Source organism: Segatella copri (assembly GCF_949820605.1).
Lineage (GTDB): Bacteria > Bacteroidota > Bacteroidia > Bacteroidales > Bacteroidaceae > Prevotella.
Genome location: NZ_CATKVU010000006.1, coordinates 852501 through 910171, shown reverse-complemented (window position 1 = coordinate 910171; position 57671 = coordinate 852501). Strand labels below are relative to the sequence as shown.

Here is a 57671-nt window from a genome sequence, read left to right as displayed (position 1 = left end):
TCAGCATTCTCCGCCACTTCGGTGGTTTCTTTCTGACCAGTTTTCTCGGCATGATTATCGTAGGCATCGCTACCTTTATCGCAGCCTTGCCTTCCATCATCCTCATCATCGCACAGTTCTATTCACAGCTCGGTGCGCTTGATGGCGACCCGCTCGGTGTGCCGGGGTATTTCACCCCACTCCTCTTCCTGGTGTTCACCATCACCTTCCTGCTCATCATCTATGCCCTGAGCTGGCTCGGCATTTCACTTGCCTATCAATTCGGCTCTTACAAGGTGCAAGACGAAGAGAAACAGAGAATGAAGGAAAGCCAGAAAATGGCAACTACAGAGATAGAAAAATATTAATCGTATTAACATAATATATAAGAGACATGAAACAGACAAGATTACTCTTCATCGACCGTGATGGAACTCTGATTCAGGAACCAGAGGACGAACAGATTGACAGCTTCGAGAAGCTGGTATTCACCAAGGGCGTGTTCCGCAATCTCGCCTTCATTGCCCAGCACACCGACTACGAACTGGTGATGGTGAGTAACCAGGACGGCTTGGGCACCGACTCCTTCCCTGAGGACATCTTCTGGCCAGTCCACAACTTCATCATCCAGACCCTGGAGAGCGAGGGCATCCACTTCGCCAAGCAGCACATCGACCGTCACTTCCCTGAGGATAACTCCCCGATGCGCAAGCCAGGAACAGGCATGCTGACCGAATACATCAATAACCCTGCCTACGATATGGCAAACAGTTATGTAATCGGCGACCGTGAAACCGATGCCCATCTTGCAGAAAACCTGGGTTGCAAGAGTCTGATTCTCGGAAAAGACGGCATGGACTGGGATAAGATCGCTGAGATTCTCTTTGCCGGCGACCGCATCGCAGAGGTGAAGCGCACCACCAAGGAAACGGATATCTACATCAAGGTAAATCTCGATGGTTCAGGAAAATGCGACATTTCTACCGGTCTCGGTTTCTTCGACCACATGCTGGAACAGATAGGCAAGCACGGCATGATGGATCTCACCATCCATACCAAGGGCGACCTCTATGTGGATGAGCATCATACCATTGAGGATACGGGTATTGCACTGGGCGAATGCTTGCTGCAGGCTTTAGGTGATAAGCGCGGAATAGAAAGATACGGTTATAGTCTGCCGATGGACGACTGTCTCTGTCAGGTAGCATTGGACTTCGGTGGCCGCCCATGGCTGATCTGGGATGCAGAGTTCCACAGAGAGAAGGTAGGCGAAATGCCAACTGAGATGTTCAAGCATTTCTTCAAGAGTCTGAGTGATGCGGCAAAGATGAACCTCAACATCAAGGCTGAGGGCGAGAACGAACATCATAAGATAGAAGGCATCTTCAAGGCACTTGCCCGTTCGCTGAAAATGGCGGTAAAGAGAGACATCTACCACTTCGAACTTCCTAGTTCAAAGGGAATGCTGTAAGGAGTTTATAGTTAAGAGTTTATAGTTTATAGATGACTGTTGCTATAAACTATAAACTCTTAACTATAAACTATTATTAGAACTTTGTCATGAACTCCACAACAATCTTATCTTTTTCTGAAACTTTAGCTATACCACCTTTACGATAAAAATATTTCTCGTAGTTGATACGGATATCAGAGATGAATGGCTTGGCAAGGCTCAGGGTTACACCGCCCGTAACACGATGGCGCTTATAATCATTGATCTTCAATGCACCCAGTTCTGTATCAGAACCGCCATATCTTGTACCATCACTGTGGTCGCTCATGAAATCATATCTTGCCAAAGGAGAAACCTTCCTGATGAGGCTCTTAGGATTAGCCACCGGAATATCATAGCATACGAAACCATCGAATGCATGAACATCGTGAAAGGCATCCTTGCTGTAATGCTTGTAAAGATACTCAGCCTCAGCAATGAAACCACCCTTGTGAAAGGTGATACCGCCATCATACATCGTTACCGTAACATCAGATGGCTTGATCTTCTGGGTACTCAACACCAGATTCACATTCGGAAAGAGGAACTGAGCCTTGGCAGAATAGTTGATGCCCTTGGTCCAGTAATCCTTCTGGTTTGTCAAGCCCGAACCATTGAAGATACCGGCATTCACCACGATTGGGAAACCTATATTCCAGGTGTATCCGATTTCGGCACCCACATCGCGCACGTTGCCCACCTGCTTGGCGATGAACGAGCGATTGGCGAAGTACTGCTGATGAGGAGAACGGTGAGCATCAATAGTGAATGGCACGCGTTCCTGACCGATGGTAAGCTGCAGTGTTTTCCAAGGCTTGATGCGGGTATAAGCGTCGAGCATCTTAATCTTACCCTCATCACAGAGATCAATCTCAGCCTTATAACTAACCTCCTTTGTTACATTTCCTGCTACATTGATACGGGCCGTACGCACCTCAAATCGTCCCTCCCCTTCTTCGGTTTGGTATTCATACTTAGAACGGATGGTTCCACCTATCTTCATAGTCTTTACGAATTCAGGCGCATCGTTTCCAAGAGAACTCTTTTCTGAGTTTTGGGCATTCATTCCCATCGACACCATAGCGAGCGTCATCAACAGATACGTTTTCTTCTTCATTTTTACCTTATTATATATATAGCATAATTGATTGTTAACAACAAGAAAGCAATCCCGTTATGAATTGAAATTCAACAAGATGCCATTCTATTTCTTTTCGGCTGCAAAGATAAGGAGAAAATGTTTCTTTCACAAAACATAAGTGTTACAAATGTATTACATTGTCTGTTTACAAAGCGTGTAATATGATTGCAACGCCCGTAATATCGTTGTAACATCATCGTCATAAACATGTAATCATCTTTTCGCTCAAGTTTAAAAATATCGCCGTACCTTTGCAACCGAAAAGAAATACAAATTAACATATTTGATTTATGAAGGAAAATAAAAAAGCGATTTTGGATATTCTTAAGAAGAAATCCAAGAAAGACGGTAAGTTTGAAAACTTGGTTCTCAACCTCGCCTTACAGAAGATTGACAGCGATAACTTTGAGTTTGACGGCGAGGCAGTCTATACCGCCGACAAGAAGCGCTTGGTTTACTACATGAACCATGATGCCAGTTTTACGATTCCTGAGGGAGTAGAGATTATCGGAGAGATGGCTTTCCGTGGCAAGAAACAATTGGCTCATGTCATCATCCCTAGTACAGTGAAGGAGATTGAACATGATGCATTCTATGATTGTGATGAATTGGATAACATTTATGTACCTGCCAGCGTGAAAGCTATCAGAGCATACGCTTTCGCTGAATGCGACAAACTGAAGAAGATTACTTTCGCAGGAACTCCAGAAAAGTTGAGCCGTCATACTTTCGATGACTGCGACCTGTTGCACGACATCATCGTTCCTGCCGGCAGCAGCAAGTTCTTCCGTAAAGAGCTTCACTTTATCGACGGAGATACTGATTTCCTCATTCTGGAAGTACCAGGCAAAGACTCTAAAGAACCTTCTAAGAACAAGAAGGACGAGAAAGTTTCTGAAAAGAAAGCTGACTTAGAGAAGAAGGAAACTGCTCCAGAAAAGAAAGTTGAAAAAAGAATAAGAAAGAGTCTACAAAAATAAAATAACCCACAAACTTTCGAATGTGGTTCAAGAACGGACTGAAAACCCCCAAACCCCTACTCCAGGGCGTATGGAAAGACATTAGAAAGTTAAGTAACTCTATAATTAGCAAACGACTATGACCAAAGAAGAATTACTAAAAAAGGCATACGTAGAACGCGATATCAGTTGGATGTACTTCAACCATCGCATTCTGCAGGAAGCAGAGAAAGAGTACGTACCATTGTTGGAACGTCTCTCTTTCCTCGGTATTTATTCCAATAACCTTGACGAGTTCTTCCGTGTCCGCGTAGCATCACTCAACCGCATGCTCGACCAGAAGCTCGACAAGGATACCGAACAGCAAATTAAGAAATCACTTAAAACAATAAATAAACTCAATGAATCTTATTCGAAAGAATACACTGAGGCGGTGGATACGGTTTTCCGAGAGCTTGAAGTACACAAGGTTCGCCTGCTCAACGAAGATCAGCTCAACGACGAGCAGAAGGAATTCCTTACGCAGTTCTTCTACGACGAGCTCAATGGTTCTGTCAACCCTATCTGGCTCAACGAGATAGACGACCTCTCTACCCTGGAGGACAACCGCATTTACCTTGCCGTAGAAAAGGCCGAGGATGACAAGAAGAAGAAATACGCCGTAGTAAAGGTACCGGATAGAGTCTATGGACGCTGGGTGAAGGTACCGGCAAGCGATGGTTTCGACAACATCATGTATCTCGATGATGTAATCAGATACTGTCTGCCTCTGGTATTCCTCGGTTTCAAGAAGAGCACCTATCGTGCCTTCAGTTTCAAGTTTACCAAGGATGCCGAAATGGAGATGGACAATGATGCCGACTTCGGAACCATGGAGAAGATTGCACTGGGTGTAAACAGCCGTAAGAAGGGTGAAGCCGTGCGCGTAATCTACGACCAGGAGATGCCGAAGGAACTCCAGAAGAAGTTGCGTGAGCGACTGAACACCAAGGAGTTGGATGCTTCATTGGCTGGCGGTAGATACCAGAACCACAAGGATCTGATGTCGTTCCCTGATTGCGGCCACAAGGAACTGAAGTACGAGAAGTGGGCTCCTATCATGAAGCCGGAGTTCCTTTCCAACGAGAGCATCCTCGACCAGATTCGTGAGAAAGACCGCTTCATCCACGTACCCTACCATAGCTTCAACGGCTACATCCGTGTGCTCCGAGAGGCTGCTACCAAGCCAGAGGTAAAGGCAATCAAGACCACCCTCTATCGTCTGGCAAAGGATTCAAAGGTAGTAAAGGCGCTCATCACCGCTGCCCGCAACGGCAAGAAGGTAACAGCCGTAGTAGAACTTCTGGCACGTTTCGACGAGGAGAGCAACATCAAGTGGAGCAAGCGCATGCAGGAAGAAGGCGTAAACGTAATCTTCGGTGTAGAAGGACTGAAGATTCACTCCAAACTGCTCTATATCGAATCAAAGAAGGGCAACATCGCCTGCGTGGGAACCGGAAACTTCCACGAAGGCAATGCCAAGATCTATACCGACTATCTGATGATGACCGCCCGTCCTAAACTGGTAAACGAGGTGGCTAAGGTATTCGATTTCATCGACCGTCCATTCTCACCATTCCGCTTCAACGAGCTCCTCGTATCTCCAAACTCCATGAAGAGCCGCATCCTGCGCATGCTCGATGCCGAAATCAAGAATGCCAACGAGGGCAAGGAGGCTTGGGTGAAGATGAAGATCAACCACATCACCGATACCGATATGGTAACCAAGCTCTATCAGGCATCGAAGGCTGGCGTGAAGATAGACATCGTGATCCGCGGCAACTGTTCATTGGTACCAGGCATCGCCAAGCTCAGCGACAACATCCGCTGCGTGGGCATCATCGACCGCTATCTGGAGCACAGCCGTATCCTCATCTTTGCCAACGGAGGCAAGCCAAGGTACTTCATCGGTTCTGCCGACTGGATGCCTAGAAACCTCATCAACCGCATCGAGGTTCTCACCCCGGTATATGACGAGGATATGCAGGCAGACCTGCTCCGTACCATCTCCTATGGTATGAGAGATACCATGAACGGCAGAGTGGTAGATGGCAAGGGCGGCAACGAGTTTGTGAAAGGCGAGCCATTCCGCAGTCAGGAAGAACTTTATAAAGCCTACAGCGAAGAGCAAGAAGTAAACGAATAGTATATGTATAACAAGATTGCGGTTTTTACAGATGAAGAACAGCAAATCTTTATATAAAAAGAACAGCATGTCAGCAATGAATTTAGCATCCATTGATATCGGCTCCAACGGAGCCCGACTCCTCATCAAGCGCTTCGAACCCGAGGCTATCCGAGAGGAAGACCGCATCAAGAAACTCATGTTCATCCGCATCCCACTGCGATTGGGTAAGGATGTTTTCACCCTGGGAAAGGTTTCCAAGGAGCGTGAGAAGATGATGCTCCACATGATGAAGGGCTTCAAGCAATTCATGAAACTCAATGACGTAGAGGCTTTTCGCGCCTGTGCCACATCGGCCATGCGCGATGCCGAGAACGGCAAGAAGGTGCTCAAGAAGATAGAGAAGCAAACCGGCATCAAACTCGAAATCATCAAGGGTCAGGAGGAGGCACAACTCCTCTACAACAACCTGGTAGAGAAAACAGACTCCAACGAGGGCAGCTTTGCCTACATCGATGTGGGCGGTGGTTCCACGGAGGTGAGCATCATCCACGACGGTGTGCTCGCCGAGAGCTATTCCTACAACATGGGTACCCTGAGAATGCTAAGCGGCAAGGTGACTGCCGAAACCGAAAGTCTCTTCAAGGAGAACCTGACGAGATATGCCGAGCAATACGGCGACATCAGGATCATCGGTTCGGGTGGAAACATCAACAAGTTGAACAAGCTGGCACGCCACAGCAAGCAGGACTCCAAAAACCTGACGCTTGCCGAACTGAAGCGTCTCTACTCGATGATGCAGCCCCTGAGCATCGAGGAGCGCGAGATTTCCTTCTCTCTGAAGGAAGACCGTGCCGACGTCATCATTCCTGCCGCTGAGATCTTCATCAAGGCATGCGAATATCTGAAGTGCGAAAACATCATGGTGCCAAACATCTCGCTCGCCGACTCCATCGTGGATGGACTCTATGAGAAGATGATGGCAAAAACAGAAGAATAATCCACTTCATCCACAAATAAAAAAGATCCGAGACAGATGGCTAGCAATAGCCGCTGTTTCGGATCAACTTTTTTATAATTCGGATTTATCTTAATGATCTTTATAATTTCAAGTATCCGGGTTATCCAACACCCAGCAGTTCTACTTCGAATATCAGGGTAGAACCGCCAGGGATGCCCGGCTGCGAGAACTTGCCGTAGCCCATCTCGGCAGGGATGTAAAGTTCCCACTGGTCGCCCACGTGCATCTGCTGCATGGCAACAATCCAGCCATCAATCAGGTCGCTCAATCGCATGGCGAACGGCGTACCGCCACGGCTGGAATCAAACTTCTTGCCGTTGATGGTCCAACCGGTGTAATGGGCCGTCACGATGCTGCGTCGGCTAGGCTGTACTCCCTTCGGGTCGCCCTGCTTCAACACCTTATAATATATACCACGAGGCAGCGCCATAACGCCCTCCTCCTTTGCCTTTTCCTCCAGCCAACGCTTGTTGGCCTCAACATATTCTCTTTTTGCCATAAATCTATTTGGATTCTTGATATACTATGATTTTTGCGCAAAGTTACAAGACAGCATATCGGAGAATAGCCTATTCCTCTTTCGAAACAAAGTCTCTTACGATGCGGGTGTATGCCTCGTGATGGTCGCGATATGCCATAGCATGAACGGAGCCTTTGGCGATGAAGATGGCTTTTCGGCCCTTCGTCTTCGCCTCATAAAGCGGATGAAGCATGGCGTAGGGCACGAAGGCATCCTTATCGCCATGGATAAAGAGCATCGGTTTGGTGCTCTTGCGAACCTGCTCTATCTGCTGAGCCTCGGCAAACGACCAGCCGTAGCGATACTGGCAAAGGGCAGAAGTGGTATTCATCAGCGGGAAGGCAGGCAAGCCAAACTGGTCTTTGAGCTGAGCGGAAAACTCATCCCATACGCTGGTATAGCCGCAGTCCTCCACAAAGCACTTCACGTAATCGGGAGTCTTCTCTCCCGATACTGCCATCGTGGTTGCCGCACCCATCGAAATGCCATGAATCACCTGACGGGTATTCTTCACTCTTCGTTCTTCACTCTTCACTTTAAAAATCTCATTGGCGATTTCCGACCATCTGATGACATCCCATCTATCCTTCCATCCCATCTGGATATGGTCGCCCTCGCTCTCTCCGTGTCCATACAGATCTGGCAGGAGCACATTATACCCCATATCGTGATTATAGAGATAGGCAATGTGCAGCATTCCCTCGGAGCGCACCTGATAGCCATGCACCACCACGGCAGTTTTTTCCGTAGTCTTCGGTGCATAGAGATAGATGGCATGTGCCTTGTAACCCGATGGCATCGTGACAAAGGTATCCTTCACGCAATGGTGCTGATACACGGAGTCCATCCAGCCAACCATCCAGGGGCACTCGTTCTTCATTCTGTTCTTCCAATGCTCAGCCGTCATTCTCTCCTCCTTCGGATAGTTGAGCGAATAATTGAGCATATAGTTGCTGGCACCATACAGTCCCAGCATCACGAGCACCACCAGGCCCAGAGCCGAAGCGATGCCTATCTTTCTCATCTTTTTCTGTTTCATCTTCATTCTTATTGCTATTAAAAATATCTATTATAGAGTTTCCGCTGCAAAATTAAGGAAAAAGATGGAAATGACAAAGAAACAGAGGAAAAATTCCTGTTAAATTGAAGCATAGGGCGAATTGCTAAAAATAGTGTTAACAAAACTAACTTGCTCTAAATTGGACTTTGATTGAATATCAAGAACTTGGGCGTTTGCCTATATTATATAGATGTGCTCTCGAAGATCTCAACGGAACCTGTAAAGACCGATAACTACGAGGTGGGTGCATACATCGGCATTCTTCACTCCCATATTAACTATACTTCCTTCGTAGGGTATGCCGTCAAAGGTGGTGATTTCTCTCTCCTGCTCGGCTCCAAGGGCGTTTAAAATACCTAGAATATGCGGAGAATAGCATGAAAACATGAATTTTGCCTTTTAAATCCCCATAAATGAGGATGACGTATTTCATTATTTTTAGGTATTGCACATTATTTAATAAATATGTACCTTTGCAGCCTGATTCAAGATAATATTTAATTTTAATTATAAACACTTTAAAAGTTCAAAAAACAATGAAGATTTTTAAGAATTTTATCGGTCTCGCTGCCCTGACACTCTGCCTCGGTTTCGCTTCTTGCAGCAGTGACGACGATGCACCTTCTTATAGTGGGGGGGCAATTGATAATTCACCTCTCAAAGCCCTTCTCGCAAGTAAAGGATATACATTCGACGAGAATGGCAAGTTGCTCCTTGATGACAAAGCAAACAGCACCACTTCACTCGACCTTTCAGGCACACAGGTTGATACCGCAGCCCTGAAAGAACTTTCCGTTTTTCCTAATTTGAAGGAGTTGAACCTTAGCAACAATGGCTATGGTCCAGTTTTCCATATCGCTTCACTTCCTTCACAGATTACAGGTCTTGACTTGCAAGGCAATGACATCTATGACTTCGATGGCTTGGTAACAGCCAAGGTTGAGAATGACGATGTGAAAGCTACTATCCTCCATGAGTTTACCAAACTTTATCTCCCTGCTTCTTGCAAGTATAATGTAGAGGATTTGATGCCTTTCTATACCCAGAATGAGGCAGAGAATAAGACTATTGATATGCAGATGGTAAATGATAAGGGCTCTTTGGAGAAGTACAACACTTTGAGAGAGATTCCTGATACTTACTTTGCTGCTTATTTGAAGAATTTGTTTGCAAGCATCTTTGTGGATGATACACATATTGATATTAGCAAGCCATTGAGTATTCTGGAAAAAGGAACAAACATAAATCTTTGGGCACCCCTTCAATATGAAGATATTGATAAAATTCAAAGTATTAGAGGTGTTGAATACTTTGTAAACAATCCTTTTTATGAAGACTTCTTTGTTTCTATTGGTTATGGAAAAACAAACTTTGATGTTAAAGGCTTGATGCCAAGAAATAACATTTCTCAGTTAAGTCTTATAAATACAGGCATAGATTATTTGGATTTATCCCAATCTACAAAAATGTCAAATTTGCAACTTTCAAATAACGACTTAGAAACGTTGGATTTGTCCAACACACTGATTGCGAACCAAAAACTCGATAATTTCACAACTGTAGGAAACATATTCGTATGTTATAGTTGTAAAAATCTTAAAGAGATAAAGTTTCATAAAGATGGTGATGGTATTGTTTCAAAATTACAACTTTGTGATTTGCCAAGCTTGAAAAGAGTGGATTTAAGTAGTATCCATGCTTTTGCTTCACTTTACGTATTTTTGGATAATGCAGAAGATGTTATTTATCCAAATTTTGAGAAGATATATCGAAATGGAAAGTTGGTAGATTTTTCATCAGGTAGAACTGCAATATTTGGTATTTCAGAAAATGTTTATAACTTGAACTCTACCAAAGAATTTATACAAAAGTATTCGAGTAATCTTAGAAACAGTTCACCAACTGGTTTCAAAGGCTATAAATGGTAATAATTAATTAATTTTTAAAATTTCATTAACATGAAGAAAATTCTTTTTCTGATATTGGCTTTTATCACTTTCTTTTATTCTTCGTGTTCTTCTGACCAGGAAATAACTCAAGGTGATGCTGATGAAGAATTAGTAGAAAGTTCAAAAAGTTTCCTTAATGGTGAAATAGTTCTTAGTACAAAAGCTACATTAAGTGGCGTTGACAAGACTCTTTTACCTGAGGGATGCCCTACAAAATTTAATTTTAAATGGAGCGATAAGGATTCTCAGAAATTTACAATCTCTTTATTAGATTTTACAGTAGGTAATATGGGAATGATTATCAACTACAAATGTGAAGTAACTTGTATGGTGCTAAACTCTTGGGAACAAAAAGAGTATAAAGGAGATGGTTGGATAAAATTTAAGGGAGAGAATGGTTCTTGCTGGGGAACAGAACAAGATGGTTCCTCCTTTGATGGAGATGGAACAAATGGCTCTGTTGTGAAAGGTAGCTTTATTCAAGGCTATTACAATGCCAAGACTCATGAAATACAGTTCATCGTTAACTACAACATGATGAATGTACGTTCAGAATGTTTCCTCCAAACAATAGACAAGTCACGTCTCGCAACATTTGATGCCGACAAGGCAAAGTACGAGGAAGACTTGAAAGCGTATAAAAAGGAGCACGGAATCAAATAAAAGACTGTAGCTTATATATAAAAGGAAAGAGGGATATGCCCAGACATGTCTCTCTTTCTTTTTGCAAGTAAAAAATGAAGGGAAGAGAAACAAGCCATAGCGAGGCTGAAATCGTGTAAGGATTTGGAAAAAATAGAATAGCAATATAAATGAAGACAATTAGAAATGTAATGCTCATCGGCTTACTGCTGATACTCGCCCTCCCTGTCGCTGCACAGCGAAAGGTGAAGTTCGGTATCTTCGACAAAGCCACCGAGCAACCAGTCATCGGCGCAGTCATCACTTACGCCGACAATGATAAATTGAAGTCGCCACAACGTACCGTCACCAATATGGACGGTGAGGCTACCATCTCGGTGCCTCAGGGTGGCAAGTGTTATTACCAGGTGGTATCCGTGGGCTATAACCCTCTGAAGGGAACCATCGGAAGCGTCAGCTCCCTCAAGCTCTTCATGACAGAAGACGTGATGAAGGTGAACGAGGTGGTGGTTACAGGTTCCCGTACCGCGCGACCAATCAAGCTGTCGCCAGTGAGCACGCAGGTGATCGGCGGTAAGGAACTGGTAGATGCAGGCTATGCCGACCTGACCAAGGCCCTGCAACAGGAGACACCGGGTATGAACATCCAGAAGGTGGGTTTCGGCAACGAAATCTCCATGCAGGGCTTGGATGCCCGCCACGTGCTCTTCCTGCAGGATGGCGAGCGATTGACGGGCGACATGGCGGGTAACCTCGACTATGAGCGTTTCAACCTCCATGCCATCGACCGCATCGAAATCGTGAAGGGTGCCAGCAGTACCCTCTACGGAAGCCGTGCATCGGGTGCCGTCATCAACCTTATCACCAAGAAGACCACCAAACCTATCGATATTCAGGCTGGTGTACGCTGGGGACAGATGAACGAGACCAACTACAAGAATCCTGAGAAAAAGGACTTCCTGTATATGTTTGAGAAGAACGCCGACCGCCCCAACCTGCAGAGCTGGGTATCGGCAGGATTCAATGCAGGCAAGGTAACTTCGCAGACGGATGTGTGGTATTCTTCGAGCGATGCCTTCTACATGTATCAGGCGGAGAACGACAAGAAGGTCTATACCCAAGAGGCGAACCCTTGGCTCGACCACGACGTGACCATTACCAGCGTGGCTTCCCGTCCGCCAATGGGCATCGAGGGCACAGAGCATATCTCGGTATCGCAGAAGGTATTCTACGACCCTTTCAAGAACCTGGAGATTCTTGCCTACGGTAGTGCGTTCTATATGAATACCTACGACCTCATTCAGGATATGACTTTCAGTCAGGCGCGTGACTGGACGGCTGGAACCAAGATAAAGTACTCCTTCAAGGATTGGTTCAAGATTACCGCCTCCCTGCATGGCGACTTCTACGACCGCTTCAAGCGCCACGAGCGTATCGACGAGCGTACCAAGGTGTATAAGAGCCGTATCTTCCAGCCTCGCCTCTCCATCACCTCGCAGAAGTTCGAGGGCCACGACCTCATCCTCGGTATCGAGCACCTGAGCGATGACCTGACGAGCGACCGATTCAACGGTGATGCCTCCCACATCATGCGCACCCGTTCGCTGAAGGAAACGGAGGCTTTCCTGCAGGACGAGTGGACGATGAACGACCACTGGATGGTTTCGGCAGGTGTGAGAACCAACTTCAGCCGTGCCTTCGGACTGATGGCGATGCCTAAGATTGCCTTCAAGTGGAGTCCATCGGATCACTGGGCGTGGAGAGCCAACTATTCGATGGGCTACCGTTCGCCAAGCATCAAGGAGCTGTTCTTCAACTGGGACCACCTCGGCATGTTCATGATCAAGGGTAACGAGGACCTGAAGCCTGAGAAGAATAACTACGTGAGTCTGGGCACAGAGTACTCGAACGATAACTTCTTCATCTCGGGCAATGTGTATGGCAACTTCTTCCGCAAGAAGATAGAGGGCGTATGGCGCATCTACGACATGCAGTATAACTTTGAATATACCAACCTCGCCAAGCAGAACCTCATCGGACTGGAGACCATCATGCGCTGGCACTTCCTCAACCACTTCACGATGAATGCCACCTACAGCTACGTGAACGTGAGCAAGACAGATGGCATCCAGGTGAACACCACTTCGCCACATGCTGCTACGGCAAGTCTTGATTATAAGTACAACAAGAAGAACTACCGTCTGGGCGCTACCTTCTCGGCAAGCTACATGGGTGAGAAGAAGTTTGATGTGCAGGACCGACTCTCTGTAAACGGTGAAAGCCACGATGCCTACTTCCGCTGCCAGTTGCCTCAGTATGTATTGTGCAACCTGTCGGTGATTCAGACCTTCTATAATAAGGTGAAGGTAACCGTGGGTGTGGATAACATCTTTAATTACGTGCCAAAGACCCTGGGTTCGGGCATCACCATGTTTAACGTGCCAGCAACGGCAGGAGCCAAGGCGCATGTGCAGGTGGAAGTGTTGGTAGATGAATTGGTAAAAGCATTCCGAAAGAAGTGAAGAGTGAAGAACGAAGAGTGAAGAATTCAATAGCTTTTCTTAATGATAATGATTATGAATATACTAAATAAGAAAAAAAATATTCTGCTTTGTGGAACGGTTCTGAGTCTGCTGTCTCTTTCGAGCTGCGTATCTTATGAGGCTGAGGACTTTACAGGTCATACCTTGCCCCGAAAAACAGGTTATAGCACGGGTGTTACCAACGACTGGCTCTATTTTGACCTGAAGACGGGACATCGCTATAATGTGCTGAATCCTAACCAGAGTGTCATCGCCTTTATTGATGGAAAACCAATAGAGGAGTATTTCCATTATAAAGGTACAGCCAAACTCGTAAAGTATTGGAGCGAGGGCGTACAGAAGAACATCTTCGAGGATGCAGAGCGTGATGCAAACGGCGATACCATCTTTACCAAGAATCAAGCCACTGGCAAGTTAACCTATAAGACGGTGAAGAGACAAGCCAACAGCATCTTAGTGATGGAAAACCAGGAGGATGATCCAAAGACCATGGCTTATCCTGCCACGGAATGGGACCTTGCCTTTAATGGTTACCAGCTGCGAACCAACAGTGGAACAAGCGGCATAGGCAAGGGTGGAGCTGCCGACCTGGGCTATGGCGAATATGACAAGTGGACGAGCAAGGCGCAGGTGGATGCTTATCTGGCAGAACACAACATGACTTTCGCCGTGGATGATTCAGCAAGCGTCTATGTCACCATGTCGCGGGAAGACTGGAACAAGTATTGCATCGCCAACAAACTGGATATGAACAAGAACCCTTGGTTCGACCCGAACAACGGACCAGCCAAGCAGTTGGTAAGCGGCAATCCGGTGCTCGAAAAAGCAATGAACTTCTCTGGTCCACCTCCAGTATATACTCCTTCTTTCCATACCTACGTAATCCGTTCGTGGGATGGCGAGAGATATTACAAGCTCCAGATCATCTCCTGGTATGATGCCAATGTGCAGATTGGTGATGAAGGAGGAAGAATCAGTTATTACTTAGATGAATTAAAATAAATGTTGAATGTTGAGTGTTGAATGTTGAGTTAGGCATACGCCCTCATATACTCAGTATATTCAACATTCAACACTCAACATTAAACATTAAAAATTGAAAAATATGAAACAATTGAATTGGTGGAAATCCATCGCTTCGTTCCTCGTGGTACTCTTTACCATGCCGTTGGGACATGCGCTGATGATGATAATGGATAAGACGATGACTCCTGAAGCTGTGCATTACTCAGCCTTCTTCATGGGGTTGGCAGGTCTTATCATGGTAGTAATCGGTGTCTTCGTAAAGGGAGATACCAAACAGACTCTTTGGGGACTTTTCGGAGGCCTGCTCTTCTGGACCGGTTGGATAGAATTCCTGTTCCAGTACTATGCTACCCGCTGGGGTACACAGCCGGAGATGGAGAATGGCGAAGTTGTGACTCGCCCTGAATACCTCATCCTCCCTGCCACCTTCGGCATGTGGATGATGGTGATGGTGCTCTACATCTTCTCAACCAAAAACGGATGTAACTTCATCAACTGGTGGCAGCGTGTTCTCTTCCGTTCCAGCAAGAATAAGATTGCCGCCCGTCCGATGACACATCATACCAGTATCGTCACCTTCATGGAACTGAACATGATTCTCTGGACCAGCTATCTCCTGTTGATGTTCTGCTACGACAAGAATTTCCTCGGCGACCATCATCCTGTAACTTCGGTTGTTGCCGCAGCTTGTCTGATAGGTAGTTTCTTCATCTTCCGAAAGCAGTTGCGTTTGAGCACATGGGGAGCCAATATCCGTATGGCAATTGCCACGGTCATTGTGTTCTGGGTACCTGTGGAAGTGCTTGGTCGCCTTGACTTTTTCAAGGAGATTTGGATTGAGCCGGAGAAGTATATCACCCAGATGATCTGCATCCTCGTGGCATTCGTGGCATTGCTCGTCTATATCATGTTTGCAACTCACAAGAAGAAAAGCCATGAGTAACAAGAAACTATATTGGTGGAAATCCATCGTGTCGATGGGCGTGATATTGGGAAGCATGCCCATGGTTCACTTGGTGGCACGAGTATTGAAGGACAACTACGACGGCACGCAACTGTTGGGTGCTGGCATGGCTGTGGGATTCGTGGGCTTGGTGATGGTGGTGGTCGGTGTTTTCGTCAAGGGACAGACTCGCCAAACCTTGCTCGGACTTATCGGTGGCATGTTCTACTGGACGGGTTGGGTGGATTTCCTCTTCATGTATTATGCCCATCGTTGGGGCACACATGCTGAGATTGACCCAGTGACAGGAGAAGTGTTGAGCCGCCCTGAATATCTTCTGCTCCCTGCCACCTTTGGCTTGTGGGCAATGGTGATGTTGCTCTACATCTTCTGTTCCCGAAATGCCTGCAACTTCCTCAACTGGTGGCAGACGCTCTTCTTGGGGAAGAACAAGCGACTCATCGCCGCTCGCCCGATGACACGCCACACCAGCATTGTTACCTTCATGGAAATCAACACAATGCTCTGGACTTGCTATCTCCTGCTGATGAACCTCTACGATCCTCAATTGTTTGGTCGTGAGAGTCCAGTCACCTTCGGTGTAGCCTTCGGTGCCTTGCTTTCCGCCCCATACGTATTTCGCAAGCAACTCCACTTGCCATCGTGGGGAGCAAACATCAGAATGGGTACGGCAACGGTCATCGTGTTCTGGATAGCGGTAGAGGCATTTAATCGCACGGGCATCATCGGGAAGTTCATTGCACATCCGGGCGAATATCCTTGGCATTGGGTGGTAATGGTGATAGAACTTTGTTTCTTGGCAGGAAAGATTGTCAAGGATGCAAGGGCGAAGAAAGAAACAAGATAGATAATCAAATAAGGGCTTCCTACTTCAAGGATTTATTACAACTACTTGGATTGGCTTTGTTGCCATACGTAGATGGTTTAACAAAATCCAGTAAGCGTTCCTTGATACACAAAGCATTGAGAATCAGCGCAATAAAATCCGTTGATGCACAAAGTTGCCTTTCCGCATTGTTACCTGCTTTGCATAGGTAACTGTGGCTCACGATTTAGTAACTGAACTACTTCAATATTCCTCACTCGCTTGCTTTATGCCGATTTGGCAACTTTGTGCAAATCTACTCATTCCCAACTGTTTACGTTCCAACCTCTCTTATTCTCCTTTGGCTGCTTTAGAGCTTTATGTTAACAAAACTAACTCATAGAGTTAACATCCAAAAGTCATAGAGTTACGGGGAGAAAAGCACAGAGTTGCGAGAAGAAAGCTATAGAGAGAAAAGCTGAAAAAGCCTGATTTTGACTCCAAAACCACAGAAAAAAACAACACGGACAAATTGAATTTGTCCGGCTCTTTTGTCCGTCGGTTTATAATATCCTAAATATCAACTACTTAGAACCAACCGGACAATTTGTCCGGACAAATTCAATTTGTCCGTGTTTTAAAAATGAGCTATAATCTGCTCTTTTCTGCATTACCAGCACCCGTACCCTTATACTTGCTCTTGGTGGCATTGAAGTTATAAGTTACATTGACCAAGAACATACGGGTATTATCTATACCGGTTCTGGTGAAGTGCGCATACGAATTATTATATTTCCAACTCTCGTTCTGACCATGAAGCAAATCCTCTGCTTCCAGTCTCACAACCAGTCGGTTATTCAGGAACGACTTGGAAATAGACGCATCCAGGGAATTCCATGCATAGTTGACACCCAATTCGCTATAATTACGCGACTGGTAAGCGTATTCCAATCGAGCCTTCCAATGATGAGGCAATACCCAGGTATTCTCCAAATCCAGATAGAGAGAAGGACGGTTGGCATTATAGTCGCTGACGTATTTGCTGGTATCAAAGAACTGATTGACCAGACCTACCGTATAGTCAAGATGCCATAAGCCTATCACCGGAGTAGCCTCAAGATAGAACTTCAGGTTCTGAATCTTATCTACATTCTCGTAATATGACAGGGCTATATCCTTATTGCCCTGGAATGGCTTCATCATATATACCGAAGCATTCTTGTTGTAAATATATTCAGCAGAGAAACTCAGCCAGGAATATTGCGCATCCCATTCCAGATGATAGGCATCCTTTGGTCGCAAGCTAGGATTACCGCTTTCATAGGAATGACGACTCGTATATCGGGTATAACCGGAAAGACGGAAGTAACTTGGTCGATAGGTCTTCGCCGTGAAACTCAACGAAGAATGCCACTTGCCCTTGTCATATCCCAAGGATACATTAGGAAATACATTATCATACTTTCTGCTCATATCCGGGTTGAGCACTCCCTCGGCATAATAGTCTGATTTTACATGCTCATATCTCACACCGGCATTCAGGGAATAATCTCCCAACGACCATGCAGCCTCAGCAAAAGCGGCTATGTTCTGTTCCTTGATTCTGGAATCATTGGATGCAGCCACACCACCCTCGTTCTGGTTGTTGGTATGACTATCAGAATTTGTGTATTCCGAACCAAAGTCTATGTTCAACTGGTCGGTCAAAGGATAAGAAACAACCATTTTACCGGCAAGCAACTTTCCTTTGGTATGGCTATCTGAACATACAATCTGGTCGCCCAACTCAGAACTGGTTTCGGTGGCTTTCTGTATCTGGTCTTTAGTCCGCCACATAGCAGATGCATTCAGGTCTATACTCCACTTGCCTATCTTACCATCATAATAAAAGTCAGCCTGATGAAAAGGAGTCTGCTTGGAATCTGACTCATCGTTGAGATAATTTACATCTCCCTGGTGAACTCCATCCTGAAAGATGGAATAGTTCTGCCTAACAGTAAAATACTTGGTATAGCCAGAACCAAACTTATATTTCAGACCGATGGTATGATTTTCGTTGAATTCATAATTGAAACCCAGATTGGCATCAGGTCCATAATTTCTAGCATCTATGCGCCCTGCAGATTTTTGATATATCTGATGCTGATTTCCATTGATATATTCATCCAATCCCAACTTATCATAAGAATAGTAATCTGACCACATCAATCCACCGAATACATCCAGTCCACCCACACGGTAATTGAGATTAGCCTGCTCTTGCCAGGCATTCTTCATGGCAAAACCATATTTTGCCTGGAAATTACCACTCCATCCATAACCTTGCTTCTTGACCGTAGTAATACGAATCACCGAATTAACCTGGGCATCATACTGCGCACCAGGAGTCGTGATAACCGTCACGTTCTTCACATCCTTGGAAGATATGGTTTGCAATTCATTTTTGTCGGTCAGCTTTCTGCCATTGACATAAATCTCCGGTGTGCCTTTTCCAAACACCGAACAGTTTCCATCCTTATCCACACGCACTCTTGGAACCTGCTTCAACAAGTCGGCAACCATACCCGCATCACTCAGTATTGTACCCTGCACCTGGGTCTGGAATCCCTCGCGAGTCAGTTTTGTCTTGGGGCGAACCGCCTTTACTATCACCTTCTGCAGGTTCATCGTTGCCTCCTTCAGAGTAATTGAACCAATCTTACCTGTATTATATGTATTGCTTGTCGTAATATAGCCCACGCAACTTACTCTTACTATCACCTTTCTGGCTCCACAGGGAATCACAAACTGGCCATTCTCATTCGTCACACCGCCATTAATCAATGAAGAGTCACGAACATTCAGCAGGGCTACATTGGCGAAATCTACAGGGCGATGATGCGTATCCACAATGCGACCTATCATCTTGGTGGGAGTTTTCTGCGTACACTCCACAAAGATGTTTTCGCCATCTATCGTCATCTTCATCGGATAGAAGCCCATGATCTGGCGGATGGCATCCGGAGCGGTTCGCTTCACGATACTCGTGGTAACCGTGAAATCTTCCAGTTCATCATACATAAAGTTGATACGATAATCCTTGGTGCTCTTGGCAAGGATGGTGAGTGCTTCTGACATAGAAGTGTTGCGGAAGCTGCGGGTGATGCGTTGGGCATAGATGGTCTGAAGAGAAAGGCTCATCAAACCTGCCAGCAGTATGATATATCTTAATCTTTTCATCTTATTCCACGATTAAAGTTTGACCTTCATGACGAATATTCACTTTCTCAAAATGATTCATCAGTTCGATGATATCATCCAGACTCATGTTCTTCTCCAGTTGCAGGAAGAGACGGATGTGGCGAGCCGACTCGTTCTGATAAGTTACCTGGAGATGGAAATGCCCGGCAATAGGAGTCAGGATATTCTGAAGCTCAGCGTTTTCGTAAACCAATGGGAGCTGGGCAAGACTTGCAGAATCTGTCTTTTCTTCTATGTTGGATTTCTGAGGAGCAGAAACCTGCTGGATAGAATCCTTTCGGGATGCCACGAGTTCGGTATTGTTCTTATCAGATGGCTGATGGGAACGGGTTACCAGATGAATGGCAGCAAAGGTGATGCCGGAGACGACAAGGACGGCAGCAACGGCAGCCACCTTTCTCATCGGGCTCCAGAGAGGAAACGATTTGGCGGTTTGCTGGGTTTCTGCATTCTGACTCATCTCTTCTTTCTGCTGCTTTTCTTCTTTCTGCTGCTTTTCTTCTTTCTGCTGCTTTTCTTCTTTCAGCTTCATCTCATCTTGCAGCTTCTCCCATTCTGCATCAATCGAAGGCATCTTCATCCCTTCCTTCGACTTGGCGAAATCCAGAGACTGTCGGGTCTCTACCACCTGCTGATAGAGTTCGTTCACTTCTTCATCGCCCAGAAGTTCATCCTTTTGGGTTTCGGAATACTTTTCGGGATGCTCCAGGAAATCGAGGAGCATATCCCATTTCTGAGAATCCATCTTCTGAGGATCTATGTCAGATAGTTCATGTTTCATTTTCTTTTCCTTTCTTCATTTTAGGGTTCCATTGTAAGGACGTCTTCAGACAATAGAATCATGGTTATACTATTTACCTTTCAACTTTTCTCTGAGCGTTCGCAAACCTTTCACGATATGCTTGTTCACTGCCGAGACGCTGATGCCCAGCTCCTCCGCCGTATCCTTATACGACATTCCTTCCCGATAGCACAATCGGATGACGGAAGCAGTCTGGTCGGTCAGGTCGTGGTCGATGCAATCCACGGCAGCCTGCCATCGCTCTTCCAGACGAGAAGGTTCTTCCCCCGTCAATTTCTCTTCCGAGAGAGGGAGAAGCCGTTTCAGTCTTTCATCTCTCTTCTTTCTGGCTATGAGATTGATGCAGGCATTCTTCACGCTCCGCATCAAGTAAGCCCGGTCTGGAACCAGCTGTTTATCCCACAATCTGGAGAACACGTCACTCACAACATCCCTCGCCTCCTCATTATCATGGAGCAAGGCAAAGGCGAAGCGATACATCTGCTCGTAATGGTCGTGGAACAGCCGTTCCATCCGCTGTTCATTTTCTTCTGTCATCACGTCATTTTCTTCTTGTTTCTACTCTTATATACAAGCTTTCCTGAAATCAATTACCCCTAAAATGAAGAAATCTTCTACTTTCTTTGGAAAAACAATGCAAAGATAATCCTAATTTCATTATAAGACTAATAAATAATAGTTAAAAAACATATCTTCTCTTCATTTTTAAGTTAATTTATAAACAACTTAAAGAAGATTGTATTATCTTTGCAACGAAATAACTTAAAAGTTAAGCTTATGGAACAGAAGTACAACATAGAGCTTATAGAAGAGTATGAAGATATAAACTTCTATAGTATTCATCTTGAAGGAGAAGAACTCTCTGAATTTGAAAATTTCTTTGAGAAATTTCCAGAAGGATGTTCTTACGATGAAGAAATAGATGTCGTCATTTCATGGTTGGACAAAATCTCCGAACGAGGAGCTTTGGAACGTTATTTCCGTCCGGAAGGCCACTATGGAGATGGTGTTGGAGTTATCCCAATAGATATTGGTAACAAGATTCGACTCTACTGTATCAGATTATCTAACAAAATTCTGATTTTCGGAAACGGAGGAGTCAAAGATGCTAAAAGTTGGCAACAAAGTACAACACTAGCTCCCTATGTAAAACTCTTGATAGATACAAGTCGTTTCATTCAATCGAGAATCAAAGATGGAACAATTGTATTAGTTGACAAAGAAATAATTGGAAATTTAAACTTTACAAGAAATGAGAAGAAGTAAGATTTTAGAAGAACGCCGCAAACATGTTGATCCTGAGATTCGCCGGTCTGTAGATTTGTCTTTCCAAATCGTAGATAGGATACATGACATTCTGGTTTCTAAAGGGATGAAGCAGAAAGACCTAGCCCTTCTACTCGGAAAACGGGAAGCGGAAATAAGCAAGTGGATGCGGGGAACACATAATTTTACAATAGACACTCTTGTATCTATTGAGGATGCTCTCCAAGCTCCGATATTAAATGTCGTCCATCAGGATTTAGAAATATGTGTATAAAATTTTAATCGGTCAAGCAAAGAGCAAAACAATAAGGTTTTGTCTTCGCTTGACCGATTGTCATATATTCATTGTTTATTAAGAGAGTTTCTTCCTAACAAGAACTACAAGCGGCTCTTTTCTTCATTGCCGGCTCCTGTGCCTTTGTACTTGCTGTTAACAGAGTTGAAACGATAGCTTATAGTTAGCTTAACAGCTTGCGAATCGCTATAGTTCCATTTATCGAGCAACATACTTGTACCATAGGTAAACATAGAGTTACGAGCTGTACAAAAGACATCCGTTGCCTGAAATTGAAAAGTCCATTGTTTAAACTTCTTTGTTATTCCCAAATTCAACTGAAAACTCGGCTTCAGGGTTGCTATCGTATTATCACCAGAAGTATGCCCTATCATATCAGCCGTCAGTATATAACCTTTTGAAATAGAGAAAGAATTAAACCAATTGGTCATCAACAACGGATTGTTCAACTTAAGCATTTGCCCATAATGAACCATTTCAAAATTCTGTCCCATCAATACCAAAGACAAGCGAGGAGACCAAATCCCTATACTTGGCGACAATGATAGAACTGCCGTATATGTATTCATGTGGGAACGATTGACATTCGTTAGAATGTTGAGCGGTTTACCTTCACCCGGCTGCAAATCTATCGTATTCACTATGAAGTCATTGATATGTTGAAAACTGAAATTTAAATATACCCATTTGTATAATCCTGCGAAGGTTATGTCATGGATAATTTCAGGCTTCAGAAGAGGATTTCCCTTTTCATAAGTGAAGACGTCATCATATTGCATATTGCTGCTCAATTCCTGATAAGACGGACGACGAGTCTTCATCGTATAATCCAACGAGAAATTGGCTTTGCCTATCGGAAATGATAAACTTGCATTCGGAAACAATTTATCATACCAACGACTTTGTCCATCAATCCAGATTCCTTTCTCATAATAATCAGAAACGGTATGTTCATACCTCAGACCTGCTTCTAAATCAATTTTTCCCAATGGAAGATAATAGGTCAAGAATCCAGCCAACTTATTTTCCCTGATATGGTCATCTGTAGAAGCTATTATCTGTTCCACATTGTTGTAAGTTTCCTTGCGGTCTGTATAGATAAACTCACCACCACCTTCTAGCTTTCCTTTCCCAACAGGATAAGACAGCGCCAATTTAGAAGCAGCCATTACATTGTCCGCCTTGTTTGTGCTGTTAACATTGCTTTCACCAGAAGCACTACTCTGCTCCTTAATATTCTGCACAGCCTTGTTCTGGCTAACAACCAAGTCATTATCAAAAACGACATTCCATTTTCCGAATTCTCCCCGATAATAAGCATTCACATAATGAGCAGGAGGCGTCTTGCGATTCCATTTCATATCATAAGATATGGATTCCAACTCTGTCCCATTCTTCATTACACGTTGATATGTAGGCCATGAAGCAGTACTATTGGGTAAAAAGTTTACATTATAAGTAGCACCTATGGAATGTTTCTCATTGAAGACATAATTGAAACCTATCTTTGTGGCAATTTGGGCTTTGCTTTTGGGGAATATCCCGATGTCGCTATGCATTTGCCACATTTCTCCATCTTTAATGACAGTCTTTTTATCTATCTGATGCTGATACCTTTGCGTCAAATCATGATAAAGACTTCCAAATATATCCAGTCCTCCTCTACGCCAGTTTAAATTACCGCCCTCAGACAAAGATGTAAAATGTCCCTGCCGAGCCATAGAAGTAAACCCACCGCTCAGTCCATCACCTTGTTTCTTATTCGTTCTAATCACAATGACAGCCTTTACCGTAGCATCATATTTTGCTCCAGGATTGTTGTTGAGAGTTACGGAGGCGATGTCTTTGGAACTTATTCTATCCAGTTCCCCCTCATCCGTCAACTTCCTTCCATTCACATATACCAATGCTTCACCCTTGCCATAAACACGATATTTTCCATCACTGCCATAAACACTCGGCACTTGCGCCATAACATCGTTGGCAGTACCAGCTTCGCTCAAAGGTGTTCCTTTCACCTGAGTAACAAGTCCTTCATTCGTCATCTCAAAGGTTTTACGATGTCCTTTCACAACCACCTTCTGCAGGTTCATTGTTGCCTCTTTCAGAGTTATTGTCCCTATCTTACCTATATTAAAGGTATTGCTTGCCGTAATATAGCCCACACAACTTACTCTTACTATTGCCTTTCTGGCTTCGCAGGGAATCACGAACTGGCCATTCTCATTCGTCACGCCACCATTTATCAATGAAGAATCACGAACATTCAGCAGGGCTACATTGGCGAAATCTACAGGGCGTTTCTTATTGTCGATGATGCGGCCTATCATCTTGGTGGGAATCTTCTGCGTACACTCTACCATGATATTATCCTCCACCTGCGTCATCCTGATGGGATAGAATCCAATCAGCTGCATGATGGCATCGGGAACACTCTGGTTTCGGATGCTCTTGGTTACCCTGAAATCTTCCAGTTCATCATACACAAAGTTGATGGTGTACTTATGCTGGCGGGCGTTCAAATCCTTCAACGCCGCAGAGAACGACACATTATTATATTGTCGGGTAATGCGCTGGGCATAAGACTGCTGAACCCAAAGCAACAGGAAGAGAAGCAGAAGCTCTCTGATAAGCTTGCCGCTAACGGGCATTGGTTTCCAAAAATCTCTCATAAATATATCCTCCTATCTTATTTCACCATCAATGTTCCGTCAATATACTCTATCTGTATGCGGTCGAAAGCATTCAAAATCTCCAGGTTCTGCTCCAAAGTCTTCGTCTTGTTCCAGTTGAAGAAGAGACGGATGTGCTGGGCACCGGCATCCACATACTCCACCTTGACATGATAGAAACCGGATAACTGAGCCAGGATGGTTCCCAATTCAGCATCATCAAACACCACCGGCTTCATATCAAGCGAATCCTTGTTCTCTGCTGTTGCAGCACGAAGACTGTCATTCGGCAGCGCCTGGGTTGTTGCCAGCTGTTCTGTCGCAGCCTTGTTATCCACTGTCTGATCAGAAGCCGGGAACCCCAACCAGCCATTGTGAATCGCAGCCAAGGCTACCCCCGAAAGGAAGATGATGCCGACGATGGATGCAGCAATCTTCATCCGGTTGCGATAAGCGCCTTTGGATTTGCCGGCATCTATCGCCATCTTATCCTCGAGATGTGCCTGAACAAACTCCTTCCAAGCCTCATCCACATCCACATTCTTCGGTTTGGCTTTCTTGCCAGCCATTCTCGCCATCGCCAGTTCATGGAAGAACTCCTTCACTTCCTCATCGGCAAACAGGCGTTCCACCTGCTCGTCGGTATATTTCTCGGGATGCTCCTGCATGTCAAAGAGCATCATCCGCTTTTCTTCTTTACTCATGTTTGTCATTGTCTTGCTCATTTAAATTGTTTCTTAATCCAGTCCATCGCCTTCGAGAGATGGTTGAATACCGTCACCTTGCTCACTCCCACTTCATCAGCCACCTCCTGATAAGATTTCTCCTGAAGATAGCGCAGACGGAAAATGAGTTGCCGGATAGGCGGTTCCAGGTCTTCGATGAGAAGCATCAGCCGGTCGAGTCGCTCGTCGGTCTCTTCAGAGAGAATCACGTCGGCATCATCCAGCAGCAGCTTCGCCACCCTTTCCTTCACGCTCTTACGAGCTATCAGGTTGAGACAGCGGTTGCGTACGCTCCGCATCAAGTAACCGTCCTCACTCCCAGGCACCAGAACCACATCATCGGCAAGAATCTGGGCGAATACTTCACTCACCACATCCTTGCTCTCGTCATCATCCGAAAGAATGCATCTGGCCAGATTGTACATCTTCGCATAATGCTGACGGAATAACTGTTCTATGTCCTTTTTTCTGTTCATATACTATCTATACAGTTGAGCCAAACGAAAAACTAAGCAAAACATCTACTTTTTTGTTTTTTCCTTTAAATCCGAATCGAAATCACCAAGAATCTCCCCGGATTGGAATGCAAAAGTACACAATCTATCGGAGATAGAAGACAAATGGTAAGGATAAATCGATTTTCAGTTGATTTATTTGTTCATTCCAACATTTTTTATTACTTTTGCCCACCAAATTACGAACAAGTAAATAAGATTGGTATAAAATAGGTATTACCAAGATAAAATAAAGAATAGATTAGATAAAGGAGAATAAGATTATGTCAACGATTATTTATCCATCACCGATATTCGGTCCGGTAAACTCCCGCCGTCTGGGAGTTTCATTGGGCATCAACCTCATGCCATCTGATGGCAAGGTCTGCTCATTCGACTGCGTTTATTGCGAATGCGGATTCAACGCCGACTTCCGTCCTAAGAAGAAGCGCCCTACCCGCGAGGAGGTAAGAGAAGGATTGGAGAAGGTTCTGAAAGAGCGCCACGACAACAGCCAGCCTCTGGATGACATCACCTTCGCCGGAAATGGTGAACCTACGGGACACCCAGACTTCAAGGGCATCGTGGAAGATACGATGGAACTCTGCAAGAAATATTTCCCTGAAGTACAGGTATCTGTACTCAGCAACGCCACCTATATATATAAGGAGGAAGTGAGAGAGGCGCTGATGCTCGTGGATAACAACATCCTGAAACTGGATACCGTGGATATGGATTACATCAAGAAGCTGGACCGCCCTCAGCAGCCTAACTACGACGTGCAGGATGTAATCAAATATCTGAAGATGTTCAAGGGGCACGTCATCATCCAGACCATGTTCCTGAGAGGTGACGGTTTGGACAATACCAGCGAGCATTTCGTAGCTCCTTGGCTGGAGGCAGTGAAAAACATCCAGCCTCAGCAGGTAATGGTTTATACCATCGCCCGCGAAACACCAGACAAGTTGCTGGAAAAGGCACCAAAGGAAGTACTCGATGCCATCAAGGACCGTGTAGAGGCACTGGGCATCAAGTGTACAGCCAGCTATTAAGAGATAATAAGGATAAGAAAGAAAAGCAAGTAGAAAAAAGAAAGAATGAAAGCGAAAAGTAATATCCTTATTATCAGCGACATGTGTGGCTACGGAAAGGTATCTGCCGCTGTTCAGATGCCTATCCTCTCTTATATGGGACTCGACGTGTTCAATCTGCCCACCATGCTCATCAGCAACACCTTCCCATACGGCAAGTACGCCATTCTGGAATGCACTTCGTATATCGAGGAAGCCTTGCAGAAGTGGAACGAACTGGGCATTCATTTCGATGCCATCACTACGGGTTTCATGGCTTCGGAGCGTCAGGCTAAGCTGGTGGCACGCTATTGCAGAGAACAGGCTGCACTGGGCACCGACATCTATGTGGATCCCGTGATGGGCGATTACGGCAAGCTCTATGGTGGAGCCAGTGAGAGTACCGTGAGATGCATGAAGGAGATGCTGAGCGTATCACATCTCTGTTTTCCCAACTATACCGAGGCTTGCCTGCTGACGGATTCGGAATACAAGGAAGAGGGAATCTCGGAGAAGGAAGCCTATGAACTGATAGATAAACTGAGAGCCATCGGTTCCCACTCCGTGCTCATCACCTCATGCATCGTAGAGGGTCAGCATGCCGTGGTAGGTTTCAATCATCTTACAGAAGAGTATTTCCTCCTGCCCTACGAAGAAATCCCTGTTCAGTTCCCGGGCACCGGCGACATCTTCTCCAGCATCATCGTGGGCAGACTGAAGGATGGCGATCATCTCCGCCATGCTACCCGCATCGCCATGGATACCCTGCGCAACTGGATAGACATCAACAAGAATGACAAGGACAAGAACCGAGGAATTCCGATAGAAAGGCATCTGGGGGACTTGTAAATCGGATTTCCGGGCATCCTTGCCTTGAACCTCGGCAGAGTCTCTTGGGCTAGTATAAAAACTAGCCTTCAAAGAAAACAATTGCACTTGATTATTTGCATATATCAAATAATAATTGTAAATTTGCGGTGGAAATATAAACTTCGATGATTATGGCAAAGGAAAGTATCTATCCCGTTGGGGTGCAAACCTTCAGCGACATCATAGAGGAAGGTATGGTCTATGTAGATAAAACCGCCCTCATTTACAATATGGCAAAGAAATACAAATATGTGTTTCTTAGCCGTCCACGCCGTTTTGGTAAGTCCCTGCTAAGCAGTACGCTGCGCTCTTACTTTGAAGGAAGGGAAGAGCTTTTCAAAGGACTCGCCATCGAAACTTTGGAGAAAGAATGGATAGAATATCCTGTACTCCATTTCGATCTGTCAACCTTCAAGAACTGCGATTTATCTCTCTTTCCTGAAAAATTCGACATGCAATTACGCAGGTTCGAAAAGCAATTCGGAATAGAAGATATGAGGAAAAGTGCCGGCAACAGATTAACCCAGCTCATAGAACAGGCAGAATCGATGACCGGCAGAAAAGTCGTTATCATTATTGACGAATACGATGCTCCTTTACTTGATGTATTGCATGATGAGACCAAACTGGAAGCTGTAAGAACTATCATGCAGGAGTTTTATGCGCCTATTAAAGCCAACAGTTCGCATATTCATTTTGCCTTTATCACGGGAATCACAAAATTCTCTCAACTCAGCATCTTCAGCACCATCAATAATCTTACCAACATCAGTATGGATCCGGAGTTTTCTACCATCTGCGGCATCACCAAGGATGAACTGGACACCGTTCTGAAAGAAGATATTGCTTTGCTGGCTAGCAAAAATCATGTATCATTCGAAAGAATGAGAGAATTGCTAAGAGAAAACTATGATGGTTACCACTTCAGCAGGGAAGGTGAAGATATCTTCAATCCGTACAGCCTCATGAGAAGTTTTGCGGCAGGATTCATCGACAACTACTGGTATGCTTCGGGTACATCAACCTACCTGATTCATCAGATGCAACATTTCCATACAGATGTCACAACACTTGACGATATGTTTGCCTTTTCCTCATCCTTCGACCGTCCTACGGAAAAGATGAGCGATGCCTTGCCTTTGCTCTACCAAAGCGGCTATCTTACCATCAAAAAGTATGACCCGCTGAGCAATGGATATTATCTAGGCATTCCAAACAAAGAGGTAAGGGCAGGATTAATGGAGAATCTCCTTCCCATCTATTCCGGCAAGAGCGATAGCCAGTCCTTAGGTTTTGCAGCACTCTTCTATCGTGACCTGCTAACGGGTAACATAGACCAAGCCATGGAGCAGATGAAGGCTTACTTTGCTTCTATTCCATACCCAGAGGGAGGAAAGAGCGTATTGGAGAATATGCAAAAGAGCGAATATTATTATGAGACTATTCTCTACATCGTTCTTTCAATGATGAATGTGGCAACCTATACACAAGTAAAAAGTTGCAGGGGAAGAGCTGATGCTGTAATGTTTGCTCCTTCAGCAATTTTTGTCTTTGAGATAAAGATCAACAAACCTGCCCAAGAGGCTTTGGCTCAAATAAACGAGAAAGGTTATATGATTCCTTACTCCGCAGATGAAAGAAAAATATATAAAATAGGTATCAGCTTCAGTACTCAAACCAGAACAGTAGAAGACTGGGAATTTGAAGAGGTAAAATAACCCTTCAATACTCCTACAATAAATATAAATGGAAAAGAAAGAAACAAATACACTCAGTATATTTCAGCGCCCGGTATGGGTAAGCCTGTTCGCCCTTACGGCTGCTATCTCGTGGGGATGGGCTTACCCATTGATAAAAATGGGAATGGAGGAATATCAGATTACAGCAGACATGACCGGAAGCAAGATGCTTTTTGCCGGCATCCGCTTCTTCATCTCCGGCATCATCATCCTTGCCATCGCCAGAAGCTCACACCGTGAATTCGGATTCAAGAAGAAAGCTGTTCAAGAGAATGTCTGGTTTCTTCTCCTCTATGCACTCCTCAACACTACCCTTCATTATGCCTTCTTCTATTTCGGACTCTCGCATAATGCAGGAGCACGTTCAGCGATACTCAATTCTATGAGCGTCTTCACGGTGGTTATCTTTGCCTGCATCTTCTTCAAGAGCGACAGGATGACGTGGCGAAAGGCATTGGGCTGCATCATCGGCTTCCTGGGCATCCTTGCCTTGAACCTTGGCGGAAAGGAAAGCGGAAGTTTCACATTCCTGGGCGATGGTATGATTATCCTCAATGCCCTGTGTGGAGCCAGTGCTTCCCTGCTGACCCGAGGATTGAGCAAGAGGGTGGATGTTTTCGTAGGAACCGGTTATTCGCTAAGCATCGGTGGAGCCTTGCTGGTGATTCCTGCATTGTTAATGGGTGGCTATCTGCCAGTCATCAGCCTCTGGGGCATCACGATTCTGCTGCTGCTCATTGCCATCTCAACCATCAGTTTCGCTCTCTACAACAAATTATTGAGCTGCAATCCCGTAGGAAAGGTAGCGATATACAATTCGCTCATCCCCGTAGTAGGAGCCATCACCTCCTGCCTCTGTCTGGGCGAAACCTTCTACTGGAAGTATCTGATAGCAGGCGCATTGGCTACTGCCGGAATTTATATCATCAATAAAGGGAAGAAATAAATTCCGGCTGTTGCCCATGCAACCCATATAGAAAGCAAAGCCAACTATTTCAAGATACCCGTTTCGCGCTCCTCATTGTTGATATTCCGCTGTATCTTACGGTAGTCCTTTCCCCGATTGATATTCCAGGCAACACCGATACGGAACAAATTACCTTCCGAATTGTCATAACCACGAACCTGCTTACGGAGCAAAGCGTTGACGATTTCTGCAGAATAGGATTTCGGATGAGCCATAAACGGATTATGCATATAGAGCGTAAAATCGAAATCACCTATATGATAACTGGCTGAGGCTGCCAATGAAGGAGGATTATGCCCGATGTTCTCTCCCTCCATAAAATTCCAACCGTTATCAGCATACAGTATCACAGTCCATTTTCCCCAATACCCCTGTAATGTTCCACCATAATTATAAGCGGTATAACAATGACTGTACTCATCGCCCTTATTGAAAAAACGGTAAATACCTGCGTTCACAGATAATATAAGGTGGTCGGGGATAATGTCAAACCGGGTATCATTCGTAAGATACAACATATTACAATGGGGCTGATTCATCTGGGAATAAAGAAACTGATCATTTTCCGTGCGGGTGTATTTCGCCAAATCACAATGACGATTGATGCGATAATTCAAGGTAAAATCAGTATTTATCCTTGGTTTACTGAAAGAGAATACCACCCAGTTTTCATATCTACTGTTAGGCTTAAGCGAAGGATTACCCACAGTCCATTCCATACTGTTCTTTCGAATACGGGTATCCGAAATCATAGCTATCTGCGAAATATGCTGTGATAATTCACTTCCCAAGCGGATCTGAAACGAAGATGTCAAGGAATAAGCCAATGTGAGTTTCGGACGACAAAGCCAAAAACTAAAATCCTCATCTCCCTGTCGATAAGACTGATTACTCAACCCAAAGCCAGCCACATAAGTTAAACGGGATGTTCCTTCCTTGAATTGTCCCAAACTTCCCTTGATTTGTGCAAAACCATAAATACCCAATGAACGGATACCATTCTCGCTAACCACATCACCCAAATACTGATTATCCATATATTTCCAGTTCAAGTTGGTTCCTGCAGAAAAAGTAAAGGGTTTCAACCGGTTTTCATAGATAGCCTCGGCTATGAGCGAATAGGTCTTTCCATCTACCTGATATTGATAGGGTTCGCCCTCACCTTCATAATAGGCTCCTTTGGTGTGAATATAAGTACCCAAAACATCTGCCGACAAAGACTGATGCTTGCCCAACTGATGATAGAAATACAAATCGAGAGCAGGAGTAAAATCCCTATCCTTGCTGGTTCTGTAAACAGGATACGCAGGCTTTCCAGATTCAGAAAACCACATCTCATTCGATGTATAAGGCTGATTGCTGAAATCCGTGGTAAGCGTTGTCTGGAATACATATAATGCAGAATCAGCCAGATTATACTTCAACTGCAATGTATTATCATAATTTCGAGTTGCCACATTCATGATTTTTCGAGATATCTGATACTCAGAACCATCATGTAGAAGATACTGAGCATCCTCATTATATTCGGATGCCTTATTATCCACATAAGTCTGCTCATATAAAATATTCAATTGGCTCTTGCCCCTATTGACAGATGCATAGACATCGTTCGAACCGATCTTGGTAGTTAGTGCATTGGTCAGGTTGAAGCCCAAACTGCCACCCGATGAAGCCCTGCGGGTATGAATATCTATCACGTATGCAATATTCTTTCCATATCTTACGCCAGGGCTATCGATATAATCTACACTCATAACAGAAGCTACATCCAGCATCTGCACGTCATGCATATTGGCGAGAATGCCATTGATACGAATCTGTACTTCTCCTTTATTATCGGTAGCAGAAATGGAACGGCCAGCCTCATCAACCCTGATATGAGGCAAAGCCAACTTTCCTAAAAGCGAAAAACCAGAAAAAGAACGCTGCTTCTGAATATCGCTTGGGAATATCAACTTACCATCTTCCTTGTTGACTACTCGTGCCGCCTTCACAACAACCTCTTGCAAGGCTATAGAATCATTCGATACCTTCTGGATCTCCTGGGCACGTATTTCTACACAAGAGATCAATGCCCACAGCATCACCATAGCTGTTAACAATTTACTTTTCTTCATTGTCATCATATACTTTTCTAAAACTTGTTTTCTGCTGCAAAGGTATCAAAAAGAGAAGACCGAAGCGAAAAATATGACTGACATGAGTCTGACATTTATCAATTAACGAATATTATATCTAGTTTTATTCCATCTTTCATAGAATTTCTGTACTTTTGCATTTGAATCTTTAAACAGTATATCATTTAAACAGAATAGATAATATGAAACTGAAAGCATATCATTCCATCCTCATCTTCGCCATCCTTGTGATGTCTGCGGCATTCTCCAGCGTGAGTAACTACCGCAAGGCTCAGTATGCCATTGTACAAGATATGAACAAAGCTTTGGCTCTGACTCTTCAGGAAAATAAATATCAATGGATTACGCCTGATACCATCCAGAGCTACCGCTCGCATCTCAGTATCGATTTGCTGAAATCAACCAGCAATCTCTGCTATGTGATGGAAGACAGAAGAAGAGGCAAAAACAATTCCCAGTTGGTAAATAGCGCCAACCTGCTCAGCAGCAAACAGATGCTCCTCAACGAGCATTCTATCCAAAGTTATGCTAACTGTTCGATGGCAGATGTTTTGAGTATGAGCAACCAGCGGACATCTTTGACGCTTACCCTCATGGCTATGATTTGGGCAATTGCATCGCTATACTATCATCGCAGAAAGCAACCCTGGAATCATGAGGCTGATATGTTCGGCACCATGTGCTATTCTCAAGACGAGGATTCCTTCTACAATCAGGAAAGCGGACAAGCCATCAAGTTTACTCCGATGCAGCACCAACTGATGCAACTCTTCTTCAACAATACGCATCATCAACTCTCCAAACAGGAGATTTGTGATGCTCTTTGGCCTAAGAAACCGGATGCCAGCGAAACGCTCTATACCTTGATTCGCCGTATCAAACCGGTGATTGAGCTGAATAGCAACCTCATGATTGAGTCGGAAAGAGGCAAGTCTTATCGACTGATTATCAGATAAGTTCAGAAATGTCAGCCAAATGTCATACTTATTATTTGGCAGTTTCTCATCTTCTTCATACCTTTGCAGCTATAATACAGAAGCAAAGATATGAAGAAGATTTTTTTGATAGCAGTTGTCTTGCTGATGATGATAAACTTCATCATCAACTATCATCATGAGGTTACGAAAGATCAGCATACACCGATGGCGGATTTCAAGACCAAGGTAGAGATGGCACCCATGAAGGAATACAATGATCCGGACTTCGGCTACGTTGTCAAATATCCTTGCTTCTTCCAGCAGGAGGATACTTCGGTATCGGGATACCAGGGCTATGCCCGCTTCTCATTCACCAATCATGCCAACATCATCCTGGAGAGTTACGTTACCCCCAACTATAGCAACACCCTCCAGGCTTGTGCCGATTCTCTAGCCCAGAAGCTTCATTCGGAGCGGACGATGCAGGCATCGAATAAGGCATTCATCCTCTCCGGTCCTATCTATGAAAACGGAGTAAGAGTAGATGGCTACAGTCATTACGATAAATTCATCAAAAGTGGCAGAATACTCTTCGTTTATTCCCTCACCTATCCCGACAGCTACAAGCCAGCCATGCCCCGACTGTTCAAACTCATAGACGACTGGAAGGTTTTAGGAGCATATTAATCTGCCTTGAAGTTATCCTCACGAGCCTCTTGGAATTGTATAAAAACAGCTTTCAAAGAAGATAAAAGCGCTTGATTATTTGCATATATCAAATAATAATTGTACATTTGCGGTGGAAATATAAACATCGAAGATTATGTCAATATTCAGTCGCCTCTTTGAAAGGAAAAACAATCTCACCGTAAGTTCTGACATCAAGAAGAAAGATGCCAGAAGCAGGAACATTGCCTTCGTGGATACCGAAGTGGGACTGAAAGACCATAAAATACACGACATCGGAGCATTGCGTTATGACGGAGCCAACTTCCACCAAGCATCACAGACGGCACTGAACAAGTTCCTGCAAGAAGGAAAGGTTGACTATATCTGCGGTCATAACCTCATTCATCACGATGCCCGCTATCTCCAACTCAACGGCATACTGATAGATACCCTCTATCTCTCCCCGCTCCTCTTCCCCAAGCGCCCTTACCATCATCTGGTAAAGGACGACAAACTGATGAGCGAGCAGATGAATAATCCAGTCAATGACTGCGAGAAAGCCAAGGAGCTTTTGATGGATGAAATCGCTGCATGGAATCAATTATCAGAAAGGAAGAGGAAAATCTTCACCTTGCTGCTCCAGCATGAAGAGGAATTCAGAGGATTCCTGATGTATGTGGGAGCCATCGAAAAGGATGATGCAATCAGAGACGTTTCTGAATTCATTCTTTCTGAATACAAGAATCATATTTGCGACCATGCCGATATTCCGGCTCTTGCAGCCCAGTCGCCTTGCGGCTTGGCATACGCCTTGGCTCTCATAGGCACAGACGATTACCAATCTGTTACCCCAGGTTGGGTACTCTTCCATTATCCCGAAGTAGAACATATCATCTATATGCTCTGCCATACCCAATGCACCGATGGCTGCGAGTATTGCAACCGCATGCTCGACATTCATCACAACCTGCAACAACTCTTTGGCTATGATGCCTTCCGTACCTATGATGGCGAACCGCTGCAGGAACAGGCATCGCAGGCAGCAGTGGATGGCAAGTCATTATTGGCTATATTTCCTACGGGTGGCGGCAAGTCGCTCACCTTCCAGTTGCCAGCCTTGATGGATGGCAGAACCATACATGGACTCACCGTGGTTATCTCGCCTCTGCAATCATTGATGAAAGACCAGGTAGATAACCTCGCAGACCGCGGCTTCACCGATGCCGTAACCATCAACGGTCTCCTCGACCCTATCTCCCGCTCCCTAGCCATCGAACGAGTGCAGAGCGGAGATGCCACCTTATTATATATAGCACCAGAGATGTTGCGCTCCAAAACCATCGAGCGCATCCTGATGGCACGGCATGTGGTGAGATTCGTCATTGATGAAGCTCACTGCTTCTCTGCATGGGGACAAGACTTCCGGGTGGATTACCTATACATCGGCAAATTTATCAAGGAATATCAGGAACGCAAGTTTGGCAAGGACGCCATAGCCCGTAATCATGCTCAGACCCTGATACCCGTATCTTGCTTTACCGCCACTGCAAAACAGAAGGTGGTGCAGGACATCTGCGACTATTTCAAGCATTGGCTGGGCACCGACCTCCAGCTCTTCGCCTCATCAGCCTCACGTACCAACCTGCACTATTCCGTTATCCACGTAGATAGTGACGGCAATAAATACAATCTCCTGCGCTCGTTGGTAGAGCAGGCTGATTGCCCTACCATCATCTACGTATCCCGCACCAAGCGAACCCGGGAACTCGCCCAAAAACTGACCCGTGACGGCATATCCACCCTGCCCTATAATGGCAAGATGGATGCCGATGAGAAGATACACAATCAGGATGCCTTCATGAGCGATAAGGTTAGAATCATCGTTGCCACCTCCGCCTTCGGTATGGGAGTAGATAAGAGCGATGTGGGGCTGGTTATCCACTACGACATCTCCGACTCTCTGGAGAACTATGTACAAGAGGCTGGACGTGCAGGAAGAGATCCACACCTCGATGCCAAATGCTATGTACTCTATAGCGATGAGGACTTGGACAAGCACTTCATCCTGCTCAACCAAACCAAGCTGAGCATCAGCGAGATACAACAGGTATGGAAAGCCATTAAGGATTTTACCAAGCAGCGCCCACATGTAAGTTGTTCGGCACTGGAGATAGCCCGTCAAGCCGGTTGGGACGACTCGGTATCCGACATAGAAACCCGTGTTCGCACCGCCCTTTCTGCTCTAGAACAGAGCGGATACATAGAGCGTGGCAACAATATTCCGCACGTCTATGCCACAGGCATCACCGTCAAGAACATGGACGAGGCAAGACTGCGCCTCACCGAATCACCCCTGTTCTCGGAAGATGAGATGAAGAATGCCATCCGCATCATCAAGTCGCTCATCACCCAGAAGCATATAGCCAAGGCACAGGATAGCGAGGCTGAATCCCGCATCGATTACCTCGCCGACATCTTAGGACTCAGCAAGCGAGACGTCATCTCTTCCGTTGACAGAATGCGACAGGAAGGCATCCTTGCCGATACCCGTGACATATCAGCCTATCTGCAAGACATCAGCGACAAGCAACGAAAGCCTCAGCAGATGCTGGAAAACTTCGCCAAACTGGAAAGATACATTCTGGAACATATCCCGGATGAATCGCTGCATATCACATACAAGCAACTCAATAACAATGCCGTACACGACGGCATCAACACTTCAACCGAAAAGAAAATCCGCACACTGCTATACTTCCTGGCAGTAAAGGGATATACGCACAAGAAGGAAGACGGCGTCTGCAATCTTATCGTGACAAGAGACAAGGACATAGAGACCATCATCAAGCGATTCGAAAGACGAATTGAGGTTTGTCGATTCATCATTGAAAGACTATACAGCCTGGCTGAAGAAAACAGTAAAACTATAACAGAAGAGAGCAACAATACCTCTTCTGAAGAAAAGAATCCTTCTGAAGAAAAAGGTTTAGGAAAAGCCTCTGGCGCAACAGACAATAGAAAAGAGAAGCCTCTTCAATTCTCGGTAGTTGAACTGCTGAACGATCTGAAATCCAACAACCAGTCACTCTTTTCCGACTTCTCTTCCCTACAGTTGGAAGACGTGGAGGAAGCCTTGCTCTATCTCTCCAAGATAGGAGCCATGAAGCTGGAAGGAGGATTCCTGGTACTCTACAATGCAATGGCAATTAAACGCATCAAGGAACCTCGCCTCCACTATAAGCAGGAGGATTACCGCATGCTCAATGAATTCTACAAGCAGAAGATTCAACAGATTCACATCGTGGGCGAATATGCCAACCTGATGGTAAGGGATTATGACGCCGCCCTGCAATATGTGCAGGATTATTTCCAGATGGACTACCACCGCTTCATCTCAAAATACTTCAAGGGCAACCGGGAGACTGAGATAGAGCGCAACGTAACACCTTCGAAGTATAAGAAACTCTTCGGAATGCTCTCCAAGAGACAGAAGGAAATCATCGACGACCACGAGTCTCGCTGCATCGTAGTCGCTGCCGGTCCCGGCAGCGGCAAGACACGTGTACTCGTACATAAGCTTGCCTCTCTCCTGCTGCTGGAAGATGTAAAGCACGAACAACTCCTGATGCTCACTTTCTCGCGTGCAGCCGCTACCGAGTTCAAGCAGCGACTGATGCAACTCATCGGCAATGCCGCCCATTTCGTAGAGATCAAGACCTTCCATTCTTACTGCTTCGACCTGCTAGGCAGAGTTGGCAATCTGGATGAGGCAGGAGATGTGGTTAAGCAAGCCGCCGAAATGATCAACAATGGAGAAGTGGAGCCCAATCGCATCAGCAAGACCGTGCTCGTGATCGATGAGGCGCAAGACATGAGCAAGGATGACTATGCCCTTGTCTCTGCTCTGATGAAAGCCAACGAAGAGATGAGGGTGATTGCCGTAGGAGATGATGACCAGAACATCTATGAGTTTAGAGGTTCCAACTCGCGGTATCTCTATGAACTGACCCAGACAGAGCACAGCCGTTTCATCGAGATGACGGAGAATTACCGCAGTCTTCGCCATATCGTGGATGCTGCCAACGACTTCGCCCGCAACATCCGCCAGCGAATCAAATCTACCCCTATCATCTCCATGAGTCAAGAAGATGGAGAGGTAAGAATCGTGAAGCATCCATACGAGATTCAGGAGAAAAAGGTTTATATGTATCAGCCTATCCTAGAAGATGTTACGCGATTACTAGGAAGTAACGCTTCAAAAGAAGCCGATGCATCTTCCCGCAAGAAGAACGAAACCATCAGTATCCTTACGCAGACCAATGAGGAGGCTGTCATCATGCTGGCTCTTCTTCACAGTCATGGCATCAAGGCCAAGCTGGTACAATCAATGGACGGCTTACGCTTCTGGAATCTGGCAGAGGTAAGATACTTTTTAAAGAAGATAGACCAAGGCATCAAGGAGACGAAATCCCCTATCATCCCTGATGATATTTGGGAAACAACCAAGCAGCTGACCTTCCAAAAGTATGCTACCAGCCAGGCATTGCCATATCTGCGCCGCAGCCTCCAGATATTTGAGCAGACCAATCGTGCCAAGTACTACAGCGACCTGAGGGAGTTCGTGTTCGAATCATCAGTAGAAGATTTCTGTGACATCTCGAAATCAGACATCGTGGTCAGCACCATCCACAAGGCAAAAGGCCATGAGTTCGACCATGTACTAATGCTCATTACCCATCCCGAACATCCTACAGATGACATACTGCGCCGATACTATGTGGGCATGACCCGTGCCAAGCGTACGCTTGCCATCCACACCAACGGCAATCTCTTCGACAGCCTGAAAAGTGCCCAGCATCTCTATGATGCCCAAGCCTACGATGAGCCCAACGAAATAGTGCTTCAGCTGTCACACAAGGATGTAAACCTGGGCTTCTCCAAGCCTCACAAAGACACTATCCTTTGCCTGAGAAGTGGTATGCCGTTAACCTACCACGACCATTGCCTCTGTCTCCCATCAACAGGCAGAGACATAGCCCAGGTCTCCATCAAGATGAAGGAGAAACTAGGCAAATGGGAGTTGAAAGGCTACAAGGTAACCGCTGCCCGAATCCGCTTCATCGTGGCATGGAAGTCAAAGGATGCACCGAGGGATGAGAAGGAATCCGCCATCGTGCTCGCAGATTTGGTGATGAAAAAATAAGGTAAATTCATAAAAAATCGTTCATTTACTTGGTTATAACAAGAAAAAGCACTATCTTTGTAGCGTTGATTCCCGGTAGCCTCTGATTCGTCAAGCTATCGGGTCTTGTTTTTTATACGATTCTTGCCTACCAAGATACATCTTTTTTGCTATTACGATAATGCCACATTACATAATTACAGAAAATTAATTGTAAAAAGTTATTAAAACTCCTTGCTGTTTCGTATTATTATTGTATTTTTGCAACATATATTAATATTGATAGATATGGAGAAGAAACAAATCATAGAAGCAATGCACAATAGATTGCATGAGATTGATCCTCATGCAAAAGCCATTTTGTTTGGTTCCCGCGCTAGAGGTACAGAACATGAAGGAAGTGATTGGGATGTATTGATTCTTCTAGACAAACCAAAAGTTACGCTTCAAGATTACGATAAGTATTCTTATCCACTAAGAGAATTAGGCTGGGATATTGATGAAATCATCAACCCTATACTTTTCTCCCAAAAAGAATGGGAGGAGAACCATTATACATTATTCAATCATAACGTAAATAAGGAAGGAATTACAATATGATAAAGGGACAACTTACAGACGCTGCCAGAACCGAAATTGTAAAATATAGACTAGAAAAAGCATATCGAACATATAATGAAGCTGTCGGTTCTATAAAAAATGGTTATGTCGAAACTGCAGCCAATCGTTTATACTATGCAGCTTACTATGCAGTTTCTGCTTTACTCATTTCTTATAAGTATGAAGCTAGCACTCATAATGGCGTAATCCAAATGTTTGGAAAAGTCTTTTTGAGGAACAACATCATTGACAAAAAGTATGGCAAGACTTTCAATCAGCTTTTCTCCTTACGATTAACTGGCGACTATGAAGATCGTCATATTCTTGATATGGAAACAGAGGTACTTCCATTGGTTGAGCCAGCTAAGGAATTAATAGATTTAGTGTCAGAAATGGCTAAAAAGCAATTAAAAGAATTAACATTATAGAAACATCCTTCAGTAATTTCATTGAACATTCAAAGTATCAAAGAGTTTTGCTGAAGGATGTTTTCAATAACAAACTATTTATTTTGTCTCATTATCCAATGTCCCCAACAATCAGCAATCAACTTGGCCAATGTTTTTATGAATAACGTAAAGAACAATGAACAAATTGCAGTCAGCAAATAGACCCGAACTGACTGAATTCCTGATGTTTCAACAAATTGACAATAAGTCTTCAAGCCTTTAAAAGAAATTTGTGTAACGTTAAAGTTTAATAATGGCAAAATAGGAATGAGGAAGATATCATATAGTATTTCCTCATTTCTATTCCTTTATTTATCATTGTTTGTCTGAATGAACTCAGAAATCATATCTTTTATCGTTCTCTCTGCTCTATCTATTCCAACCAACTCTATCAACCTATTATAATCTTCTATTTCATTGTCTGTAAACGTGACTATTATCTGCCTCTCTTTTCGTCCAGCAATGTGAGTATACTCTTCTGGATATGCCCAAAAACAACTTTTACAAAAGTTCACGTCATGCAAATTCCAATTTGAGCAATGCTCACAAGTCCATGATTTTGCCCGATTAGCTGAAGGACTTAACAACATATAGCAATCTATATCATTCCCTTCATTTTCGCCGCCAATTTCATAAGGTATTCTATGATCCACCTGAAGCAAACCTTCCGGCATTGGCTGTAAATAAACGAAACAAATAGCCCCATATTTTTCTACCAACGCCTTCTTCAAAGCTTTCGAAAGAGCTGTTCTACCAGCTTTTTTAGACACTTTATCATCTAAAAAAACTGGTTTACCAAATTTATATGCCGCTATATTTCGTCCATCCGAACTTTTTACTTTGTATGTCAATAGATTCACCCCTCTCTCACGAACATCTCTTGCGGCACGTGGAGGATGCTCATAGCCATACTTTTCTTTTAAATCCTCTGTTGTTATAAAGCCATATTTCAGGATATGCTGAATTACTATTGAAGGACGTTTATCTGTTATTGCATTTAATTTATCCAGAACTGATTTTGAAAGTTTCATACTACTTCATTAAACAAAAGTTGTTGCTCACTAACTACATAATTTTTCTCGTGTAGATTACGACTCAAATACAAAGCCTCATAAGTCGTCTCTTTTCGTCCAAGTAAAATTGCTTGACTTGACAAACCTGCATTCAATAAGACTTTTCGTAAGCCCAATGTTTCTGGTAAATCTTCGCCATATTGCTTATCACCGCATAAGCCATCATAGCTAATCGCAAAATCTACACCACGAGCATTTAAATCAGCAATAGCCTCGACAAATTCCGAAAAATTAATACCCGAAAAATAACGATTATCACGAGAATTACATACACCTTGATAAGGCGGATCCATATAAACCAAATCTCCAGGCACAGCTTGCTCTAACACTTTTCGATAATCCATTGATGTAAATTCAGCCTTACCCTTCAACATTGCAGAAATCTGATAAATATTTTTCGCTAATGTCAAAGGAGAAGTTCCTTTCCTTCTTTTATCAGGGGATTGATTAAACATCCCTGCGCTGCTATATCTCACAGAACCTTTCACGCATCTGGCCAATAAATATAGCATATTAGCAGCCGTTTTATTTCCTTGATTAAACTCTTCTCTAACTTTATAAAAATGTGCAACACTACCTTCATTAAACGACAATTGCTCTTTCCATACTTTTTCATATTCTGCGATTAGTATATCTGGAGTTTCAACTGCCTCTCTCAATATTTCTACCAGAGGTGTATTCAAATCATTTAAATAATATTTCTGTGCTCTATGTTGCTGAGCAACAGCCATTGTTATAGCAGCCATACCCGAAAATGGTTCTATAAGCCGCGCAAAGCGATGAGGAAAATACTCAAGAATCTTAGAAGCTAAAATTCGTTTTGAGCCTTGATATTGTACTATGTGAGGAACCGTTTTTGCCATAATGTTCAAATATTACTTTATAAAAAGAAATGGCATTTGCCAAATCCAAGGGCAAAGGTACAATAAAATATTGAAATAACCATACTTTTCATGTTAAAAGTTACGCTATATCATACATTTTCCATCGCTACTAACGCTCACACGGCATCGCTACTACCGATTAACCTCCACTGATAATACCAACAAAGACCAGACACCATTACCAAAAAGGCCGCCCAACACCTGATTGGCGTGTGCACAACACGTGATGTGCGTGTGCATATCAGCTGTTATGCGAGCGCACAACAGCTGTTGGGCGGTCAACGAATCAATATATCTCAAAGACATAACCTTATCTCTACGACAACTTCTATAGTATCTTTTAAGGACTTCCATTGCATGTTTCAACCGCTTCCAACGTATCTTTCAACTGCTATTGATATATCTTTCACCTTCTATCATTATATTTCCGCCCAAACATTCGTTATTATCAGAAGAAATGCTTACCTTTGTGGCTGCATACAATCTTAACAAAATAAAAACAAGACAATTATGGCTATCAAATACGAAATACATTACCTGCCCAATGCAGGAGGTGAAGGGGAGACCCGCAGATTCGCTCATGTCTTCGAAGAACCAGCGATGACAGACAAGCAGATGATAGAACGAATAGCCCAACATAGCTGTTTGGGAAAGGGAGAAGTGGCTACTGTCTTCATGCAACTGCGTGACATTATCGAAGAAGACCTGCAGGATGGAAAGCGTATCAACATCCCGGAAATCGGATACCTCTCACTCTCGGTAAATCTGGATATGGATGAACTGAAACCTGACAGCAAGGTGAGAGCCGACTACGTTAGCGTAAGGGGCATCAAGTTCCGCCCCAATGAAGACCTGCTGAAACAGGTGAAGTATCATACTCATTTCGAGAAATCGCAATATACTTCCCGCTCCTACCCTTTTTCTGAAGATACCTTGAAGGAGAAAATAAGAGAGTATATGAAAAGCCATCGCTCCATCAACCGCAGAACCCTGGAAATGGAATTTCATATCCGCAAACAGACTGCACTCAACTGGTTGAAGCAACTGGAAAAATCCGGTTTCCTGATTAAAGAAGGTTCACGCAATGCTCCGGTTTATTTCCTGGCAGAAGAATAGAAACCTGCATCAGGATTATCGGCTATAGCCATAGGAAATAGCCAGGAATCAAGCTTTTCGTAATCTACAACCAAAAGTAAAATAATATGCCAAATAAAGAAGAAAAAAGAATAACAGAGCAGAGCTCGCTCTACGAACATCTGGAAAAGATGAGCGTGGAAGAACTCACCGCTCATATCAATGCAGAAAACAAGAAGGTGGCTCTGGCAATAGAACAAGCATTGCCTGCCATCAACCAACTGATTTCCGCCATCGAAGGGCAGCTGAAGAAGGGCGGAAGACTCTTCTATGCCGGTTGCGGAACGGGCGGAAGACTGGCTACGCTCGATACCATCGAGGTGCAGAACACCTATGGCATCGACGGTTCGCAGATACAAGCCATCTTCCCCGGAGGCATCGGCTGCCTTACACAAACCAGGGAATCAAGAGAAGACGACCTGGAGAATGGTTGGCACCAGCTCTGCGACAAGCATATCTCAGAGCAGGATTTCGTGCTGGGTTTCTCGGCAAGCGGCACTACTCCCTTCGTGCTCGCCATCCTGAAACATTGCAAGGAGGCAGGCATTCCTACGGGTTGCATCGTCAACAATCCCCACGCTCCCATCGCCCAAGCAGCCGATTATCCCATAGAAGTAATCACGGGACCGGAATTCGTAACGGGAAGTACCCGCATGAAAGCCGGATCATCGCAAAAGATGATTCTGGACATGATCAGCACTTCCCTTCAGATAAGACAAGGACGGGTGGAAGGCAACAAGATGGTGAACGCCAAGCTTATCAATCATAAACTCATCGACCGCGCCTGCCGTATCTTCATGGAACGCAATCCGCAATATACGGACTACGAAGAAGTGAAACAGCTGATTCTGAAAGCAGGAAGCGTAAAGAAGGCGGAAGACTTGCTTAAGAGTAAAAGCGATTTAGATATTTAGATAAATTTAGACCAAACTTCACCTTATATAAATAGAACTATCAAGATTTCACCTTATATAATAGGACTATATGGCAAAGAAAGCAATTGTAATGGGTGCCACATCGGGCATCGGAATGGAAGTGGCAAAACTGCTTGCTGCAAAAGGATGGCAGGTAGGAATTGCCGGAAGAAGAATTGAAAGATTGCAGGCTCTGATTTCGCAGGGCGGCATTACCAGCTACCAGCAAATAGACGTGACTTCTCCCAATGCTCCTGCCCAACTTCTCGAACTCATCGATAAGTTGGGAGGCATGGACCTCTACTTCCATAGTTCCGGCATTGGCTGGCAGAACAACTCGCTGGATATAGAAAAGGAAATGAAGACCCTGGAAACCAACGGCTTGGGATTCACAAGAATGGTAGATACGGCATTCAACTGGTTTGCTACTCATCATCAGAGCAATTCAAAAGCCCGCATTGCCTGCATCACTTCCATCGCCGGAATCAAAGGTCTCGGTGCTGCCCCTGCCTACTCTGCCACCAAGCGATTCCAGAACCATTATCTGGAATGCCTGTCGCAGCAGGCACGGATGCGTCATCTCCCCATCGCCATTACAGATATCCGACCAGGCTTCGTAAAGACCGACCTTATCGCAGGCAGCAGCTATCCGCTGCAACTCAAACCGGAAGATGTGGCGAAACATATAGTAAGTGCCATCGAAAACGGAAAGGAAGTTAAGGTAATAGACTGGAGATATGATATCCTCGTCTTCCTCTGGCGACTCATTCCTAGATGGTTATGGACGAGATTGAAGATTACAACATAACAACTTTATTCCTTTCTGATGACAATCGTCTTGAACCAGTCTTTCAATACTCCCGCATATTGATCCTGCGAATCAGACAGCAGGATGACAACCTGGGAACCATCTTCCAACTTGGGTCCCAGACACATACCTTCGTAATTGGCAAAGGAACGCTTGGAAAGTGACAAGCCGGTTTTCCATTCCGCGAGCAATCTCTTCTTCAAGAAAGGAGTATCTGATGAAAACTTCTCTTTCAAAGCAAACTCCTCAGAATTCAAAGGATTGATCAGATAGAGTTTACACTTGCAGAAAGCACCAATCTTGATCTTCGGGATAAAGGCCTCACGCTCCAAAACCAGAAGCTGTCCATCGGGCAAGGCACAAAGCTCACTCACACCCATCACATAGATATCTGCTTTCTTATGGGTAGAAGGTTGATCCATCTGATAGGCATAGGTCGTCATATAACGAGAATTTTTCTTGCTGCTCACTTGCTCGCTATACTCTTCCTTGTTACGAGTTTCCTTCATCTTTCCCCAATCATACCTCATCAAACGAAGCCGATTGGCCAATCCGTTTTGAGGAGTAGCAGGCTGTCCGTCTTTGCGGAGCGTGCTCTCAGGAATCGTCCAGAGATACTGACGGACGGAATCAAAAGCCAGAGACTCAAAATTATAATTTGGATAAAAATCAGAAGAAGGCCATCTGCTCTCCCAAAGGTTCTGCTGATAGCTAATCTTGGGAGCATTAGCCGAAGTAGGCAGAACAGGATACTCCTTTAAACGGCAATATCCTTCGCTTGTTATCACCAAGGTAGAATCAGAAGCCTTTACGATGGCTTCGTGGTCAAAGCCTTTCTCCTGCCCCTGCCAAAACTTTCCGTCGTTCAGCGTTCCATCTGTTCTCTCGGTAAACCCAAGGTTCTCTACCTGTTCCAATTCGCCGGTCTTGGGATTCACCTGAATCCGGAAGTTGAAGTACAGGGCACTATCCGACTTGTCGCTTACCACCGCATAGATATCATCATGCAGATGAGCAATGCCACTGTAGTTGCCCGCAGCCACGGTTTTCGGAAAAGCCTTCTGGGGATTCTCTCTCACTACTTTCCAATCCTGTGCTCCAGCCAACAGACTGAATGCCAGAAAGATGGAAAGGATATTACAGCGCAGCATAAGTCAATACAAATTCCATGGTTAACTCGAAATCTACATGCGCCATCTTTCTGCTCTTGAGATTCTCCACATCACACGACCAGTCTGCCATCGTATCAAACGGCTTCACCCGCATATCCTCAAACATTAGATTTTCTTCAGAGAATAACTTGAAGACCGTTTCCTTGGCACACCAATGCACCAGCTTGGCATCCAGATCTTCCGCCTTCTCATCCTTTCGCAGGAATTTGGATGCGATGCGCTCTACCCTATCGCTGAAGTATTCGATATCTACCGCCACTTCCTGATTTTTGGAAAGGATAAGCGCAGCATAACCCTTGGTATGCGAAACGCTGATATGATAACCACAGAACAATGGCTTTCCAGCCTCGTTGTGGGTAATGTCACCCGCATGAGAAAGCAAGCCCTTGGAAGCCCCGGTCGTCTTGAGCATCTCATACATTAATGCACGAATGGCAAGAAACTCCAGTTTCCTGCCATCGTTCTTATATTTCTCTTCCACCTGAGAGCGGTAAGCCTGCAGATGAGGATACTGCCCGAACAACTGTTCTACTGTTTCATCCATCTGCCATAAACCAAGACTCACTCCCGGATAAACTTCTCGTATATTGACAACTGCCATATTTTTTATATTCTGATATTGATGAATACTGATGATTACTTAGAAGAATCCTCCACGTTATCTTTCAAAGGATGTACCGTCACCTTAATCTTGCTGATGCGACGCTCCTCTATCTGCATAACCTCGAAAGTATAGTTCTTATAATCTATCTTCTCGTGCATACTTGGGAAATCGCCTTTGATTTCCAAGAGCAGACCAGCCAGAGAATCTGCATCACCCTCAACCTCCTCGAACTCTTCGTCATCTACATTCAGGATTTTGCAGAAATCAGAAAGAAGCGTTTTACCTTCAAAGATAAAGGTGTTGTAATTTAATTTCGAGTAGAACTTCTCCTCCTCATCGTATTCATCATTGATTTCACCTACAATTTCCTCCAGAATATCTTCGAGAGTAACAATACCCGATGTTCCTCCGAACTCATCTACCACAATGGCGATATGAACCTTGTTGTCCTGGAACTCGCGAAGCAGATCATCTATCTTCTTGGTTTCAGGAACAAAGTAAGGAGGACGAATCAGGCTCTGCCAACGGAAGTTGGAAGACTTCGTAAGATGAGGCAATAAGTCCTTGATATACAGTACGCCACGAATATTATCTGTATTATCCTGATAAACAGGAATACGACTGTAATTATTCTCTTCAATGCACTTTAATACTTCTGGATAAGAACTACGGATATCCAGGTCAACAATATTCTGTCGGCTGGTCATCACCTCCTTGGCTGTTTCATCGCCAAAGCGGATGATACCCTTCAGCATGCTCTGCTCGTCCTTGATATCATTCTTATCTGTCAGTTCAAGAGCCTGTTCCAAGTCATCAACACTCAGCACATGATTTTCCTTCTGTATAATCTTTTCTGCTAGAATTCCACTTTTCAGCAAGATAGTTTCTAAAGGCCAAAACAACTTTCTGACAAACAGAATTCCCCCTACGCACCGGCGACAGAACTTCAGAGAATCCTGGCGGGCATACACTTTCGGCATAATCTCACCAAAAAGCAAAAGCAAGAAAGTAAGAATAACCGTAATAATCAGGAACTGAAGCCAATAAGCTTTAGGACCAAACTCTACGATTCCTGCGAATACATAATTAAGGAGCATGATGATTGTGACATTCACAAAATTATTGGTTATCAAAATGGTAGCCAACGTACGTTCGGAATCATCACGCAACATCTGTATTTTCTTATCGGCATCAGTCTTTTCATCCTCAAGTTCCGCAACATCAGTTGGTGATAAACTGAAAAAAGCAATTTCGGAACCACTGGCAAAAGCAGACATGCCTAACAATATAGCTGCAAGTACAGCAGCTACAATAACCCCGGCGGAAGGCTGCATCAGCATCACATCACCGAAGGCATCAGTTATGGTGGATATATCCAATTTCTGAGCTAAAAATTAATAATTATTGTTCTTTAGTAGCAGGGCGAGTACTCAACATCTCCATATTATCTACATAGATTTCTGTAATATATTGTCTTCTACCCTGCTTGTCATCATAGGAGCGGTAGCGGATTCTTCCTTCCACATAAAGGCGGTCACCCTTATGCACATACTTCTCTACTACCTTTGCAAGCCCACGATAAAAAACAAGATTGTGCCAATCTGTATGGTCTGGCACTTGGGTACCATTAGGCAAAGTATATCCTTTCTCTGTAGTTGCGAGAGAGACCTGAGCTACAGCCTGATCTGCTTCGAAATAATGAATGTCAGGATCTTTTCCTACATTACCAATTAGCATAACCTTGTTCATGACACGAATCTTTTAAATTTCTGAATATTTTATTTCCACATTCCCAGATAGCGGAAATGGAAATTCTTACCTTTTGCAGATGGGAACTGGCTGCGTGAATCTACACAATCGCGCAGATAATCTACGATGCGATTGTAACAATCCAAACCTGATTCAGCTTTAACATCCGCAACGAAATGAGTATCACGGTACTCAAACTTTCCTGTAGCCGGTACCATCACAACACGCTTGAAATCAAGTGATCCTTCATACCAGCCTGGAGCCTCTTGAGCCAAACTGGCAACAACAGGATTCTCCATTCTCTCTGCAGGAGTAGGAGTACGCAATGCTTTCTTATCCTTAAAATCCTGCATAGTTTGCGCCGTAGTCTTTATCACAATAAAATAAACACGTGGGCGTACCTTATATCTTTTTGGATACGTCAAATCGCTAGCGGCATATTCACGAACATCTGCCTCTAGCTCTGCATCCATCTCAATCTCAGGAATACTCTTTAAAAAACCAATAGCATCATCAACACTAGTAACTAATGTCTCCTGATCAAAATATCTTAAATATAAATTCATAAATGGGTATGTTTCTCGAGTTCAAAAAAAAGAGCGGAAAACGGGACTCGGACCCGCGACCCCAACCTTGGCAAGGTTGTGCTCTACCAACTGAGCTATTTCCGCTTGTAAAACAACAATAAAAGTGAAGAGGAGGAGACTCGAACTCCCACGACACAATTGTCACTACCCCCTCAAAGTAGCGCGTCTACCAATTCCGCCACCTCTCCAACACTAAGCTAATTTAAATATTGTGCCCAAGACAGGACTCGAACCTGCACGTTGTGAAACACACGCACCTGAAACGTGCGCGTCTACCAATTCCGCCACTTGGGCCCTAAACTTAAACCTATCTTGGTTTAATACAAAAATGATCGAGCGGAAAACGGGACTCGGACCCGCGACCCCAACCTTGGCAAGGTTGTGCTCTACCAACTGAGCTATTTCCGCTTGTAAGATAACAATACCAGTGAAGAGGAGGAGACTCGAACTCCCACGACACAATTGTCACTACCCCCTCAAAGTAGCGCGTCTACCAATTCCGCCACCTCTCCAAGTATATTGCCATCATTATCTAACCAAGATAAAGCTTGATGTTGTTTTCAAAAAAAATGAGCGGAAAACGGGACTCGGACCCGCGACCCCAACCTTGGCAAGGTTGTGCTCTACCAACTGAGCTATTTCCGCAGTTTTTCCTATTACTTAGGAGCGTTCCTCTGAATGCGAGTGCAAAGGTACTACTTTTTTCTGAATTACCAAACTTTTCTTCGATTTTTTTGAAAAAAAATGTGCATTTTGCCCTTTTTAGTGAGCAAAACACACATTTTAAGCCTTATTTTGCCGATTTTTAAACTCATCCGGCAGAAAAATCGGGAAAATAGAAATTATACTAATCCATCCTACCGCGATAATCTTCGTAGCTGAAATCTCTTAGAGTTTCCAATTTTCCATCTAAATGTACGATTCCTATTGATGGATGAGTGATTCCATTAAAGGTATTTGTCTTTACCGTAGTGTAATGCAGCATATCTTCGAAAATAACATTCTCGCCTATTTGCAATTCATGGTCAAATTTCCAGAAGCCCATAAAATCTCCACTCAGACAACTGTTGCCACCTATTCTATATATATGTGCGCCCTCAGGAGCCTTCGTCGGATCATCAACCTCCAGGGTTTCTGCATTTCTGACAGCTGGCATATACGGCATCTCCAGACAGTCGGGCATATGACAGGTAAAACTGGCATTTATGATAGCTGTCCTGATACCTTTATCTTCAACCACATCTACTACTTGAGTTACAAGCGGCCCGGTCTGCCACCCAAAGGCACTACCAGGTTCCATGATAATTTTAAGATGAGGATAACGCTGATGAAATCCCTTTATTATATTAATAAGGTGTTCCACATCATAATCCTTCCTGGTCATCAGATGACCTCCACCGAAATTGATCCATTTCAGCTGCGGAAACCAAGGAGAGAATTTCTCTTCGATATGAGCTAACGTACGTTCAAAGACATCCGCCCCACTCTCGCAGTGACAATGACAATGGAATCCTTCTATATCTGAAGGCAAAGTTTGAGGCAATTTATCTGCCGATACACCGAATCGGGTTCCAGGTGCACACGGATTATACAGCAATGTTCCGACTTCAGAATATTCCGGATTTACTCTCAATCCCAGTCTGATGTCAGAATTTGCCCTACGAACCCGTTCATGATATCGCTCATATTGCGTAAGCGAGTTGAAAGTAAGATGACTTGAGCATTGAGCTATCTCATCAATCTCATAATCGGTATAAGCCGGCGAAAAAGTATGCGCCTTACTGCCAAATTCATGATACGCCAGTTTTGCCTCGCTAAGAGAGCTGGCAGTGGTCGAAGAAATATACTCTCTGAAAATCGGAAATGTCTTCCAAAGAGCATAAGCCTTAAAAGCTAGAATAATTTCCATATCGGCACGCTCAGCCACACTCCTGATGAGCGACAGATTCTGTCGCAAACGTTCTTCCTCTAAAACGTAAATTGGTCGATGAATCTCATTAAAATTCGCTAAATTTACTTGCATAACTTGATAAATATTAATTTTATGGTGCAAAGATAGCTTTTTATCCCGAATATAATTGCTAGTTTGCGTTTTTTTTAATACTTTTGCATCATAAAAATCATTTTGACGATGAAATTAGCAATAATGACCAAGTCCACATTCTTTGTGGAAGAAGATAAAATACTATCCTCGCTGTTCGACGAGGGCATGGACAACCTGCATCTTTTCAAGCCAGGTTCGTCACCAATGTATGCTGAGCGACTGCTCACGTTACTGCCTGAAGACTATCTTCGCAAGATTACTGTTCATGATCATTATTACCTCAAACAGGAGTATGATTTAGCAGGAATCCATATAGACGATCCGCTAGCACCGGTACCGGATGGATACAAAGGCAAGTTCAGTCGCACCTGCACAGATCTCTCGATGCTGAAAGAGATGAAGAAGAAATCAAACTATGTGTTTCTGAAAAACATCTTCGACTGTATTGAGTTTAAAGATGAAAAGTCTTCCTTCAATCTGCAGCAGCTTGAGAATGCAGCCAAGGCAGGACTCATAGACAAGAAGGTATACGCCTTGGGAGGCATGAGTCTGGAAAATCTCAAGATTGCCAAGGAACTCGGATTTGGAGGAGTAGTAATCTGTGGAGATCTCTGGAACCGTTTCGACATTCACAACGAGCGCGATTTCAAAGAGTTGATTCTTCACTTCGAGAAATTGAGAAAGGCTATCAGCTAATACTGAGGTTCCCGAAAAAAGATTCATCCCCCTACATGAAAATAGATAAAAATAACTATTAATACACATAAACACTAATAGAAATGAGTGACAAAAACTCTTTTTTGGTATTCTCTGGTACTAACTCGAGATACCTTGCAGAAAAAATCTGCGCTAGTTTAGGTTGCCCACTGGGTAATTTGGTTGTAACCAAGTTCTCTGATGGTGAATTTGGCGTATCTTTCGAGGAGTCTATTCGCGGACGCGATGTTTTCCTCGTACAGAGCACATTCCCTAATTCAGACAACTTGATGGAGTTGCTCCTGATGATTGACGCAGCAAAGCGTGCTTCTGCCCGCAATATTATTGCTGTTGTTCCTTACTTCGGATGGGCCCGTCAGGATCGCAAGGACAAACCACGTGTCAGCATCGGCGCTAAACTGGTAGCCGACTTGCTCAGCGTTGCCGGTATCGACCGTCTCATCACCATGGACCTCCATGCCGACCAGATTCAGGGCTTCTTTGATGTTCCTGTAGATCACCTCTATGCATCTGGCGTTATTTTGCCATACCTGCAGAGCTTACGCCTCAAGGATATGGTCATTGCTTCTCCAGACGTTGGTGGTTCTAAGCGTGCCAACACTTATGCTAAGTACTTCGGCTGCCCTCTCGTGCTCTGCAACAAGACCCGTGCTCGCGCCAATGTAGTAGCAAGCATGCAGATTATCGGTGATGTAAAAGACAAGAATGTTGTCATCATTGATGATATGGTCGATACAGCCGGTACTATCACGAAGGCTGCCGACATCATGAAGCAGGCTGGTGCAAAGACTGTTCGTGCATGTGCATCTCACTGCGTGATGAGTGGTCCTGCATCTGAGCGTGTTCAGGATTCAGCTCTTGAGGAGATAGTATTCACTGATTCCATCCCTTACACCAAGCGTTGCGCAAAGGTTAAGCAGATTTCTATTGCAGATATGTTTGCAGAAACCATTCGCCGTGTTGAGGATAACGAGAGTATCTCTTCCCAGTATCTGGTATAAGGAAATATCATCATACAAGTTTACAAGGAGTCTTTCTTTTTAAAAAGGAAGACTCTTTTTTATGATTCCACTCTTCCCCTGTTTCTAATCTACATTCACTTTTCACAATTCACTTTTCACAACTACAATAACACTGTTCATTGTTCGATTTCAAACCAAAAAAATCCTGTATCCCCAAAAGAGATACAGGATTCATATATTTATAATGTGACAATGTCGCTATTATATTAGTTCAACCACTTCACGTAGCAGAAGTCCTGACGGTGTGGCAACTTATCATTCTTAGGATACATACGTACACCTGTCTTGAATGAACCAGCATTGATTGGCTCAATCTCAGCCTCGAATGTAAAGTTGTTACCCTCGTGACCAACCATCTTGAATGGATAAACAGCATAAATCTGCTTGCCATCCTCTGGCTGCTCCTTCAATACAACAAGCTCCAAACCTACAGCATCGTTCAAGCCCTGCTCATCGATAACATACTGAACCTTGATCTTCTGACCAGTCTCAGCAGCCATCAGCATGCAGTCATCCTTAGATACAACGTGGATACCATCCCAACGCTCTGCAACGCTCTCCTTCCAGAGTGCAATCTCCTTAGCAAGTGCATTGTCGTTAGCGCTCAACTTCTTGAAGCGGGCAGCCTCCTTATTGTAGAACTTATCATAGTAGTCATCCAACTGGCGCTTCATTGTATAGTGAGGAGCGATAGTAGCAATAGAGTTCTTTACTACCTGGATCCACTCCTTGCTGAAGCCTTCCTTATTCTTGTTGTAATACATAGGGATGATGTCGTTCTCCAAGAGGTTGTAGATAGTAGCAGCATCAAGCTGATCCTGGTAACCCTGGTTCTGGTATGTACGCTTCTCAGGAAGAGCCCAACCAGCACCCTCGCGGTAACCTTCTACCCACCAACCATCAAGTACAGAGAGGTTGACAACACCATTCATCTCAGCCTTCTCGCCAGATGTACCAGAAGCCTCCAATGGACGTGTAGGAGTATTCATCCAGATATCAACACCTGAAACCAGACGGCGAGCCAAAGTCATATCGTAGTCCTCCAAGAAGATAATCTTACCGAGGAACTCTGGACGCTGGCTAATCTCGAAAATTCGCTTGATCAAGCCCTGACCAGCACCATCAGCTGGGTGAGCCTTACCAGAGAAGAAGAACAATACTGGGTGCTCAGGATCGTTAACGATCTTAGACAAGCGATCCAAGTCGGTGAAGAGCAGGTGAGCACGCTTGTATGTAGCGAAACGACGGCAGAAACCAATCATCAAAGCGTTAGGGTTGATACGCTCGAGCAAAGATACTACACGAGCAGGATCACCCTGGTTCTTCAACCATGTCTGGGTGAACTTCTCACGGATATAAGCTACGAGCTTCTTCTTCAATGCCATACGGGTATTCCAGATTTCTGCATCTGAAACATTGTAGATGGCATGCCAGATTTCCTCGTTGCTCTGGTCGTTCATGAAGTTCTTGTCGAAATATGTATCGTAGAGCTTACGCCACTCTGTTGCTGTCCAAGTTGGGAAGTGAACACCATTGGTTACATAACCTACGTGGTTTTCCTCTGGGAAGTAACCCTTCCAGATATTAGCGAACATCTGCTGGCTTACCCAACCGTGAAGCTTACTTACACCATTAACCTCCTGGCAAGTGTTGCAAGCGAATGTAGAGAGGCAGAAACGCTCGTTGTGATCATCTGCATTTTCACGACCCATACCGATGAACTCATCCCAAGAGATGCCAAGGCGCTGTGGATAGCCACCCATGTACTTGCCAAAGAGAGCCTCGTCGAAGTAGTCATGACCAGCTGGCACTGGAGTATGAACAGTATAGAGAGAAGAAGCACGAACCAGCTCGAGAGCCTGGTTGAAGTTCAAGCCATCCTCTTCGATGTAATCGCAGAGACGCTGCAGGTTGCAGAGTGCAGCATGACCCTCATTGCAGTGATAAATCTCCTTCTTGATGCCAAGTTTCTTCAAAGTCAAGATACCGCCGATACCCAGCAAGATTTCCTGCTTCAAGCGATTCTCCCAGTCACCACCATAGAGTGAGTGAGTGATAGGACGGTCGAACTCTGAGTTCATATCATTATCTGTATCCAGGAGATACAACTTGATACGACCTACGTTCATCTGCCATACGTATGCATGTACCTGATAGTTTGTGTAAGGTACATCAACTACCAATGGGTTACCATTCTCATCATATACTCGCTCGATAGGGAGAGAGTTGAAGTTCTGAGCATCATAGTTAGCAATCTGCTGACCATCCATACTCAAAGACTGCTTGAAATAACCATATCTGTAGAGGAAACCAACAGCACACATATCCACGTTGCTGTCAGAAGCCTCCTTCAAGTAGTCACCAGCAAGCATACCAAGACCACCTGAGTAAATCTTAACTACCTGGTTAATACCATACTCCATGCAGAAGTAAGCAACTGAAGGGCGCTTAGCGTTAGGCTTCACATCCATGTACGCACGGAACATCTTATAGACGTTCTTCACCTTAGCCATTGTCTCCTTATCCTTAACAATAGCCTCCTTGCGGTCGTAGCTCAAACGTTCCAAGAGCAATACAGGGTTAGCATTACACTTCTCGTACAAGTCTGGATCAAGACTCTTGAACAAGTCACGACCTTCATAATTCCATGCCCACCACATATTGTGAGCGATTTCATCCAAGCACTTCAACTCCTTAGGAAGGCTTGATTTAATGGTTGTCTCCTTCCATTGAGGAGCATTAGCATAGTCTGCCTTAATTTTCATTGTGTTTTATTTTTAAGATGTATATTTTCTATCTTGCAAACATAGTGATTCTTGCAGAATCCAAATATTTGTTTTATGGCTTACGCCATCAAGAGAGAGAGATTATTATTTCTTCATACGAACTTCAGCCTTGCGCAGGGCAAGGTCATAAGCATCATAGTAATACTCGATAAAGTGTTTCCACAATGCTTTTTCTGAAAGAATCTCAGCATTTTTACGACACTTGTTCACCTGTGTCTTGGTGAATCCCGAGTACTTAGCTACGGTATCCTTAATAGCATCAGCTACCTCTGAATAATTATAGTCGGTACGCTTGATAACCTTCACACCATCCTCTATCTCACTGTAACTTCCTTTCTCTGAGTTAGCCCAAAGACCGAAACCAGCCAAATCGGTGGTGATACAAGGCACCTTGAACGCAATAGCCTCCAATGGAGTATATCCCCATGGCTCATAATAAGAAGGATAGATACAGAGGTCATTACCCAACACTACATCATAGTAGCTCTTGTTGATAATGCCATCATCGCCTGTCAAGTAGCAAGGTAAGAATATCAGTTTCACCTTGTCTTCCTTATTATTATGCATGTTGAAGTACTTCAGCATACCCAATACATTATCATGACTCATATTATGCAACCAATGGGTAATCTCCGGAACCTCCAATGGCGTGTCAAACTTCTTACCGCTATTCAGACGATCCAACAGATCCTGACGTGGATCTCCTACCCAACCAGGTACATCAATGAATGCCAATACATTCTTCTTCAAATTGTTGTCACGAAGCAAGCGGTTCATAGCCTCAATATAGACATCGATACCCTTGTTGCGGAACTCATAGCGTCCGCTGGTAGAAACGATGAGCGTATCATCAGCCAAATCTGTACCCATCAAAGCATTGGCTACATCGAGCAAACGCTTTCTTGCCTCCTTACGTTTCTTTGTAAAGGTACTTGCTTTAGGTACAAAACTATTGTCAAATCCGTTAGGCAAAACGAAATCTACCGGTTTATCGAGCAATTCCTTGCACTCGTTGGCAGTAATATCACTCACTGTTGTGAAACAATCAACATACTTAGCAGTCTGCTTTTCTATAGAATGCTTGCTTTGCATATTGAGTTCCTGCGCCATCTGATCACCATTATAGGCAAAAAGATAATCGTAAAGAGGCTTATTATTACCGGCAATACTACGACCGATACTTGTAGCATGCGTGGTGAACACTGTAGCCACCTCAGGAAGATGCTTGTTCACATAGAGCACACCAAGTCCTGTCATCCATTCATTTCCATGATAGATAACTTTCTTGCCTTTTCCAACGACATGTTTGTAGAAACTCTCTACTACCAGAGCGGCAGCATAAGAGAACATCGATGCTTCGTCATAGTCACCATAAGCATGAAGACTATCAACCTGATAGTCCTGCCATAGTTGTCCATAGATCTGGTCTTTAACAGCATAGTAAGGATTGAAATCTACTAAAACAGCTACTGGCTCTCCCGGTATATTCCATCTACCTACTTTAACCTTTAAGCCCTCTTTCAGAGCTTCTGTTTTCCACTCCGCATAAAGCGTATCATCTTGAGAGAAATAAGGATTCACCTTGTCTCCCCAGCAATCAGGACCAATGAAGATTAGTTGATCCTTTAACCTTTCCGTAAGAGTCTTAGCTCGTGTTGAAAGAACGGTGTAGATACCACCAACTTTATTACACACTTCCCAACTAGACTCAAATATGTAATCTGGAAATAATCTTTTCTTTTCCATATATAATTATCAATAAACACCGCAAAGATAGATAAATATTTGCAAAAAAACGAATTAATCTTATTAAA

48 protein-coding genes and 6 tRNA genes (1 of these 54 only partly in view) are annotated in these 57671 nt (G+C 44.2%); 28 read left to right on the top strand and 26 right to left on the bottom strand.

The features are described from left to right. Together RCO84_RS04800 and hisB are read left to right on the top strand one after the other, a co-directional pair. On the top strand, nt 1-347 hold the 3' portion of the coding sequence (locus tag RCO84_RS04800) for a hypothetical protein (RefSeq protein WP_287618116.1). Its footprint begins 331 nt before the window's first position; the window shows 347 of its 678 coding nt (coding positions 332-678); its start codon lies beyond the left edge, outside the window; it ends in the stop codon at nt 345-347. A gap of 26 nt (nt 348-373) precedes the next feature. After that, nucleotides 374-1450, top strand: a complete 1077-nt coding sequence (hisB, locus tag RCO84_RS04795) for a bifunctional histidinol-phosphatase/imidazoleglycerol-phosphate dehydratase HisB (protein ID WP_317584140.1) — start codon at nt 374-376, stop codon at nt 1448-1450. A gap of 76 nt (nt 1451-1526) precedes the next feature. On the opposite strand, the gene RCO84_RS04790 is transcribed toward hisB, so the two are convergent. Then, on the bottom strand, nt 1527-2588 hold the full coding sequence (locus RCO84_RS04790; protein ID WP_287839348.1) for a porin: 1062 nt from the start codon (nt 2586-2588) through the stop codon (nt 1527-1529). A 314-nt stretch (nt 2589-2902) separates the two neighbouring features. Between RCO84_RS04790 and RCO84_RS04785 the strand changes: the two genes are divergently transcribed. From RCO84_RS04785 to RCO84_RS04775, 3 genes are all read left to right on the top strand, one after another. Continuing rightward, complete coding sequence (locus tag RCO84_RS04785) at nt 2903-3592, top strand: leucine-rich repeat domain-containing protein (protein ID WP_317584137.1); 690 nt, start codon at nt 2903-2905, stop codon at nt 3590-3592. A 118-nt stretch (nt 3593-3710) separates the two neighbouring features. Further along, nucleotides 3711-5756, top strand: a complete 2046-nt coding sequence (locus RCO84_RS04780) for an RNA degradosome polyphosphate kinase (protein ID WP_317584136.1) — start codon at nt 3711-3713, stop codon at nt 5754-5756. 76 nt (nt 5757-5832) lie between these two features. Continuing rightward, entirely contained in the window at nt 5833-6735 is a 903-nt protein-coding gene (locus RCO84_RS04775) for a Ppx/GppA phosphatase family protein (RefSeq protein WP_317584135.1), read from the top strand. Nucleotides 6736-6856: 121 nt separating this feature from the next. Here the strand turns inward: RCO84_RS04775 and RCO84_RS04770 are convergent, their stop codons facing one another. Both RCO84_RS04770 and RCO84_RS04765 read right to left on the bottom strand, forming a co-directional pair. After that, nucleotides 6857-7255, bottom strand: coding sequence for an FKBP-type peptidyl-prolyl cis-trans isomerase (locus RCO84_RS04770; protein WP_144154859.1), 399 nt, complete (start codon nt 7253-7255; stop codon nt 6857-6859). 70 nt (nt 7256-7325) lie between these two features. Continuing rightward, nucleotides 7326-8315: an alpha/beta hydrolase gene (locus RCO84_RS04765; RefSeq protein ID WP_317584132.1), complete on the bottom strand. Its 990-nt coding sequence runs from the start codon at nt 8313-8315 to the stop codon at nt 7326-7328. Between the two features lie 213 nt (nt 8316-8528). Between RCO84_RS04765 and RCO84_RS04760 the strand changes: the two genes are divergently transcribed. From RCO84_RS04760 to RCO84_RS04730, 7 genes are all read left to right on the top strand, one after another. After that, nucleotides 8529-8687: a hypothetical protein gene (locus RCO84_RS04760; RefSeq protein WP_186292316.1), complete on the top strand. Its 159-nt coding sequence runs from the start codon at nt 8529-8531 to the stop codon at nt 8685-8687. 185 nt (nt 8688-8872) lie between these two features. Continuing rightward, nucleotides 8873-10264 carry a hypothetical protein gene (locus tag RCO84_RS04755; protein WP_317584129.1) on the top strand — a complete coding sequence of 464 codons (1392 nt, stop codon included), beginning with the start codon at nt 8873-8875 and terminating at the stop codon, nt 10262-10264. Nucleotides 10265-10294: 30 nt separating this feature from the next. Further along, nucleotides 10295-10948, top strand: a complete 654-nt coding sequence (locus RCO84_RS04750; RefSeq protein ID WP_317584128.1) for a DUF4903 domain-containing protein — start codon at nt 10295-10297, stop codon at nt 10946-10948. 149 nt (nt 10949-11097) lie between these two features. Continuing rightward, the gene (locus RCO84_RS04745) at nt 11098-13449 is read left to right on the top strand and encodes a TonB-dependent receptor (protein ID WP_317584127.1); all 2352 of its coding nucleotides are present in this window, start codon (nt 11098-11100) and stop codon (nt 13447-13449) included. Nucleotides 13450-13503: 54 nt separating this feature from the next. Next, the gene (locus tag RCO84_RS04740) at nt 13504-14472 is read left to right on the top strand and encodes an HmuY family protein (protein WP_287868164.1); all 969 of its coding nucleotides are present in this window, start codon (nt 13504-13506) and stop codon (nt 14470-14472) included. Nucleotides 14473-14575: 103 nt separating this feature from the next. Next, nucleotides 14576-15439, top strand: a complete 864-nt coding sequence (locus RCO84_RS04735) for a hypothetical protein (RefSeq protein ID WP_317584123.1) — start codon at nt 14576-14578, stop codon at nt 15437-15439. Beyond that, a complete protein-coding gene (locus RCO84_RS04730) occupies nt 15432-16307 on the top strand; it encodes a hypothetical protein (protein ID WP_317584121.1) in 876 nt (291 codons plus the stop codon). The genes RCO84_RS04735 and RCO84_RS04730 overlap by 8 nt, the downstream gene beginning before the upstream one ends. A 606-nt stretch (nt 16308-16913) precedes the next feature. On the opposite strand, the gene RCO84_RS04725 is transcribed toward RCO84_RS04730, so the two are convergent. The 3 genes from RCO84_RS04725 to RCO84_RS04715 form a co-directional block, all read right to left on the bottom strand. Further along, nucleotides 16914-19484, bottom strand: coding sequence for an outer membrane beta-barrel family protein (locus tag RCO84_RS04725; RefSeq protein WP_317584119.1), 2571 nt, complete (start codon nt 19482-19484; stop codon nt 16914-16916). A gap of 1 nt (nt 19485) precedes the next feature. Then, the gene (locus RCO84_RS04720; protein ID WP_317584117.1) at nt 19486-20286 is read right to left on the bottom strand and encodes a DUF4974 domain-containing protein; all 801 of its coding nucleotides are present in this window, start codon (nt 20284-20286) and stop codon (nt 19486-19488) included. A 69-nt stretch (nt 20287-20355) separates the two neighbouring features. Then, the gene (locus RCO84_RS04715; RefSeq protein ID WP_233904806.1) at nt 20356-20844 is read right to left on the bottom strand and encodes an RNA polymerase sigma factor; all 489 of its coding nucleotides are present in this window, start codon (nt 20842-20844) and stop codon (nt 20356-20358) included. Between the two features lie 240 nt (nt 20845-21084). Here RCO84_RS04715 and RCO84_RS04710 point away from each other — a divergent pair, with 240 nt between their 5' ends. Together RCO84_RS04710 and RCO84_RS04705 are read left to right on the top strand one after the other, a co-directional pair. Continuing rightward, a complete protein-coding gene (locus RCO84_RS04710; RefSeq protein ID WP_118189975.1) occupies nt 21085-21573 on the top strand; it encodes a hypothetical protein in 489 nt (162 codons plus the stop codon). Next, a complete protein-coding gene (locus RCO84_RS04705; RefSeq protein WP_118416307.1) occupies nt 21560-21847 on the top strand; it encodes a helix-turn-helix domain-containing protein in 288 nt (95 codons plus the stop codon). The genes RCO84_RS04710 and RCO84_RS04705 overlap by 14 nt, the downstream gene beginning before the upstream one ends. Nucleotides 21848-21951: 104 nt before the next feature. Here the strand turns inward: RCO84_RS04705 and RCO84_RS04700 are convergent, their stop codons facing one another. Genes RCO84_RS04700 through RCO84_RS04690 form a run of 3 tightly spaced genes read right to left on the bottom strand, consistent with a single transcriptional unit; the run spans nt 21952 to nt 25741 of the window. Then, nucleotides 21952-24540 (bottom strand): TonB-dependent receptor family protein, encoded by a 2589-nt coding sequence (locus RCO84_RS04700; protein ID WP_317584116.1) that lies wholly within the window; start codon nt 24538-24540, stop codon nt 21952-21954. A 17-nt stretch (nt 24541-24557) separates the two neighbouring features. Then, nucleotides 24558-25244 (bottom strand): DUF4974 domain-containing protein, encoded by a 687-nt coding sequence (locus RCO84_RS04695; RefSeq protein ID WP_317584114.1) that lies wholly within the window; start codon nt 25242-25244, stop codon nt 24558-24560. A 17-nt stretch (nt 25245-25261) separates the two neighbouring features. Continuing rightward, complete coding sequence (locus RCO84_RS04690; RefSeq protein ID WP_317584112.1) at nt 25262-25741, bottom strand: sigma-70 family RNA polymerase sigma factor; 480 nt, start codon at nt 25739-25741, stop codon at nt 25262-25264. A gap of 302 nt (nt 25742-26043) precedes the next feature. On the opposite strand from RCO84_RS04690, the gene RCO84_RS04685 reads away from it, so the two are divergent. The 4 genes from RCO84_RS04685 (at nt 26044) to RCO84_RS04670 (ending at nt 30384) form a co-directional block, all read left to right on the top strand. Continuing rightward, nucleotides 26044-26811 (top strand): radical SAM protein, encoded by a 768-nt coding sequence (locus tag RCO84_RS04685; RefSeq protein ID WP_317584110.1) that lies wholly within the window; start codon nt 26044-26046, stop codon nt 26809-26811. A gap of 45 nt (nt 26812-26856) precedes the next feature. Next, complete coding sequence (locus RCO84_RS04680) at nt 26857-27678, top strand: bifunctional hydroxymethylpyrimidine kinase/phosphomethylpyrimidine kinase (RefSeq protein WP_299333353.1); 822 nt, start codon at nt 26857-26859, stop codon at nt 27676-27678. Nucleotides 27679-27830: 152 nt separating this feature from the next. Next, a complete protein-coding gene (locus tag RCO84_RS04675) occupies nt 27831-29417 on the top strand; it encodes an ATP-binding protein (RefSeq protein ID WP_317573714.1) in 1587 nt (528 codons plus the stop codon). Between the two features lie 28 nt (nt 29418-29445). Then, on the top strand, nt 29446-30384 hold the full coding sequence (locus RCO84_RS04670) for a DMT family transporter (RefSeq protein WP_218456733.1): 939 nt from the start codon (nt 29446-29448) through the stop codon (nt 30382-30384). 44 nt (nt 30385-30428) lie between these two features. On the opposite strand, the gene RCO84_RS04665 is transcribed toward RCO84_RS04670, so the two are convergent. Further along, a complete protein-coding gene (locus RCO84_RS04665) occupies nt 30429-32525 on the bottom strand; it encodes a hypothetical protein (protein WP_317584107.1) in 2097 nt (698 codons plus the stop codon). 203 nt (nt 32526-32728) lie between these two features. Here RCO84_RS04665 and RCO84_RS04660 point away from each other — a divergent pair, with 203 nt between their 5' ends. From RCO84_RS04660 to RCO84_RS04640, 5 genes are all read left to right on the top strand, one after another. Further along, nucleotides 32729-33502, top strand: a complete 774-nt coding sequence (locus RCO84_RS04660; RefSeq protein WP_260849692.1) for a winged helix-turn-helix domain-containing protein — start codon at nt 32729-32731, stop codon at nt 33500-33502. Between the two features lie 90 nt (nt 33503-33592). Next, nucleotides 33593-34150, top strand: coding sequence for a hypothetical protein (locus RCO84_RS04655; protein WP_317584105.1), 558 nt, complete (start codon nt 33593-33595; stop codon nt 34148-34150). 136 nt (nt 34151-34286) lie between these two features. Further along, a complete protein-coding gene (locus RCO84_RS04650) occupies nt 34287-39335 on the top strand; it encodes a RecQ family ATP-dependent DNA helicase (protein ID WP_317584103.1) in 5049 nt (1682 codons plus the stop codon). Between the two features lie 267 nt (nt 39336-39602). After that, nucleotides 39603-39914, top strand: a complete 312-nt coding sequence (locus RCO84_RS04645) for a nucleotidyltransferase domain-containing protein (protein WP_153113999.1) — start codon at nt 39603-39605, stop codon at nt 39912-39914. Beyond that, nucleotides 39911-40342, top strand: coding sequence for a HEPN domain-containing protein (locus RCO84_RS04640; protein ID WP_317584101.1), 432 nt, complete (start codon nt 39911-39913; stop codon nt 40340-40342). The genes RCO84_RS04645 and RCO84_RS04640 overlap by 4 nt, the downstream gene beginning before the upstream one ends. A 329-nt stretch (nt 40343-40671) precedes the next feature. On the opposite strand, the gene RCO84_RS04635 is transcribed toward RCO84_RS04640, so the two are convergent. Both RCO84_RS04635 and RCO84_RS04630 read right to left on the bottom strand, forming a co-directional pair. Then, nucleotides 40672-41394 carry an HNH endonuclease gene (locus RCO84_RS04635; protein WP_118255720.1) on the bottom strand — a complete coding sequence of 241 codons (723 nt, stop codon included), beginning with the start codon at nt 41392-41394 and terminating at the stop codon, nt 40672-40674. Beyond that, on the bottom strand, nt 41391-42299 hold the full coding sequence (locus RCO84_RS04630) for a DNA adenine methylase (protein ID WP_317584099.1): 909 nt from the start codon (nt 42297-42299) through the stop codon (nt 41391-41393). The genes RCO84_RS04635 and RCO84_RS04630 overlap by 4 nt, the downstream gene beginning before the upstream one ends. Before the next feature lie 531 nt (nt 42300-42830). Between RCO84_RS04630 and RCO84_RS04625 the strand changes: the two genes are divergently transcribed. The 3 genes from RCO84_RS04625 (at nt 42831) to RCO84_RS04615 (ending at nt 45176) form a co-directional block, all read left to right on the top strand. Then, nucleotides 42831-43436 (top strand): HU family DNA-binding protein, encoded by a 606-nt coding sequence (locus RCO84_RS04625; protein WP_317584097.1) that lies wholly within the window; start codon nt 42831-42833, stop codon nt 43434-43436. Between the two features lie 86 nt (nt 43437-43522). Continuing rightward, the gene (locus RCO84_RS04620) at nt 43523-44368 is read left to right on the top strand and encodes an N-acetylmuramic acid 6-phosphate etherase (protein ID WP_317584095.1); all 846 of its coding nucleotides are present in this window, start codon (nt 43523-43525) and stop codon (nt 44366-44368) included. Nucleotides 44369-44438: 70 nt separating this feature from the next. Beyond that, nucleotides 44439-45176 carry an SDR family NAD(P)-dependent oxidoreductase gene (locus RCO84_RS04615; protein ID WP_317584093.1) on the top strand — a complete coding sequence of 246 codons (738 nt, stop codon included), beginning with the start codon at nt 44439-44441 and terminating at the stop codon, nt 45174-45176. Nucleotides 45177-45181: 5 nt separating this feature from the next. Here RCO84_RS04615 and RCO84_RS04610 read toward each other — a convergent pair whose 3' ends face one another. The 12 genes from RCO84_RS04610 to nspC form a co-directional block, all read right to left on the bottom strand. Beyond that, complete coding sequence (locus tag RCO84_RS04610) at nt 45182-46327, bottom strand: esterase-like activity of phytase family protein (protein ID WP_317584092.1); 1146 nt, start codon at nt 46325-46327, stop codon at nt 45182-45184. After that, nucleotides 46314-46949 (bottom strand): 4'-phosphopantetheinyl transferase superfamily protein, encoded by a 636-nt coding sequence (locus RCO84_RS04605; RefSeq protein ID WP_317584090.1) that lies wholly within the window; start codon nt 46947-46949, stop codon nt 46314-46316. The genes RCO84_RS04610 and RCO84_RS04605 overlap by 14 nt, the downstream gene beginning before the upstream one ends. Nucleotides 46950-46984: 35 nt before the next feature. Beyond that, nucleotides 46985-48331, bottom strand: coding sequence for a gliding motility-associated protein GldE (gene gldE, locus RCO84_RS04600; protein WP_445081692.1), 1347 nt, complete (start codon nt 48329-48331; stop codon nt 46985-46987). Nucleotides 48332-48353: 22 nt separating this feature from the next. Next, nucleotides 48354-48701, bottom strand: a complete 348-nt coding sequence (locus RCO84_RS04595; protein ID WP_022120694.1) for a single-stranded DNA-binding protein — start codon at nt 48699-48701, stop codon at nt 48354-48356. 29 nt (nt 48702-48730) lie between these two features. Then, nucleotides 48731-49267, bottom strand: coding sequence for a hypothetical protein (locus tag RCO84_RS04590; RefSeq protein ID WP_006849491.1), 537 nt, complete (start codon nt 49265-49267; stop codon nt 48731-48733). A 32-nt stretch (nt 49268-49299) separates the two neighbouring features. After that, nucleotides 49300-49372, bottom strand: a tRNA-Gly gene (locus tag RCO84_RS04585). 20 nt (nt 49373-49392) lie between these two features. Next, a tRNA-Leu gene (locus RCO84_RS04580) sits at nt 49393-49476 on the bottom strand. Nucleotides 49477-49500: 24 nt separating this feature from the next. Next, nucleotides 49501-49582, bottom strand: a tRNA-Leu gene (locus RCO84_RS04575). A gap of 41 nt (nt 49583-49623) precedes the next feature. Further along, nucleotides 49624-49696, bottom strand: a tRNA-Gly gene (locus RCO84_RS04570). Between the two features lie 20 nt (nt 49697-49716). Further along, a tRNA-Leu gene (locus tag RCO84_RS04565) sits at nt 49717-49800 on the bottom strand. Between the two features lie 60 nt (nt 49801-49860). Further along, nucleotides 49861-49933 (bottom strand) — tRNA-Gly (locus RCO84_RS04560). Nucleotides 49934-50135: 202 nt separating this feature from the next. Continuing rightward, nucleotides 50136-51311, bottom strand: coding sequence for a carboxynorspermidine decarboxylase (gene nspC / locus RCO84_RS04555; protein ID WP_317584087.1), 1176 nt, complete (start codon nt 51309-51311; stop codon nt 50136-50138). A gap of 108 nt (nt 51312-51419) precedes the next feature. On the opposite strand from nspC, the gene RCO84_RS04550 reads away from it, so the two are divergent. After that, nucleotides 51420-52028 carry a thiamine phosphate synthase gene (locus RCO84_RS04550; protein WP_022120692.1) on the top strand — a complete coding sequence of 203 codons (609 nt, stop codon included), beginning with the start codon at nt 51420-51422 and terminating at the stop codon, nt 52026-52028. Nucleotides 52029-52111: 83 nt separating this feature from the next. Next, nucleotides 52112-53050 (top strand): ribose-phosphate pyrophosphokinase, encoded by a 939-nt coding sequence (locus RCO84_RS04545; RefSeq protein ID WP_006849494.1) that lies wholly within the window; start codon nt 52112-52114, stop codon nt 53048-53050. A gap of 227 nt (nt 53051-53277) precedes the next feature. Here the strand turns inward: RCO84_RS04545 and glgP are convergent, their stop codons facing one another. After that, nucleotides 53278-55836, bottom strand: a complete 2559-nt coding sequence (gene glgP / locus RCO84_RS04540) for an alpha-glucan family phosphorylase (RefSeq protein WP_317584085.1) — start codon at nt 55834-55836, stop codon at nt 53278-53280. 105 nt (nt 55837-55941) lie between these two features. Next, nucleotides 55942-57603, bottom strand: coding sequence for a glycogen/starch synthase (locus RCO84_RS04535; RefSeq protein ID WP_317584084.1), 1662 nt, complete (start codon nt 57601-57603; stop codon nt 55942-55944). Nucleotides 57604-57671 lie beyond the last annotated feature (68 nt).

Coding starts and splice junctions, on each gene's coding strand:
- RCO84_RS04785 (WP_317584137.1), top strand. CDS start 2,903: ATGAAGGAAAATAAAAAAGCGATTTTGGATATTCTTAAGAAGAAATCC.
- RCO84_RS04765 (WP_317584132.1), bottom strand. CDS start 8,315: ATGAAACAGAAAAAGATGAGAAAGATAGGCATCGCTTCGGCTCTGGGC.
- RCO84_RS04620 (WP_317584095.1), top strand. CDS start 43,523: ATGCCAAATAAAGAAGAAAAAAGAATAACAGAGCAGAGCTCGCTCTAC.
- RCO84_RS04710 (WP_118189975.1), top strand. CDS start 21,085: ATGGAACAGAAGTACAACATAGAGCTTATAGAAGAGTATGAAGATATA.
- RCO84_RS04770 (WP_144154859.1), bottom strand. CDS start 7,255: ATGGCAAAAAGAGAATATGTTGAGGCCAACAAGCGTTGGCTGGAGGAA.
- RCO84_RS04605 (WP_317584090.1), bottom strand. CDS start 46,949: ATGGCAGTTGTCAATATACGAGAAGTTTATCCGGGAGTGAGTCTTGGT.
- RCO84_RS04675 (WP_317573714.1), top strand. CDS start 27,831: ATGGCAAAGGAAAGTATCTATCCCGTTGGGGTGCAAACCTTCAGCGAC.
- RCO84_RS04645 (WP_153113999.1), top strand. CDS start 39,603: ATGGAGAAGAAACAAATCATAGAAGCAATGCACAATAGATTGCATGAG.
- RCO84_RS04705 (WP_118416307.1), top strand. CDS start 21,560: ATGAGAAGAAGTAAGATTTTAGAAGAACGCCGCAAACATGTTGATCCT.
- RCO84_RS04635 (WP_118255720.1), bottom strand. CDS start 41,394: ATGAAACTTTCAAAATCAGTTCTGGATAAATTAAATGCAATAACAGAT.
- RCO84_RS04685 (WP_317584110.1), top strand. CDS start 26,044: ATGTCAACGATTATTTATCCATCACCGATATTCGGTCCGGTAAACTCC.
- RCO84_RS04655 (WP_317584105.1), top strand. CDS start 33,593: ATGAAGAAGATTTTTTTGATAGCAGTTGTCTTGCTGATGATGATAAAC.
- RCO84_RS04690 (WP_317584112.1), bottom strand. CDS start 25,741: ATGAACAGAAAAAAGGACATAGAACAGTTATTCCGTCAGCATTATGCG.
- RCO84_RS04670 (WP_218456733.1), top strand. CDS start 29,446: ATGGAAAAGAAAGAAACAAATACACTCAGTATATTTCAGCGCCCGGTA.
- RCO84_RS04755 (WP_317584129.1), top strand. CDS start 8,873: ATGAAGATTTTTAAGAATTTTATCGGTCTCGCTGCCCTGACACTCTGC.
- nspC (WP_317584087.1), bottom strand. CDS start 51,311: ATGCAAGTAAATTTAGCGAATTTTAATGAGATTCATCGACCAATTTAC.
- glgP (WP_317584085.1), bottom strand. CDS start 55,836: ATGAAAATTAAGGCAGACTATGCTAATGCTCCTCAATGGAAGGAGACA.
- RCO84_RS04665 (WP_317584107.1), bottom strand. CDS start 32,525: ATGAAGAAAAGTAAATTGTTAACAGCTATGGTGATGCTGTGGGCATTG.
- RCO84_RS04775 (WP_317584135.1), top strand. CDS start 5,833: ATGAATTTAGCATCCATTGATATCGGCTCCAACGGAGCCCGACTCCTC.
- RCO84_RS04740 (WP_287868164.1), top strand. CDS start 13,504: ATGAATATACTAAATAAGAAAAAAAATATTCTGCTTTGTGGAACGGTT.
- RCO84_RS04730 (WP_317584121.1), top strand. CDS start 15,432: ATGAGTAACAAGAAACTATATTGGTGGAAATCCATCGTGTCGATGGGC.
- RCO84_RS04595 (WP_022120694.1), bottom strand. CDS start 48,701: ATGAACAAGGTTATGCTAATTGGTAATGTAGGAAAAGATCCTGACATT.
- RCO84_RS04660 (WP_260849692.1), top strand. CDS start 32,729: ATGAAACTGAAAGCATATCATTCCATCCTCATCTTCGCCATCCTTGTG.
- RCO84_RS04720 (WP_317584117.1), bottom strand. CDS start 20,286: ATGAAACATGAACTATCTGACATAGATCCTCAGAAGATGGATTCTCAG.
- RCO84_RS04550 (WP_022120692.1), top strand. CDS start 51,420: ATGAAATTAGCAATAATGACCAAGTCCACATTCTTTGTGGAAGAAGAT.
- RCO84_RS04625 (WP_317584097.1), top strand. CDS start 42,831: ATGGCTATCAAATACGAAATACATTACCTGCCCAATGCAGGAGGTGAA.
- RCO84_RS04640 (WP_317584101.1), top strand. CDS start 39,911: ATGATAAAGGGACAACTTACAGACGCTGCCAGAACCGAAATTGTAAAA.
- RCO84_RS04715 (WP_233904806.1), bottom strand. CDS start 20,844: ATGACAGAAGAAAATGAACAGCGGATGGAACGGCTGTTCCACGACCAT.
- RCO84_RS04780 (WP_317584136.1), top strand. CDS start 3,711: ATGACCAAAGAAGAATTACTAAAAAAGGCATACGTAGAACGCGATATC.
- RCO84_RS04615 (WP_317584093.1), top strand. CDS start 44,439: ATGGCAAAGAAAGCAATTGTAATGGGTGCCACATCGGGCATCGGAATG.
- RCO84_RS04745 (WP_317584127.1), top strand. CDS start 11,098: ATGAAGACAATTAGAAATGTAATGCTCATCGGCTTACTGCTGATACTC.
- RCO84_RS04750 (WP_317584128.1), top strand. CDS start 10,295: ATGAAGAAAATTCTTTTTCTGATATTGGCTTTTATCACTTTCTTTTAT.
- RCO84_RS04545 (WP_006849494.1), top strand. CDS start 52,112: ATGAGTGACAAAAACTCTTTTTTGGTATTCTCTGGTACTAACTCGAGA.
- RCO84_RS04790 (WP_287839348.1), bottom strand. CDS start 2,588: ATGAAGAAGAAAACGTATCTGTTGATGACGCTCGCTATGGTGTCGATG.
- RCO84_RS04590 (WP_006849491.1), bottom strand. CDS start 49,267: ATGAATTTATATTTAAGATATTTTGATCAGGAGACATTAGTTACTAGT.
- RCO84_RS04725 (WP_317584119.1), bottom strand. CDS start 19,484: ATGAAAAGATTAAGATATATCATACTGCTGGCAGGTTTGATGAGCCTT.
- RCO84_RS04735 (WP_317584123.1), top strand. CDS start 14,576: ATGAAACAATTGAATTGGTGGAAATCCATCGCTTCGTTCCTCGTGGTA.
- RCO84_RS04700 (WP_317584116.1), bottom strand. CDS start 24,540: ATGAGAGATTTTTGGAAACCAATGCCCGTTAGCGGCAAGCTTATCAGA.
- RCO84_RS04630 (WP_317584099.1), bottom strand. CDS start 42,299: ATGGCAAAAACGGTTCCTCACATAGTACAATATCAAGGCTCAAAACGA.
- RCO84_RS04650 (WP_317584103.1), top strand. CDS start 34,287: ATGTCAATATTCAGTCGCCTCTTTGAAAGGAAAAACAATCTCACCGTA.
- hisB (WP_317584140.1), top strand. CDS start 374: ATGAAACAGACAAGATTACTCTTCATCGACCGTGATGGAACTCTGATT.
- RCO84_RS04535 (WP_317584084.1), bottom strand. CDS start 57,603: ATGGAAAAGAAAAGATTATTTCCAGATTACATATTTGAGTCTAGTTGG.
- RCO84_RS04610 (WP_317584092.1), bottom strand. CDS start 46,327: ATGCTGCGCTGTAATATCCTTTCCATCTTTCTGGCATTCAGTCTGTTG.
- RCO84_RS04695 (WP_317584114.1), bottom strand. CDS start 25,244: ATGAGTAAAGAAGAAAAGCGGATGATGCTCTTTGACATGCAGGAGCAT.
- RCO84_RS04680 (WP_299333353.1), top strand. CDS start 26,857: ATGAAAGCGAAAAGTAATATCCTTATTATCAGCGACATGTGTGGCTAC.